The organism is Verticiella sediminum (assembly GCF_007558815.1).
Taxonomy (GTDB): Bacteria; Pseudomonadota; Gammaproteobacteria; order Burkholderiales; family Burkholderiaceae_B; genus Verticiella; species Verticiella sediminum.
The window spans coordinates 54,235-109,205 of the sequence record NZ_VLTJ01000035.1 but is presented as its reverse complement, the minus strand read 5'-3'; the positions used below and the strand labels follow the sequence as shown (position 1 = coordinate 109,205).

The 54,971-nt window shown below is 68.6% G+C and carries 51 protein-coding genes and 1 riboswitch (1 of these 52 running past the window's edge); of the genes, 14 read left to right on the top strand and 37 right to left on the bottom strand.

The features are described from left to right. Positions 1–56 precede the first annotated feature (56 nt). The 4 genes from FOZ76_RS18580 to FOZ76_RS18565 form a co-directional block, all read right to left on the bottom strand. The gene (locus FOZ76_RS18580) at positions 57–2,372 is read right to left on the bottom strand and encodes a DUF4214 domain-containing protein (RefSeq protein ID WP_143949780.1); all 2,316 of its coding nucleotides are present in this window, start codon (positions 2,370–2,372) and stop codon (positions 57–59) included. Positions 2,373–2,633: 261 nt separating this feature from the next. Further along, entirely contained in the window at positions 2,634–4,976 is a 2,343-nt protein-coding gene (locus tag FOZ76_RS18575; protein ID WP_143949779.1) for a DUF4214 domain-containing protein, read from the bottom strand. A 185-nt stretch (positions 4,977–5,161) separates the two neighbouring features. Beyond that, positions 5,162–6,004 carry an ammonia-dependent NAD(+) synthetase gene (gene nadE, locus FOZ76_RS18570; protein ID WP_143949778.1) on the bottom strand — a complete coding sequence of 281 codons (843 nt, stop codon included), beginning with the start codon at positions 6,002–6,004 and terminating at the stop codon, positions 5,162–5,164. A gap of 91 nt (positions 6,005–6,095) precedes the next feature. Beyond that, positions 6,096–6,587 carry a CinA family protein gene (locus tag FOZ76_RS18565; protein ID WP_143949777.1) on the bottom strand — a complete coding sequence of 164 codons (492 nt, stop codon included), beginning with the start codon at positions 6,585–6,587 and terminating at the stop codon, positions 6,096–6,098. Between the two features lie 203 nt (positions 6,588–6,790). Between FOZ76_RS18565 and FOZ76_RS18560 the strand changes: the two genes are divergently transcribed. Next, positions 6,791–7,627, top strand: a complete 837-nt coding sequence (locus FOZ76_RS18560; protein ID WP_143949776.1) for a M23 family metallopeptidase — start codon at positions 6,791–6,793, stop codon at positions 7,625–7,627. Between the two features lie 30 nt (positions 7,628–7,657). Here FOZ76_RS18560 and upp read toward each other — a convergent pair whose 3' ends face one another. Further along, positions 7,658–8,296: a uracil phosphoribosyltransferase gene (gene upp / locus FOZ76_RS18555; protein ID WP_143949775.1), complete on the bottom strand. Its 639-nt coding sequence runs from the start codon at positions 8,294–8,296 to the stop codon at positions 7,658–7,660. A 29-nt stretch (positions 8,297–8,325) separates the two neighbouring features. Further along, positions 8,326–8,982 carry a carbonic anhydrase gene (locus FOZ76_RS18550; protein WP_143949774.1) on the bottom strand — a complete coding sequence of 219 codons (657 nt, stop codon included), beginning with the start codon at positions 8,980–8,982 and terminating at the stop codon, positions 8,326–8,328. Positions 8,983–9,064: 82 nt separating this feature from the next. Here FOZ76_RS18550 and FOZ76_RS18545 point away from each other — a divergent pair, with 82 nt between their 5' ends. After that, a complete protein-coding gene (locus FOZ76_RS18545) occupies positions 9,065–9,808 on the top strand; it encodes a TSUP family transporter (protein ID WP_143949773.1) in 744 nt (247 codons plus the stop codon). A 17-nt stretch (positions 9,809–9,825) separates the two neighbouring features. Here FOZ76_RS18545 and FOZ76_RS18540 read toward each other — a convergent pair whose 3' ends face one another. Together FOZ76_RS18540 and FOZ76_RS18535 are read right to left on the bottom strand one after the other, a co-directional pair. Further along, positions 9,826–10,209 carry an RNA-binding S4 domain-containing protein gene (locus tag FOZ76_RS18540; protein WP_143949772.1) on the bottom strand — a complete coding sequence of 128 codons (384 nt, stop codon included), beginning with the start codon at positions 10,207–10,209 and terminating at the stop codon, positions 9,826–9,828. Positions 10,210–10,213: 4 nt separating this feature from the next. Next, on the bottom strand, positions 10,214–11,596 hold the full coding sequence (locus tag FOZ76_RS18535) for an MFS transporter (RefSeq protein WP_143949771.1): 1,383 nt from the start codon (positions 11,594–11,596) through the stop codon (positions 10,214–10,216). Between the two features lie 186 nt (positions 11,597–11,782). Between FOZ76_RS18535 and FOZ76_RS18530 the strand changes: the two genes are divergently transcribed. The 4 genes from FOZ76_RS18530 to FOZ76_RS18515 all read left to right on the top strand — a co-directional run bounded on the left by FOZ76_RS18530 (position 11,783) and on the right by FOZ76_RS18515 (position 15,620). Continuing rightward, on the top strand, positions 11,783–12,715 hold the full coding sequence (locus FOZ76_RS18530) for an AEC family transporter (RefSeq protein WP_143949770.1): 933 nt from the start codon (positions 11,783–11,785) through the stop codon (positions 12,713–12,715). A 191-nt stretch (positions 12,716–12,906) separates the two neighbouring features. Then, complete coding sequence (locus tag FOZ76_RS18525) at positions 12,907–13,866, top strand: Bug family tripartite tricarboxylate transporter substrate binding protein (RefSeq protein WP_143949769.1); 960 nt, start codon at positions 12,907–12,909, stop codon at positions 13,864–13,866. A gap of 19 nt (positions 13,867–13,885) precedes the next feature. Further along, positions 13,886–14,767 carry a TauD/TfdA dioxygenase family protein gene (locus FOZ76_RS18520; protein WP_143949768.1) on the top strand — a complete coding sequence of 294 codons (882 nt, stop codon included), beginning with the start codon at positions 13,886–13,888 and terminating at the stop codon, positions 14,765–14,767. Between the two features lie 58 nt (positions 14,768–14,825). Then, positions 14,826–15,620, top strand: coding sequence for an IclR family transcriptional regulator (locus FOZ76_RS18515; protein ID WP_143949767.1), 795 nt, complete (start codon positions 14,826–14,828; stop codon positions 15,618–15,620). Positions 15,621–15,661: 41 nt separating this feature from the next. On the opposite strand, the gene FOZ76_RS18510 is transcribed toward FOZ76_RS18515, so the two are convergent. The 3 genes from FOZ76_RS18510 to FOZ76_RS18500 form a co-directional block, all read right to left on the bottom strand. Then, the gene (locus FOZ76_RS18510) at positions 15,662–17,647 is read right to left on the bottom strand and encodes a BCCT family transporter (protein ID WP_143949766.1); all 1,986 of its coding nucleotides are present in this window, start codon (positions 17,645–17,647) and stop codon (positions 15,662–15,664) included. Between the two features lie 82 nt (positions 17,648–17,729). Continuing rightward, complete coding sequence (locus tag FOZ76_RS18505) at positions 17,730–19,196, bottom strand: YdgA family protein (protein ID WP_143949765.1); 1,467 nt, start codon at positions 19,194–19,196, stop codon at positions 17,730–17,732. Positions 19,197–19,287: 91 nt separating this feature from the next. Beyond that, positions 19,288–20,103 (bottom strand): class I SAM-dependent methyltransferase, encoded by an 816-nt coding sequence (locus FOZ76_RS18500; RefSeq protein ID WP_143949764.1) that lies wholly within the window; start codon positions 20,101–20,103, stop codon positions 19,288–19,290. A 211-nt stretch (positions 20,104–20,314) separates the two neighbouring features. On the opposite strand from FOZ76_RS18500, the gene FOZ76_RS18495 reads away from it, so the two are divergent. Then, positions 20,315–21,052 (top strand): sulfurtransferase, encoded by a 738-nt coding sequence (locus FOZ76_RS18495; protein WP_143949763.1) that lies wholly within the window; start codon positions 20,315–20,317, stop codon positions 21,050–21,052. A 51-nt stretch (positions 21,053–21,103) separates the two neighbouring features. On the opposite strand, the gene FOZ76_RS18490 is transcribed toward FOZ76_RS18495, so the two are convergent. The 5 genes from FOZ76_RS18490 to FOZ76_RS18470 form a co-directional block, all read right to left on the bottom strand. Next, positions 21,104–24,502 (bottom strand): error-prone DNA polymerase, encoded by a 3,399-nt coding sequence (locus FOZ76_RS18490; protein ID WP_143949762.1) that lies wholly within the window; start codon positions 24,500–24,502, stop codon positions 21,104–21,106. After that, positions 24,499–26,091 (bottom strand): Y-family DNA polymerase, encoded by a 1,593-nt coding sequence (locus FOZ76_RS18485; RefSeq protein WP_246129623.1) that lies wholly within the window; start codon positions 26,089–26,091, stop codon positions 24,499–24,501. The genes FOZ76_RS18490 and FOZ76_RS18485 overlap by 4 nt, the downstream gene beginning before the upstream one ends. After that, positions 26,033–26,752, bottom strand: a complete 720-nt coding sequence (imuA, locus tag FOZ76_RS18480; protein WP_143949761.1) for a translesion DNA synthesis-associated protein ImuA — start codon at positions 26,750–26,752, stop codon at positions 26,033–26,035. The genes FOZ76_RS18485 and imuA overlap by 59 nt, the downstream gene beginning before the upstream one ends. 76 nt (positions 26,753–26,828) lie before the next feature. Further along, positions 26,829–27,623, bottom strand: a complete 795-nt coding sequence (locus FOZ76_RS18475; RefSeq protein ID WP_143949760.1) for a metallophosphoesterase family protein — start codon at positions 27,621–27,623, stop codon at positions 26,829–26,831. Beyond that, positions 27,620–28,606, bottom strand: coding sequence for a diacylglycerol/lipid kinase family protein (locus FOZ76_RS18470; RefSeq protein WP_246129621.1), 987 nt, complete (start codon positions 28,604–28,606; stop codon positions 27,620–27,622). Before FOZ76_RS18470 ends, FOZ76_RS18475 begins: the two co-directional genes overlap by 4 nt. A gap of 142 nt (positions 28,607–28,748) precedes the next feature. Here FOZ76_RS18470 and FOZ76_RS18465 point away from each other — a divergent pair, with 142 nt between their 5' ends. After that, entirely contained in the window at positions 28,749–28,910 is a 162-nt protein-coding gene (locus tag FOZ76_RS18465) for a DUF1328 domain-containing protein (RefSeq protein WP_143949758.1), read from the top strand. Between the two features lie 30 nt (positions 28,911–28,940). Continuing rightward, positions 28,941–29,336: a BON domain-containing protein gene (locus FOZ76_RS18460; protein ID WP_143949757.1), complete on the top strand. Its 396-nt coding sequence runs from the start codon at positions 28,941–28,943 to the stop codon at positions 29,334–29,336. Between the two features lie 193 nt (positions 29,337–29,529). On the opposite strand, the gene FOZ76_RS18455 is transcribed toward FOZ76_RS18460, so the two are convergent. Continuing rightward, the gene (locus tag FOZ76_RS18455) at positions 29,530–30,618 is read right to left on the bottom strand and encodes a porin (protein ID WP_143949756.1); all 1,089 of its coding nucleotides are present in this window, start codon (positions 30,616–30,618) and stop codon (positions 29,530–29,532) included. A 320-nt stretch (positions 30,619–30,938) separates the two neighbouring features. Here FOZ76_RS18455 and coq7 point away from each other — a divergent pair, with 320 nt between their 5' ends. After that, the gene (gene coq7, locus FOZ76_RS18450; protein WP_143949755.1) at positions 30,939–31,631 is read left to right on the top strand and encodes a 2-polyprenyl-3-methyl-6-methoxy-1,4-benzoquinone monooxygenase; all 693 of its coding nucleotides are present in this window, start codon (positions 30,939–30,941) and stop codon (positions 31,629–31,631) included. Here the strand turns inward: coq7 and FOZ76_RS18445 are convergent. The 3 genes from FOZ76_RS18445 to FOZ76_RS18435 are packed head-to-tail and all read right to left on the bottom strand — an operon-like array spanning position 31,628 to position 35,380. Next, entirely contained in the window at positions 31,628–32,740 is a 1,113-nt protein-coding gene (locus tag FOZ76_RS18445) for a tRNA nucleotidyltransferase/poly(A) polymerase-related protein (RefSeq protein ID WP_246129619.1), read from the bottom strand. The genes coq7 and FOZ76_RS18445 overlap by 4 nt on opposite strands. Then, entirely contained in the window at positions 32,737–33,399 is a 663-nt protein-coding gene (locus FOZ76_RS18440) for a glutathione S-transferase family protein (RefSeq protein WP_143949753.1), read from the bottom strand. The genes FOZ76_RS18445 and FOZ76_RS18440 overlap by 4 nt, the downstream gene beginning before the upstream one ends. Positions 33,400–33,418: 19 nt before the next feature. After that, positions 33,419–35,380 (bottom strand): lytic transglycosylase domain-containing protein, encoded by a 1,962-nt coding sequence (locus tag FOZ76_RS18435; RefSeq protein WP_246129617.1) that lies wholly within the window; start codon positions 35,378–35,380, stop codon positions 33,419–33,421. Positions 35,381–35,408: 28 nt separating this feature from the next. Here FOZ76_RS18435 and FOZ76_RS18430 point away from each other — a divergent pair, with 28 nt between their 5' ends. Then, a complete protein-coding gene (locus FOZ76_RS18430) occupies positions 35,409–36,059 on the top strand; it encodes a 5-formyltetrahydrofolate cyclo-ligase (RefSeq protein WP_170235528.1) in 651 nt (216 codons plus the stop codon). A gap of 32 nt (positions 36,060–36,091) precedes the next feature. Here FOZ76_RS18430 and metF read toward each other — a convergent pair whose 3' ends face one another. The 3 genes from metF to ahcY form a co-directional block, all read right to left on the bottom strand. After that, positions 36,092–36,940 (bottom strand): methylenetetrahydrofolate reductase [NAD(P)H], encoded by an 849-nt coding sequence (metF, locus tag FOZ76_RS18425; protein WP_143949750.1) that lies wholly within the window; start codon positions 36,938–36,940, stop codon positions 36,092–36,094. 104 nt (positions 36,941–37,044) lie between these two features. Further along, a complete protein-coding gene (locus tag FOZ76_RS18420; protein ID WP_143949789.1) occupies positions 37,045–37,380 on the bottom strand; it encodes a phage holin family protein in 336 nt (111 codons plus the stop codon). A gap of 65 nt (positions 37,381–37,445) precedes the next feature. Next, positions 37,446–38,864: an adenosylhomocysteinase gene (ahcY, locus tag FOZ76_RS18415; RefSeq protein WP_143949749.1), complete on the bottom strand. Its 1,419-nt coding sequence runs from the start codon at positions 38,862–38,864 to the stop codon at positions 37,446–37,448. Positions 38,865–38,924: 60 nt separating this feature from the next. After that, positions 38,925–39,013: riboswitch (S-adenosyl-L-homocysteine riboswitch) on the bottom strand. 131 nt (positions 39,014–39,144) lie between these two features. Between ahcY and FOZ76_RS18410 the strand changes: the two genes are divergently transcribed. Beyond that, positions 39,145–40,125, top strand: a complete 981-nt coding sequence (locus tag FOZ76_RS18410; RefSeq protein ID WP_143949748.1) for a Bug family tripartite tricarboxylate transporter substrate binding protein — start codon at positions 39,145–39,147, stop codon at positions 40,123–40,125. 34 nt (positions 40,126–40,159) lie between these two features. Next, on the top strand, positions 40,160–41,350 hold the full coding sequence (locus FOZ76_RS18405) for a CaiB/BaiF CoA transferase family protein (RefSeq protein WP_143949747.1): 1,191 nt from the start codon (positions 40,160–40,162) through the stop codon (positions 41,348–41,350). Between the two features lie 88 nt (positions 41,351–41,438). Here the strand turns inward: FOZ76_RS18405 and FOZ76_RS18400 are convergent, their stop codons facing one another. From FOZ76_RS18400 to FOZ76_RS18375, 6 genes are all read right to left on the bottom strand, one after another. Next, positions 41,439–42,431, bottom strand: coding sequence for an aldo/keto reductase (locus FOZ76_RS18400; RefSeq protein ID WP_143949746.1), 993 nt, complete (start codon positions 42,429–42,431; stop codon positions 41,439–41,441). Beyond that, positions 42,431–43,321, bottom strand: coding sequence for an NAD(P)-dependent oxidoreductase (locus tag FOZ76_RS18395; RefSeq protein WP_246129615.1), 891 nt, complete (start codon positions 43,319–43,321; stop codon positions 42,431–42,433). Before FOZ76_RS18395 ends, FOZ76_RS18400 begins: the two co-directional genes overlap by 1 nt. 15 nt (positions 43,322–43,336) lie before the next feature. After that, complete coding sequence (locus FOZ76_RS18390) at positions 43,337–43,714, bottom strand: carboxymuconolactone decarboxylase family protein (RefSeq protein ID WP_143949745.1); 378 nt, start codon at positions 43,712–43,714, stop codon at positions 43,337–43,339. 32 nt (positions 43,715–43,746) lie between these two features. Next, positions 43,747–45,111, bottom strand: a complete 1,365-nt coding sequence (locus FOZ76_RS18385; protein WP_143949744.1) for an MmgE/PrpD family protein — start codon at positions 45,109–45,111, stop codon at positions 43,747–43,749. Further along, on the bottom strand, positions 45,096–45,914 hold the full coding sequence (locus FOZ76_RS18380) for an SDR family oxidoreductase (RefSeq protein ID WP_281283016.1): 819 nt from the start codon (positions 45,912–45,914) through the stop codon (positions 45,096–45,098). The genes FOZ76_RS18385 and FOZ76_RS18380 overlap by 16 nt, the downstream gene beginning before the upstream one ends. Before the next feature lie 98 nt (positions 45,915–46,012). After that, entirely contained in the window at positions 46,013–46,993 is a 981-nt protein-coding gene (locus FOZ76_RS18375; RefSeq protein ID WP_246129614.1) for a LacI family DNA-binding transcriptional regulator, read from the bottom strand. 187 nt (positions 46,994–47,180) lie between these two features. Between FOZ76_RS18375 and FOZ76_RS18370 the strand changes: the two genes are divergently transcribed. Then, on the top strand, positions 47,181–47,987 hold the full coding sequence (locus FOZ76_RS18370) for an N-acyl homoserine lactonase family protein (protein ID WP_143949742.1): 807 nt from the start codon (positions 47,181–47,183) through the stop codon (positions 47,985–47,987). Between the two features lie 87 nt (positions 47,988–48,074). On the opposite strand, the gene FOZ76_RS18365 is transcribed toward FOZ76_RS18370, so the two are convergent. The 8 genes from FOZ76_RS18365 to FOZ76_RS18330 form a co-directional block, all read right to left on the bottom strand. Continuing rightward, on the bottom strand, positions 48,075–49,058 hold the full coding sequence (locus tag FOZ76_RS18365; RefSeq protein WP_143949741.1) for a Bug family tripartite tricarboxylate transporter substrate binding protein: 984 nt from the start codon (positions 49,056–49,058) through the stop codon (positions 48,075–48,077). Between the two features lie 82 nt (positions 49,059–49,140). Then, entirely contained in the window at positions 49,141–49,617 is a 477-nt protein-coding gene (locus FOZ76_RS18360; protein WP_143949740.1) for an FAS1-like dehydratase domain-containing protein, read from the bottom strand. A 119-nt stretch (positions 49,618–49,736) separates the two neighbouring features. Then, positions 49,737–50,216, bottom strand: coding sequence for a MaoC family dehydratase (locus tag FOZ76_RS18355; protein WP_143949739.1), 480 nt, complete (start codon positions 50,214–50,216; stop codon positions 49,737–49,739). Then, entirely contained in the window at positions 50,216–50,653 is a 438-nt protein-coding gene (locus tag FOZ76_RS18350) for a Zn-ribbon domain-containing OB-fold protein (RefSeq protein ID WP_143949738.1), read from the bottom strand. The genes FOZ76_RS18355 and FOZ76_RS18350 overlap by 1 nt, the downstream gene beginning before the upstream one ends. Positions 50,654–50,657: 4 nt before the next feature. Continuing rightward, positions 50,658–51,803, bottom strand: a complete 1,146-nt coding sequence (locus FOZ76_RS18345) for a thiolase family protein (RefSeq protein WP_143949737.1) — start codon at positions 51,801–51,803, stop codon at positions 50,658–50,660. 200 nt (positions 51,804–52,003) lie between these two features. Beyond that, positions 52,004–53,233: a CaiB/BaiF CoA transferase family protein gene (locus FOZ76_RS18340; protein ID WP_143949736.1), complete on the bottom strand. Its 1,230-nt coding sequence runs from the start codon at positions 53,231–53,233 to the stop codon at positions 52,004–52,006. After that, positions 53,230–54,483 (bottom strand): CaiB/BaiF CoA transferase family protein, encoded by a 1,254-nt coding sequence (locus tag FOZ76_RS18335; protein ID WP_143949735.1) that lies wholly within the window; start codon positions 54,481–54,483, stop codon positions 53,230–53,232. The genes FOZ76_RS18340 and FOZ76_RS18335 overlap by 4 nt, the downstream gene beginning before the upstream one ends. Position 54,484: 1 nt before the next feature. Next, on the bottom strand, positions 54,485–54,971 hold the 3' portion of the coding sequence (locus tag FOZ76_RS18330) for an enoyl-CoA hydratase/isomerase family protein (protein WP_143949734.1). It continues 293 nt past the right edge of the window; only the last 487 of its 780 coding nucleotides appear in the window; its start codon lies off the right edge, out of view; it ends in the stop codon at positions 54,485–54,487.

The following is a 54,971-nucleotide window of genomic DNA, read 5'->3' as shown; positions in this document are numbered from 1 at the left end:
AGCGGCCGCACGCCACAAAGGCATGCGGCCGCTGCCGCCGGGCGGGAGGCTGCCGATCAGCCCAGCTCGGCGAAGTCCGCCTGGCTGTACTCGCCCACCAGCTTGATGGCGAAATCCTGCGCGTCGTAACCCGCCGCGGCACCATCCGGCGTGTAGGTGTCGGCGTACAGGTAGGTATCGCCGCCGTAGACGAACAGCACGACCTGGTTGGCCTCGGCGTCATACTCGCCGGCGTTGTAGAACACAGCCGCCGCGGAGTAGGCCTTGAGCAGGGAATCGACCGAGCTGTCGAGCACGAGGGTGTCGACGGCGTTCACGCCCCAGAGATGGCCGGTTTCGGCGTTATAGCCCTCGATCACGTCGAGCGCACCGATGGAAGAGCTGTTCTCGCCCGCCGCCGTGCCCACCGACAGATGGATCATGGCGTCCACGCCCTCGCCGAGGATCAGGGTTTCCGCCACGGCCGACGACATGCCGCCGATGTACAGCGAGGCCTCGAGCGCGCTGGCGTCGATGGTCGAGAACTTGCCGCTCTCGTTGGAGAACGACAGGTTGCCGCCGGGAGCGAAAACCGAGATCTCGGGCGCCCACGCCGTGCCGGTCAAGGCCAGCGTGCCGCCGGTCGCACCCAGGCTCTCGCCGTCTTCCCCGAACGCCAGATACACGTAGCTGAACTTGGAGAAAGCCACTTCGACATTGACGTCGGCCGCGGCGTTCAGCAATTGCACGCCCTGAACCGCGTCCAGGTCGAAGACCACGCCGTCATTCTCCACCAGCACGAGGGTCTGGTCGGCGGCGAGGTTCGAGACCGTGGCCTGCGAACCGTCGCCCTCGGCATCGGCAACCACCAGCGTCTTGTAGTTCGCGACCTTGCTGGCGTCGAAAGCGACGTCCTCGCCGGCGAAGATCAGCGTCTGCACGTTGGCCAGACCGCTGTTGATCGCGTCGTAGTTCTCGGTCTGGAAGGTCGATTGCAGGAAAGCCACGGCGTTCTCGCCCTCGCCCGCATCCACCGTGTCGCCGGCACGGATGCCGCGGCCACTGTCGAACACCACCAGATCGTCGCCCGAACCCGTTTTCACCGAACTGACCGATTCATCCACTTCGTAGAGGATCGCGCCGCTGGAAGCCGAGGCGTCGACCGTCTTGACGGCGGCGTCGGTGTCGCCGTAACCATAGATGTGCAGTAGTGTGGCGATCTCGGTATTCAGCGTGAACGTCTGCACCTTGGTACCGACATAGGCGTCCAGGTGCACATAGGTATCGTCGCCGACGACCGTGCCCGACAGGTTGACCGTGCCGAGCGCCTTGCCCTCGACATCGATGTCGATCTCGGGATCGAACGCGTCGTCCGGACCGATGCCCTCCAGGCGGATATTGGCCGTGCCGACGCCGTCGGCCAGGAACACATCGATGTTCTCGTCCGAGAAACCGGCGAATCCGGCGGTCATGCCCGCGCCCACGTTGTAGATCGTCGCCTCGCTGCCCACCTGCCAGATTTCCTGGGCACCGGCGAACCTGGCGGCGTCGATGCTCTCGCCGAAGCCGCTGCCGTCCTCGCTGACCAAGCGGATCACTTCGACATTGCGCACGGCCAGATTGGCCGGCAGCGTGTCGTTGGTGCCTTGCACGAAGTGGATCTGCAGCGTGTCCTTGCCCGCGCCGCCGTCGATGCTGTCGAACGCGGTGAGTGTCGACGTTTCCTGGCCCGTGGCCGGGTTCACCGGCAGCGACACGAAGGTGTCGTCGCCGCTGGTGCCCTCCAGCGTATCCACACCCGGCGTGAGGTAGACCGTCTCGCCGCCATGCCTGGCTGCGTAGAGCTTGTCGAACGCCGCATCCACCGTGGCGGAATCTTCGTTCACACCGGCCAGGACCTGCGCGGCATCGAAGGGCAGCTTGGCCAGCACGTTCGGGTTGGAGTTTCCGAACTTGGCGAACTCGAGGGCAACTTCCACACGGTTGCTGAAGTAGTCGAAGTCCCGGCCTTCGCCTTGGCCCTGTACCGCGGCGATGACCGTCGCGACGAGGTCCTGCGGGCCGAAGTTGCCGCTCTCGAGCTGCGAGATCCAGTAGCCACGGCCTTCGGCATCCGCCGCGCGGCCGAGAATGTTCTGGTAGACCCAATCCACCAGTTCGCCGTGGGTGACGTTGGCGCCGCTGGGGATTTCGCCCACCCGGCCTGCCGTCTGATAGATCTCCGCCGACAGCGCCTTCACGGCCGATTCGGTGTCTTCCTCTTCCTGCCCCCCCAAGATGGCCTGCAGACGGCCCACGTAGTAGCTCATCGCGGCGTACTCGGGCGCGCGGCCCAGGTACGAAATGAACAGGCCGGCGACCGCCTCGCGGGCTTCGGGAATGCTGATTGCCATGGGTGCAATGCTCCAGTTGCGAAATGTGTCCACCAAGGGGTGGACGCCGGCAATCCTACGCGGGGCGTCGCAGCGCTTCCGTGACGGCGGTCACAAATTTACGTATTTCGTAGAACACCGTCGCGGCGGACAACGCGAGCACGGCGTTGTCATGACGGCCGAAACGGCAGAGGCCCCTCGCCGTCAGGCAAAGGGGCCTCGTTCCTTCATCGTCGGGCATCAGCCGCACTCAGGTGCGGCGATGCCCGGACATCCAACCGATCAGATCTGCTCGACCAGGACCACGATGTCGCTGGCCTCGTATTCGCCGACCAGCTTGACGGCGAAATCGCCCGCATCGTAAGCCGCGGCGTCGGGATTGACCGTGTCGGCGTAGATGTAGGTGTTGCCGTCGTAGACGAACAGCACCAGCTCGTCGTCTTCGCCATACTGCTGGGCAGCCTGCGAGAAGGCGAGGTTCAGGGACGAGGTGTCCTCGGCCAGCGTGATCTCACGGATGCTCTCGTAGCCGGTGCCGAAGAACAGGGCATCCTGCTCCACGTTGAAGCCGACGATGGTGTCCATCTGGCCCAGGGTGGAGGCGCTGGATTCGATCTCCTCTTCGTCGAACTGGCTGCCGGCGACGAGCACGAACACGGCGTCGGCGGAATCGTCGCCCAACTGGAGCGTTTCAGCCACTTTCTCGGACAGCGCGACAGCGAAGCTGCCCACTAGTTCCGAGGCATCGATGGTCGAGAACTTGCCTTCCTCGTTGGCGTACGTCAGGCCGCCTTCGCCACCGACCGTCAGGGTGCCGCCCTTGGCGCCGACAGCCTCGTCATCGATGATCAACGCGACGTAGCCGTCGAAGTCGGCATCCATTTCGTCCTGCAGGTCGACGTCCTCCTTCGGATCGAAGTCGGCATCCAGCAGGAAGTCGAGTTCCAGGCTGACATCGGCCGCGGCGTTCGAGAGCATGACGGCCGACAGACCTTCGATCTCGAAGCCATAGACCTCGTCCTCGATCAGGACCAGGGTCTGGTCGGCGGCGAGATTGCTGACGGTGGCGCTCACGTCTTCGACGTAGGCGGCGCCCAGGCCGATGACCTTGAAGTCGGCAACTTGGGCTGCGTCGAGCTCGATGGCCTGACCACCGGCGGCGATCACGGCCAGCGCGTCGAAGTTCTCGGCCTGACCGATGGCGTTGTAGTGCTCGGTCTGGAAGGTCGACTGAACCAGGGCGAGCGTGTTCACGCCTTCGCCGCCATCCAGGGTGTCGGTCAGCTTGATCTGGCGGTCGGCCATGAACAGCACGGTGTCGTCACCGGCGCCGCCGGTGAAGCTGTTGAACTTCTCGGCGGACGCACGGAACGCCACCGTCACGTCGCCGCTCGAGGCCGAAGCGTCGACGCCGGTGACGTTGCTGCCACGGACGACGAGTTCGGTTTCGAACGCGGTATCCAGTGCGATGGAGGTCGTGCCCTTGGCGGCGGTATAGGCCAGATCCAGCGTCACGAAGCTGTCTTCGTCGGCCAGCTCGCCGACCAGCGTGACCGAGTTCAGCTTGTCGCCGGAAACTTCGAGCTCGACCTCGCCCCCCAGGCCACCCAGGCCGACCGTGGCGGAGGCGCCAGCGGCCTTGACGCTCAGCGCAGCGTCGTCTTCCAGGTCGACGAAGCCGGCAACGGTGTCGGCGGCGAGGTTGATGATCTCGCGGTGGGCGCCGATCTGGTTGATTTCCTTGGCGCCTTCGAAGCGCGAGGCGTCGATCACGCCGCCGCCGGTCGCGAAGGCCTTGCCGCCGTTCAGGCTGATCAGGTTGATCTCTTCGATATTGGAGATGCTGATCGTCGAATCCAGCACACGATTCGTGTTGTTGTTGTGGTAGATGTTCAGCGTATCCCAGCCGGCGCCGCCGTCGAGGTCGTCGAAGGCGGTCAGCGTGGCCTTGGCGGTCGCGCTGTCGCTGGCATCGACCGGCAGGGCGACGAACACGTCGTCGCCGCTGGTGCCGGTCAGGATGTCGACGCCCGGGGTCAGCAGGAAGGTCTCGCCACCGTTGTCAGCCGTGTACAGCTTGTCGTAGGCGGCTTCGACGGTCGCGGGATCTTCGGTCACGCCGACCAGCACCTGGGCGGCGTCGTACTTCAGGGTCGGCAGGACGTTGGGGCCCGAGTTCTCGAACTTGGCGAACTCGAGGGCCACTTCGACGCGGTTGCCGAAGTAGTCGAAGTCACGGCCTTCGCCCTGGCCTTGCACGGCGGCGATGACGGTGGCGACCAGGTCTTGCGGACCGAAGTTGCCGCTTTCGAGTTCGGAGATCCAGTAGGCGCGGCCGTCGGTGTCGGCGGCGCGGCCCAGGATGTTCTGGTAGACCCAGTCGACCAGCTCCGCGCTGGTGACGTTCGGGCCCGCCGGGATCTCGCCGACGGCGCCCGCCGTGGCGTAGATTTCAGCGGACAGCGCCTTGACGGCGGCTTCGACGTCTTCCTCTTCCTGTGCGGCGACGAGGTCGTTCAGGCGGCCGACGTAGTACGTCATGGCCGAGTATTCCGGGGCACGGCCCAGATACGAAATGAACAAGCCGGCGACGGCTTCGCGCGCCTCGGGGATGGTGATAGCCATGTAATTGTTACTCCAAGTGGTTGAGCTGCAGCGATTTGTTACCGGCTGCAGCCCACGGATACTAGGAGGAGTAACCAGACATTGCTGTGACGGCCGTCACATTTTCATCCCGGTTTGCCCGGGGTGCAAAAAACCGCACCAACTTGGGGCCGACTTTTGCGCCCGCCGCACGCGAATGGGCGAAATCACGACGCCGGCGGCGGTTCGACCGGCAGTGCCCGCTTGTGTGCGGTATTGCGATAGGTGCGCAGGATGACCTCGGCGGACGTGTCCGACACCGGCTTGCCTTCGAGGAAATCGTCGATTTCCTCGTAGGTGATGCCGAAAGCGGCCTCGTCGGGCTTTTGCGGTGCCAGGGTTTCCAGGTCGGCGGTCGGAACCTTGTAGACCAGCTCGTCGGGCGCGCCCAGGTCTTTGGCGCAGGCGCGCACGCGGCGCTTGTTCAGGCCGGAGAGCGGGAGCAGGTCGGCCGCGCCGTCGCCGAACTTGGTGTAGAAGCCCATGAGCGCCTCGGCGGCGTGGTCGGTGCCGATGACCAGCCCGTGATGCGCGGCGGCGACGGCGTACTGCGCGATCATGCGTTGGCGCGCCTTGATGTTGCCCAGTGTGAAGTCTTCATGGGCGGCATCGCGAAAGGCAATGTCTCCGGTCTTGACCGCGGCGATCATGGCGTCGGCGGCAGGCTTGATGTTGACCGTCACGACCTGGTCCGGCTTGATCACGGCCAGCGAGGCCTGGGCCTCGTGCTCGTCGGCCTGGGTGCCGTACGGCAGGCGCATGGCGATGAAGCGGGCCTGGCCGCCCTGCTGCCGGATGCGTTCGACGGCCCGCTGGGCCAGGCAGCCGGCCGTAAGCGAATCGACGCCGCCGCTGATGCCCAGCACGTAGGAAGACAGGCCCATCCTGGTGAGGTAATCCGCGAGAAAGACAACGCGGCGCTCGATCTCGGCCGCCGCATCGAAGGTATCGGTCACACCGAGCGTGGCGGCGATCTCGCGCTGCAGGGCCAGGCGGTCTTCGGCAGACATGGAAGGACTCCTTGAGGGGAACGAATGGACGATGGACGAATGCATATATCAACGCCGACGCCGCCCGCCGGTACGCGGACTGCGATGCCGTTCAGGCGGCGCCGTCTTGCTCATAGTAGAACGGAATGCGCATGAGAGCGTATTCGGCGGTCGCGCGGCGCACGGCCTGGCGATCGCCCGGAAAGCGCCGCGTTTCCGAGTAGATCCGCAAGGCGCCGCCGTCACGGAACGCCCAGGCCAGGCACTGGGTGCCTGGCGGGATCTCGGGGTCTTCCGCGCTCGCCATGCCGGTATCGGCGATGCCCACGTTGGCCCGGCTGGCCCGCATGGCGCCCTCGACCATGGCGCGCGCCACCACTTCGCTGGTGAGGTTGTGCTCGCTCAGCACCGACGCCGGCACGCCCAGGCAGCGCTGCTTGGACTGCGGCGAATACGTCACGAACGCGCAATCCAGCAGATCGCCGGCCCCCGGCACGTCGGCCAGGCGCGCGGCGATCAGACCCGCGGTGCACGATTCCGCGGTCACCAGCAACAAATCCCGTCGGCGCATGTACTCGGCGAGTTCGTCGATCGTTGTTGTCATGACAGTTCCTCCAATGGCCGGCGTGGCCCCTACCGGGGCTAGCAGCGCGTGGCGTGCCCGCGTTCTCGCCCAACCCCTGCCGACGCGATGTTCCGCCTGTGCGGGCTCAGCCGCGCCTCGCCTGCGCAGCACCGGGGCCTGACGCGCGCGAGCGCAGCGCCGGCAGGCTCTAGAATGACGGCTTCACGCCCCCGACGCCCGCCATGTCCCGCCTTCTGCTGTTGCTTGCCTGCCTTTGCCTCGCCCTGCCCCTGCGCGCCGAGACTTTCATCCAGCGCCTGCTCGACCGCCCGGTTCCGGGCGGCGTCGCGGTGATCGACCTGGGCGAGGCCGCGGCCGCGCCGCGCGCGAGCTACCGGGACCGCCCGGTGATGGTGCTGCGCGACGGCCAGCGCTGGATCGCCGTGGTCGGCATTCCGCTGGGTACCGCGGCCGGCGCCCAGAGCCTGCAGGTCCAGGCGCAGGGCCAGACGCGGCGCGTCGATTTCGAAGTCGGCACCAAGCGCTATGTCGAGCAGCACATCAAGCTCGCCAACCAGCGGCAGGTGAACCCCAATCCCGACGACCTGAAGCGCATCGAGCGCGAGCTCGCCGAGCAGGTGGCGGCCTATCGGCGCTTCACGCCCGGCACACCCAGCAACGTGTTCCTGGACCGCCCGGTCGACGGCGGACGGCTGTCCAGCCCTTTCGGGCTGCAGCGCTTCTTCAACGGCGAACCGCGCAACCCGCATTCCGGGCTGGATTTCGCCGTTCCCGCGGGCACGCCCGTCAAGGCGCCGGCGGCCGGCAGGGTGGTCCTGGTGGGCGACTATTTCTTCAACGGCAAGACGGTGTTCGTGGACCACGGCCAGGGCATGGTCAGCATGTTCTGCCACCTCTCGGCCATCGACGTGAAGGTGGGCGACGAGGTGCCGCGCGGTGGCCTGCTCGGCAAGGTCGGCGCCACCGGACGCGCGACCGGCCCGCACCTGCATTGGAACGTCAGCCTGAACGACGTGCGCGTCGATCCGGCGATCTTCATCGACGCGTTCAAGCCCTGACGCCGGCGGGCGGGGCGTTCCCCGCCTCGGTCACCCACCCTTCTGCTTCGTCCCGAACACCCGGTCGCCGGCGTCGCCCAGCCCCGGCATGATGTAGCCATCCTCGTTCAGCCCGTCGTCCACCGAGGCGGTGTAGATGGCGACATCGGGATGGGCGGCGGTGACCCGCGCGATGCCCTCGGGCGCGGCGACCAGTACCAGCGCGCGGATCTCCTTGCAGCCGGCCTGCTTGAGCAGGTCGATGGTCGCGACCATCGAACCGCCCGTGGCCAGCATCGGATCGACGATGAGCGCCTGGCGCTGGTCGAGTTCGCCGACCAGCCGTTCCAGATAGGTCTGCGCCTGCAGGGTTTGCTCGTCGCGCGCGATGCCGACCACGCTCACGCGCGCGCCCGGGATCAGGCTGAGCACGCCATCGAGCATGCCGATGCCGGCGCGCAGAATGGGCACGACGGTGATCTTCTTGCCGGCCAGGCGCTCCACCTGGGTCGGCCCGGCCCAGCCGTCGACCATGGCGGGCTCCAGGGGCAGATCCTTGGCGGCCTCGTAGGTGAGCAGGGCGGCGATCTCCTGGGCCAGCTCGCGAAAGCTCTTGGTGCTGAGCGTTGCCTGACGCATCAGGCCCAGTTTGTGGCGGATGAGGGGGTGGCGGATTTCGTGGACGGGCATGGCGGGGACAGGCGGAAAGTGGGAGGGATTCAGGCGTCGCCAGGAATCGCGTCGTCGCTGACGCAGGGCTTGAACTCGCCCGTTTCGGGGTCGCGGATCAACAGCAGGCCGGTGGCGACACCGAAATAGGCGCCATGCAGCGTGAGCTTGCCGCGCTCGACCAGGGTGCGCACGCACGGGAATGTCATGAGCTGCGTCAGGCTGTGCTCCACCACCGCCAGTTCGAGCCGGCGCAGGTGGGCGGTGAAATCCGGCCCGGGCTCGCCCAGGCCCTCGGCCACGTGGGCCACCTGGGACATCCAGCGCCCGATGAAGTCGCCCGGGGACAGCGGCACCGAGTGCTCGGCGACCGCGCGCACGCCGCCGCAGCTCGCATGGCCCAGCACCACGATGTGCTTGACCTTCAGCGCCTGCACGGCGAACTCGATGGCCGCGCTGGTGCCGTGATGGGATTGGGTGTTCTCCTCGCAGGGCGGCACCAGGTTGGCCACGTTGCGCACGACGAAGAGTTCGCCGGGGCCTGCGTCGAAGATGGCCTCGGGCGAGACGCGCGAATCACAGCAGCCGATGACCATGACCTCGGGCTGCTGGCCCGTCTCCCCGAGCGCCTTGTAGCGCGCGCGTTCGCCGGGAAAGCGGCCCTGCAGAAAGGCCTGGTAGCCGTTGACGAGTCGATCAGGAAACATGGATGCGCCTTGCGAAGCGCCGGCAGGGCCGGCCATAGCCCGTATTATTGCTGTTTTTGCGCACCTTCCCCCGCTCCCCGACATGACGCTACTCACGCTCGCATGGCTCTTGCCCGTCATCGCGGCGACCTCCCTGGTTTCGGGCGTGTTCGGCATGGCGGGCGGCATGATCCTGATGGCGGTGCTGGTCGGCGCGATGCCGGTGGCGGCCGCCATGGTGCTGCACGGGGTCACGCAGATGGCCGCCAACGGCGGTCGCGCCCTGCTCTGGCGCCAGCGCATCGCCTGGCCCATTCTCGGCGCCTACAGCGTCGGGCTGCTCGCCGCGCTGGGGCTCTTCGGGCTGCTGCGCTATGTGCCCGACCGTGGGGTGGTGCTGATCTCGCTCGGCCTGCTGCCCTTCGTCGCCCTGGCCGTGCCGCCGCGCTACGCTCCGCAGGCCGACCGGCCGGTCGGCGCCTTCGTGTGCGGCGTGCTCAACGGCGCCGTGCAGATGCTGGCCGGGGTATCCGGCCCGCTGCTCGACGTATTCTTCGTGCGCAGCCGGATGGACCGGCGCGACGTCGTCGCCACCAAGGCCGCCTGCCAGACCTTGGCGCACGCCACCAAGCTGGTGTATTTCGCCGCCTTCGCCGGGGCCTGGCACAGCGATACGGTCGAGTTCTGGGTGCTGCCGCTGGCCATCGCCGCCGCCTTCTGGGGCACGCACCTGAGCCGTACCCTGCTCGAGCGCATGAGCGACGTCGGCTTTCGGCGGTGGACGCGGCGCATCATCATGGCGATCGGCGTCGTCTGCCTGGCGCAGGGCGTCGCCGCCTACCTCTGATCCCCGGGCCGCCTCGCTCAGCTCTGGCGCCAGCGGTCGATCAGGCGGCGGTCGCGCTTGGTCGGACGGCCCTCGGCCAGGTCCGCGGCCGGCTCCGGCGCCAGGCGCCGCGTCTCGGCGGCCTTCTCGCGCGCGGCAACGCTCTCCGGCGTTTCGTCGTAGAGTTCGCGCGCCACCGGGGCGGGCCCGCGCACCTTGCTCACCGCGCGTACCCGTACCGTCATGTCGAGGTCGCCCCGGCGCACGTCGATGAGATCGCCCGCGCCGACATCGCGCGCGGGCTTGGCCTGCTGGCCGTTCACGTGCACCCGCCCCTTGTTGATGGCCTCGACCGCCAAGCTGCGCGTCTTGAAGAAACGCGCGGCCCAGAGCCACTTGTCCACCCGCAGTTTGTCTTCCATATCGCTACCCCGCGGCGCGGCGCTCGGCGCGCACGCGCACCATGTTCACCGCCACGGCGGCGCTGCTCATGACGGCCGACAGCACGACGGCCAGGGTCGCGCCCTGGGCCCCGCCGAGGGCCAGCGCGATGCCCACCAGGGCGATGCCCAGGCTTTGGCCGAACGTGCGCGTCGTGGCCTGGACGCCGCCCGCCGCGCCGGCGCGCATGACCGGCACCGCCGTCAGCATGGCACGGTTGTTGGGCGACTGGAAAAACCCGAAACCCACGCCGCCCAATGCCAGGCCGAACAGCAGCCAGCCGTTGCCCGAATCCGCCGGCAGTGCCGCCAGCGTCAGCATCCCGCACGTCATGCCGCATGCGCCGATCCCGGACAGCAGCGCGGCGGAGAACCGATCCGCCAGGCGGCCGGCAATCGGCGCCATGATGCCGCCTGCGATGGGCCAGGCGGTCATCAGAAAGCCCACCGCGATCTGGTCGCGCCCGAAGGCAGCCTGGAAATAGAAGGGCAGCGCCACGAAGGCGGCCATCTGCGCGCCGAACAGGCACAGCGACGCGGACACCGCATAGGAGAACGCCGAAAAACGGAACAGGTCGACCGGCACCAGCGGCGCGGTCTGCTGGGCCGAGCGGCGCACCAGCCAGACCGCCAGGACGACGCCCAGCGCGATCATCCCCACCGACGGCCAAGGCGCCACCGGCAGGCGCTCGATACCCAGCACGATCAGCACCAGCACGCAGGCGCTGTGCAGTGCGCCGAACCAGTCGAGCCGGCCCGGATTGCGGCGCGATTCGGGCAGTTGCCGCACGCCCGCGAGCGCGACGAGCGCAAACGGGATGGTCACGCCGAACAGCCACGGCCAGTCGGCCACGGACAGGATCAGCGAACTCATGGTGGGCCCCATGGCCCCGCTCAGGGCAACCACCATGGCGTTCAAGCCGATGCCGCGGCCGAACTTCGCCGGCGGGTAGATATGCCGCATGAGACCGCCCATCATGGACATCAGGGCCGCCGAGGCCAAGCCCTGTACCACGCGCGCGACTGTCAGCATCTCGATCGAGCGCGACAACGCGCAGGCGAGCGCGCCGAAGGCGAACAGCACCAGGCCGGCGCCGAACACCCGCCGAAAGCCGATGCGCTCGCCCAGCGCGGCAAGCGGCAGCAGCATCACCAGCAGCGTCAGGTTGTAGACGTTGGTCAGGCGCACCGCCTCGGCCGGCGAGGCGTCGAGGCCGGCGGCGATGGTGGGCAGCGCCACGTTGACGATGGAGTTGTCCAGGACGGCGACGATGATGCCGATGAGTTGGACGGCGACCGCCCAGTAGCGGCGCGGCGCGGGCAGGCCGAGTGCGGGCGGGGTGGCGGAGGACGAGGCGGGATCGGACATCGGAAGCGCAGCTTGTCCGTGGGCGCGGCGGCCCGGTGGGCCGGGGCGTATCGACATCGACGCCCCGGGATCGGCGCCCCGGCAGGGGCGGTCGCGGCTCCACGGTTTCCAGCAAGGATACCCCATCCCGTGGCGGCACCCGCTATCATGCCTGGCTTGCCCAGCCCCGCCCCATCGCCAGCGCGCATGCAAACCGCCCTTTCCGCGGCGCTTCCCGTCTTTGCCCTGATCCTCATCGGCTACATCTGTGCGCGGCGCGACTGGCTCGGCGCGCACGGCATGGACGTGCTCAATCGCTTCGTCATCTACCTTGCGCTGCCCGCCCTGCTGTTCCTTGCCATGGCCCGCATCGAATGGGCCGACCTGCGCCAGGGCGGCTACGTGGCTACGCTCGCGCTCAGCATCGGCCTGACCTTCGTCGCCAGCCTGATGCTCGAGCCGCGCCCGCGCCCGCCGCTGGCCGATCGCGCCATCCAGGCCCTGTCCGCGAGCTACGCCAACGCCGGGTTCATGGGCATCCCGCTGTGCCTGGCCGTCCTGGGCCCGGAGAGCCTGCCGCCCGCCATCATCGCCACCCTGATGACTGCGGGGCTGCAGTTCGCCATCGTGATCGCCGTGGTGGAGATCGCCAGCCAGCCGTCGGGACAGGCCTGGTGCGCGATCGGCCACACCCTGGGCAGCCTCGCACGCAACCCGCTGATCGCCGCCCCTGTGCTGGGCTGCGCCTACGGCGCGCTGGGCGCGCCCCTGCCCACCGGCGTGGCTCGCCTGGGCGAGCTGCTCGCGAACGCCGCCAGCCCCTGCGCGCTGGTGGCCATCGGCATGTTCCTCGCCCGCCCGGCCCAGTCGCACGAGCGCCTGGCCGTCGTGCACGCGGTCGGCCTCAAGCTGCTGCTGCAGCCCGCCATCGCCGCCGCGCTCGCCTGGTGGGTGTTCGACATGCCGCCGGTATGGGCCGCCACCGCCCTGCTCATGATGGCCCTGCCCACCGGCACCGGCCCCTTCATGCTCGCCAGCATGCACGGGCGCAGCGCCGCCACGGCGTCGCGGGTGATCCTGATCTCGACCGTGCTGTCGGTCGTGACGATTTCGGCGTTGGTCGCCGTGATTCCTCGCTAATAAGGAATCTAGTTCCGTTTTTCGAGAATCACGCCCGGACTGGCACCCGTCACCCCTTCGCTACCCAATCTCCGATAAACCGCAAATCCCCGGCGCATTACGTAGAATCGCGCTCTGCTTCGCACCGCTTGACTTGTCTTCTTTCAATCATAAAATGGGACTTAGTCCCGAAATAGAAAGAGGAGACCTTCATGTGGACTTGGAGACATGTTCTGGCCGGCACCCTGGCCGCCTGTAGCGTCGGCGCCCACGCCGCCAGCTTTCCCACGCACGAAACGCGTTTCATCGTGCCGTTCCCCGCCGGCGGCCCGACCGATGTCATCGCCCGCATCCTCGCGCAGGGGCTGGACCGCACCTGGCAGCAGCCGGTCGTGGTCGAGAACAAGCCGGGCGCGGGCACCATGATCGGCGCGGCTACCGTAGCCAAGGCGCCCGCCGACGGACACACCTTCGGCATCGTCATCAGCGCCTACACCATCAACCCGGCGATCCGCAGCAAGATGCCCTACGACACGCTGCGCGAGCTGACCGGCATCACCCAGGTGGCGCGCGCCAACATGGCGCTGGTGGCCCCGGCCGACGCCCCCTTCGACGACGTGCCGGGCCTGGTGCGCTACGCCCAGGCCCATCAGGGCCAACTGACCTACGCCACGCCGGGCCCGGGTACCGCGACCCACCTCGCGGGTGAGATGTTCAAGCGCGCCGCCGGTGCGGAAATCGTGCACGTGCCCTACAACGGCAGCGGCCCCGCCCTCACCGACCTGATCGGCGGCCGTGTCGACCTCATGTTCGACATCGTGCATTCGGTGCGGCCCCACGTTCAGGCGGGCAAGCTGAAGCTGCTGGCCGTGACCGCCGGCGCCCGCGATCCGGAAATGCCCGACACCCCCACGATCGCGGAAACCCTGCCCGGCTTCGAGATCTACAGCACCATCGGCCTGGTCGCGCCGGCGGCCACGCCCGAAGCCACCATCGCGACCCTGCAGCGCGACGTGGCCGGCGTGCTGGCCCAGCCCGAGGTGCGCAGCAAGCTGGCCGAACTCGGCGTCACGCCGGTCGGCTCCTCACCCGCCGAGTGGAACGACTTCATCCGGCAGGACATTCAACGCTGGACGGAAGTCGCGCGCGCAAGCGGCATCCGGCTGGACTGACCTACCTTCGGAGACGCACATGCCCCTGACCTTCACCCCCCTGCATCCGCACTTCGGCGCCAGCGTCGACGGGGCGGACCTGCGCCACCCCACGCGCGAACTGGTCGATGCCGTCGACGCCGCGATGAACCGGTACGCCGTGCTCGTGTTCCGCGGCCAACCGCTCACCCAGGACGAGCAGATCGACTTCACGCGCGCCTTCGGCGAGCTCGACCTCGGCTTCAAGCGCGTCTCGAACACCCATACGCGCCTGAAGCACCGGGAACTCGCCGACATCTCCAACGTCGCGGAAGACGGCGAGCTGGCCGGTCGCACGCACTACCGCATCGTGAACAACGTGGCCAACCAGCTCTGGCACAGCGACAGTTCGTTCCAGAACCCGCCCGCGCGCTACTCGATGCTGCATGCGGTGGTGGTCCCGCCCAAGGGCGGCACCACCGAATTCGCCGACATGCGCGCCGCCTACGACGGCCTGAGCGACGATCTCAAGCAGGAAATCGACGGCCTGCTGGCCGAGCACTTCGTCCTGCATTCGCGCGTCATGCTGGGCGACACCGGCTATTCCGCCGAGAAGGCCGCTGCGCTGCCGCGCGTGTTGTGGCCCATCGTGCGCACGCACGACGGCTCCGGGCGCAGGCACCTTTTCATCGGCGCGCACGCAGCACAGGTGGAAGGGATGACCGTGCCCGAAGGCCGCCTGCTGCTGTCCGACCTGCTCGAGCACGCCACGCAGCGCGAGTTCGTGTACGAGCATGCCTGGCAGCCGGGCGACCTGGTGATCTGGGACAATCGCTGCACGCTGCACCGCGGCCGGCGCTACGACTTCTCGCAGCGGCGCGAGCTGCGCCGTTCGACGACGCTCGATCGCGCGTATCCGGTCGAGGTGCGGCAGGCGGCATGACGAAGGTGGCGGTGTACCATGCGAGGCCGACGCGACACTGCCGGACGACATTCGCACCATGAGCACACCGCAGCCCCGCCCCGAAGCCACCGACGAGGTCACCGCCCTGGCGCGCGGCCTCGTCGTGCTGCAGACCGTAGCCAGCCACCGCGGCCCCTTGGGCCACACCGAGCTGTCCCGCCTCACCGGCATCCCCAAGACCACCATGACCCGCCTGCTCGGCACGCTGGTCAGCCACCACATGCTGCTGCAGGAGCATGACGGCGAGCGCTACTCGCTGGGGGCCGGCGCGCTCGACCTGGGCAGCGCCTACCTGCGACATTTCGACGTGCGCGCGCGCATCCGCCCGTATCTGGTCGAACTCGCCGAGTTCTCCGGCGCCACGGTGCACCTGGGCGTGCGCGACCGCTTCGACATGGTGCTGATCGACACCATCCGGCCCGACACGGGCATGATCTTCTCGCGCCTGGACATCGGCGCGCGCCTGAACGTGTGCACCTCGGCGATCGGCCGCGCCTATCTGCACGAGCTTGCGCCGGACGAACGCCGCCAGTTGCTGGAGAGTGCCCGCATCGCCGCCGCCGACGAGTGGGCGCGCTGGGGTTCGGGCGTGGAGGCCGCGCTGCAGGAAGCCGATCGGACGGGCTACTGCGCGTCGTTCGGCGAATGGCATCCGCACGTGAACTCCATCGCCATCGGCTTCACCGGGCCGCACGGCACGCGCTACGCCTTCAACTGCGGCGGGCCGTCGTTCGTGTTCGACCGCGACACCATGCTGCAACGCATCGGACCGCGGCTGGTGGCCTGCCGCGCCGCCATCGTCGAGAAGATCGGCAAGACGTCGCTCGCCTGAAGGCGAAAGCCGCCCTGCGCCGCGGGGGCGCAGGGCATGCCTCAACGCACCAGATGCAGAAAGTGCAGGTGCTTCTCGTACTGGTCGAGAATGTCGCTGATCACGCCGGCGCGGCTCCAGCCCATGATGTCGTAGTTCTGGCCGCCTTCCTTCAACGAGACTTCGGCGCGGAAGTACTTGCGCTCCTCGCGATCGTCGCCGCCCATGCCCACCAGGGCGAACGCCGGCTGCGCGTAGGCCTTGGGCGCGACCTCGTAGATGAAGTCCACCTCGGCGCCGTGCAGCACTTCCAGGCGCACGCTCTCGGGTTCGACCGTGACGTTGACCTCGCTGCCCTGCTTGCGCAGCTCCCCGGCCACGTCCTGGCAGGCGGGCGCCACCACGTCGGAGAGAAAGCGCTGCACGTGCGAGCGGCGCGGGAAGGTCATGAGGTTGCGCAGGCGGTGGCGCCAGTCCTCGTTGGCGCCGGGCACGCGGGGAGCGAGTTTGGTGAGCCCGCGCGTAGCCCGCTTGGTGACGTCCAGTTGCAAGGCCTTGAGCAGCCCCCAGATGGCGGCCAGCAGCACGATCCCGTAGGGTAGCGCGCTCGCGATGGTGGCGGTCTGCAGCGCGCCCAGCCCGTCCGAGAGCAGCAGGACGATGGCGATCAGCGCAATGAAGGCGGCCCAGAAGATGCGCTGCCATACCGGCGCGTTGTCGTTGCCGCCGGATGCGAGCATGTCGACCACCAGCGCGCCCGAGTCGGCCGAGGTCACGAAGAACACGATGACCATGGCCACGGCGACCCCCGACAGCACACGGGCGAACGGGAACTGCTCCAGGAAGACGAACAGTGCGAGCGAGTTGTCGGCCTGGGTAACGTCCGCCAGGCGCGAGAAGCCCTGGTTGAGCACCATGTCGATGGCCGAATCCCCGAACACGGTCATCCACAGGAAAGTGAAGGCCGTGGGCATGAAGATGACGCCGGCGACGAACTCGCGAATCGTGCGGCCGCGGGAAATGCGCGCGATGAACATGCCGACGAAGGGCGACCACGACAGCCACCACCCCCAGTAGAACAGCGTCCAGCCGCCCAGCCAGTCGGTCTGGTCGTAGGCGTAGAGGTTGAAGGTCTTGCCGACGATCTCCGACAGGTAGGCGCCGGTGTTCTGCACGAAGGCCTGGATCAGGAACACGGTGGGCCCGAGCAGGAGCACGAACAGCATCAGCGCGACCGCGAGCACCATGTTCAGCTCGGACAGGCGGCGAATGCCCTTGTCCAGGCCGCTCACCACGGACAGCGTGGCCATCCCCATCGTCACGATGATGAGGATCACCTGCACGCCCGGCGTCACCGCCAGCCCGAACAGGTGGTTGAAGCCGCTGTTGATCTGCAGCACGCCGAAACCCAGCGAGGTCGCGATGCCGATGACCGTGCCCAAAACGGCGAAGATGTCCGCCGCATGGCCGATGGGCCCGTAGATGCGCTCGCCGATCAGCGGATACAGCGCCGAACGCAGCGTGAGCGGCAGGCCGTGCCGGTAGGCGAAATAGGCCAGAATCAGCGCCACGATGGCATAGATCGCCCAGGCGTGCAGACCCCAATGGAAGAAGGTGATCTTGATCGCCTCGCGCGCGGCCAGCGCCGAATACGGCTCGCCGAACGGCGGATCGATCATGTGCATCAAGGGCTCGGCCACGCCGAAGAACATCAGGCCGATGCCCATGCCCGCGCAGAACAGCATCGCGAACCAGGTCGAATTGCTGTAGTCCGGCGAGCTGTCGTCGGGGCCGAGCTTGATGTCGCCGTAGCGACTGATCATGCAGAACACGGTGATGAGCAGGATCACCGCCACCGCCAGCACGTAGAACCAACCGACGTTGTGGATGATCCAGTCCTGCACGCTGGAGAACAGGCTCTGCGCCTGTGCCTCGAACATCGCCACATACAGGACCAGCAGGAGCAGGAGGCCGGCCGATCCATAAAACACGGGGGGATTGATGCTGATCCGCGGCTTTCGACCGCTGTCGTCGGTGGGCGTGCTCATGTGCGGCTCCAGCTTGTTGCGATACGGTCGTGAACAGCGCCCGGGCCGGCGTCCCGTATCGAGACCGGCCCGGGGACACGCTTTACCTCTGCAGTGCGCTCAGCAGCTCCTCGAGGCCGGATTGCTCGCCATTGAGGCGCAGTTGCCCATCGGTATAGGAAACGCGCATGACGAGATTCTCGCCCTCCTGCACCAGGTAGCCCGTGGAGAGCGCCATCTGGCGCAGGAAGGCGTAGGTGCTTTCAGCCTCGGCCTGCTGCTGTTCGAGCGTCGCGGCTGGCGCGCCCCCGGACGCCGACGCCGTCTTGATGAGGTCGAGCACCATGCCGCGCGAGATGACCAGCGAGCCGTCCAGCGACTGCACCTGTTGCAGCGGATCCGGGGCATCCCCCGCCTCGGGCGCTTCACGCAAGGTGACGTTCAGGCGCACGCTGCTCTCGCCGCCGGGCAGCGTCCAGCGCGCCGGGTCCAGGCCGAAGGAAGGCTTGCCGGGCAGCAGTGCGTTCAGGCTTTCCTCCAGGAAGGCGCTCAGTTTCGGCGGGAACTTGCCGCTCTGGGGGTCCATGGCCTGCGCCTCGGCCAGCAGTTCCGGCTCGATTTCGCGATAGCGGCTCACGATGCCGCGCATGGCTTCGCCGTTCAGGCTGCCGACGCGCATGGTGGCCGCCATCTGCCCGAGGTCCATGCCCATCAGGCGCATGCCGCCGATGCTGTAGTCGACGCGGGCGTTCAGGTTCTGCTCGTCCTCGCCGACCTGGGTGTCGAGCACGTAGTCCTGCAGCACGATGGAGAGCGGCTGGCCCTCTTCGTCGACGGATTCGAGCGTGATCCGGCCCAGGCGCACATGGGCCTTGCCCAGGTAGATGTCGAACTTGCCCTTCTCGTAGTCGACATCGAAGCTCGTGTCCTCGATCATCATGTCGGCGGGCACGTCGTCCGCCACGCCGAGCGCGGCGGCGGACTTGATGCGGATGTTGCCCAGCTTGGCGTCGGCGAGCACGCGGGCGGCGTCGCCCGAGGCCTGGTAGTCGATGGTGCCGCCATCGAACGTGACGGCTGTGCCGTCGTCCTCGAGCGCGAGCGGCGCGAACGTGGCCTGGCCGGTGATGTCGCCTGCGAACGTGAGGGCGGAGCGATCCTGCAGCGGCGGCTGGCCCTTGGCCGACGAGAACCACGCAGCGGCCGCGCCCGAGTTCTCCAGTTGCGTGTGCATGGCGGCCAGCACGGGACCGAATCGCCCCGACGTCAGGCGCGACAGCGGAAACGGCCCGTGCTGCACGTGCGCGTGTATCGGCACGACGTCGCCCGGCGCGAGCACTCCTGGCACGGGGAAGTCGCGCACGGTCAGCGACATGCGCACGTCCGAACTGAACCAGCCGCGGTCATAGCCGGTGACGGCCAGATCCCACGGCAAGGGCTGCGATTGCAGGCTGGATACGTAGTCGCGCAGTTCCTGCTCCACGCGCTTGCCCACATACCAGGATGTGCCCGCCCAGGCGATGCCTGCGACGACGAGAACGCCCACGACCGCTTTTGCTGCTTTCTTCATGTTTTATGAGTGAATCCAAATGTCGCTGCCGGCCATACGGCCGGCTCGGCCAGGAATTATAGGAAGATAGAAAGTTCAGGCCTCTCATACGCTACAGCAAGTTGCAGACCTGATCTTTTTGTTGCACGCACGCATCGCTGGGCGGCAGCGGCAGGGGCTCGGCCGCCGCCACGTAGTCAAAGCCGTGCGCCAGCCCGCCCAGCCGGTCATGCAGGGCATGGGCGCGCTCGCGCAACGCGTGCAGGTAGGCCTGCATGGAGGCGGCGAGCCCGGCGTCGACCAGCCGGGGCAGGCGCGCCTCGCACATGTCGATCTGGGCGTCGATGTAGGTGCGCCCGTAGCGGATCGGGAAGCGATCGTGCCCGATGACGCGAAAACCGGCTTGCGCCAGCGCGCGCAGCACCCAGTCCAGCGGATATTCCCGATAGGTGCGCTCGCCCGCGAGCAGCAGGCAGGCATCGCGCGCGCGTCCCATCTCCACGACCATGCGGCCGGCCTCGTCCTGCGGGAAGCCGGGCACGTAGGGCTGCAGGCCGACCACGTAGAGCCGCCGCCCGACGAGCGGACGCAGGCGTTCGAAAAGCCTGGACTGGAAGTACGGAGCAAAGCCGTCCACCGCGCCGAGCAGATAATCGGCAAGCACCGTGTCGAAGGTCTCGCCGGCCAGCAGCCCGGGGTCGGTCCAGTCGCCCTCCACGATGCGATCCTGTGTCCGCATGGCCCGCCGCACGGCGGTGCGCACTTGGCGCGCCATGCCCTCGGAGGCGGTCACCGCCGTCCATGCCTCGGTCTGCAGCCCGCTCACCCAGCGCAGAGAATGCACGCCCGTGCCCGCGTCGAGCACCCGCCCCCAGGGCAGGCCTCGCTGCAAGGCGGCGATACGACGGAAGATGGGAGAGGAACTCACGAAGCGACGTTGAAAGAAGGGATGCGATAGGAAACCGAGGCGAGGCGGACGGCGGACGGCGGACGGCGGACGGCCATCATGGTAACAGCCGGTTGCCACGAGCCACCACCCCCGGCCGCGGGGCTGCGTAATCCGGCGGGTGGTTGCCGGTCCGCCTGCTATCATGCCGCCCTCGCCCGCCGCCGCTCGGGCCGATGCTTTCCTGCGCGCCATGCCCGCCATCACTAACATTGCCGCCTACCGCTTCGTCGCGCTCGACGACCTGCCCGCGCTGCGCGAACGCCTGTACGAGCTCGCCCACGCTCAGGGCCTGTCCGGTACCGTGCTGCTCGCGCCCGAAGGCATCAACCTGTTCCTGGCGGGTGCCATGACGGGCATCGAGGCCTTTCTGGGCGCCCTGGGCGAGGACGCCCGCTTCGCAAGCCTGGACGCGAAGTACAGCGAATCCGCCACAGTGCCGTTTCGCCGCCTGCGCGTGCGCATCAAGCGCGAGATCATCCGGATGGACCACCCGGCGATCCGTCCCGTGGCCGGCCGGGCGCCGGCGCTCGCCCCGCGCACGCTGCGGCGCTGGCTGGACACCGGCCGGGACGACGACGGGCGCGAGGTGGTGCTGCTCGACACGCGCAACGCCTTCGAGGCCGACACCGGCACGTTCGAGAACGCCCTGGACTTTCGCATCGGCAAGTTCACCGAGTTCCCGGCCGCCGTGCTCGCCCGGCGCGACGCCCTGCGCGACAAGACGGTGGTGACCTTCTGCACCGGCGGCATACGTTGCGAGAAGGCCGCGATCTACATGGCCGAGGCCGGCATCGAGAACGTGCTGCAACTCGATGGCGGCATCCTCAAGTATTTCGAAGAGACCGATGGCGCGGGCTATCGCGGCGCCTGCTTCGTGTTCGACGAGCGCATCGCGCTGGACAAGTCGCTGGCGCCAGTCGCGGCCTGACGGCCCGGCCGCGCCTGTCCGCGCAGCCTGCGGCTTCGTGCACGGCGGCGGCTAATGGAAGTCGCGGCTCGAGGTCTCCAGTTGCCCCAGCCAGGCCGTCAGATCGACCAGGCGCCGGGCGATCAGATGGCTCACGCCCTCCTTCTGCTGCCACTCCCCCTGCACCCCCATCAGCCGTGAACCCAGCAAGGCCCGGCGCTGCGTCTCGAGCACCTTGGGCCAGACGATCACGTTCAACGGCCCGGTTTCGTCCTCCAGGGTGACGAACACCGTGCCCTTGGCCGTGCCGGGCCGCTGGCGGCCGACCACGATGCCGCAGCCCCATACCCGCCGCCCATTGGGCGTGTCGAGCAGTTCGGCGCTGCTCAGGTAGCCGCGCCCGCGCAGGCGCTCGCGCAGCAGCGCCAGGGGATGGCGCCCCAGGGTCAGGCGCAGCGCACGGTAGTCGGCCACGATCTCCTGCGCTTCGGACGGCGCGCGCAGCACCGGCGCGGGCTCGACGACGGCGCCCTCGGCTTCGGCGAGCAGGTCGAGCTGGACCACCGCGTCGGCCGCCTGCCACGCCGCAGCGCGGCGATGCCCGGCCAGGCCGCGCAAGGCGTCGGCCGCGGCCAGCGCCTGTACGTCGTGCCGGCTGAGCTGGGCGCGCAGGGCCAGATCCGCCACGCTGCGAAAAGCGCCGTCGCGCAGGCGGGCCGCCTCGATGCGCAGGGCGGCCGCCTCGCCCAGGCTCTTGATCTGGTTCAGTCCCAGGCGCACACCGACGCGGCGCAGGGCGCAGGGATCGTCGGGCACCATCGGCACCGCCGCCGACAGCGGCTGGCCGCAAGGGTCGTCCGGCGCATCGAAGCGCACCAAGGCCGCCTCCCAGCCGCTGTACCGCACGTCCACCGGCAATACCCGCACGCCATGACGGCGGGCATCCTGCACCAATTGCGACGGGCTGTAGAACCCCATGGGCTGGCTGTTCAGCAGCGCGGCCAGGAAGGCCTGCGGATGATGGTGCTTCAACCAGGCGCTGGCATAGGCCAGCAGGGCAAAGCTCGCCGCATGGGATTCGGGAAAGCCGTATTCGCCGAAACCCTGCATCTGGCGGAAGATGGCGTCGGCGAACTCGCGTTCGTAGCCGTTGCCGACCATGCCGGCGATCAGCTCGTCGTGAAAGCCTTCCAGCCCACCCTTGCGGCGCCATGCCGCCATCGAGCGGCGCAGTTTGTCGGCCTTGCCGGGAGAGAATCCGCCCGCCATCACGGCGATCTGCATCACCTGCTCCTGGAAGATCGGTACGCCCAGGGTGCGCTTGAGGGCCGACTCCAGGCTGGGCGGCCTGGGCTTGCCGGGCATGTCCTTGGCCACCGGCACGGTCCAGCGTTCGAGCTTCTGCCGGCGCCGCAGGTAGGGATGCACCATGTCGCCCTGGATCGGCCCGGGCCGCACGATCGCGACCTGGATCACCAGGTCGTAGTATTCGCGGGGCCGCAAGCGCGGCAGCATGCTCATCTGCGCGCGCGATTCGATCTGGAAGGTCCCCATGGTGTCGGCACGGCAGATCATGTCGTAGGTGGGTATGCAGTCCGGCGGAATGTGATGCAGCGCCCAGGGCTCGCCGCGCTGCGCCGACACGAAGGCCAGCGCGCGGCGCAGCACCGTCAGCATGCCTAGCGCCAGCACGTCGACCTTGAGCAGGCCGGCCGCGTCCAGGTCGTCCTTGTCCCACTGCACCACGCTGCGATCGGGCATGGCGGCGTTCTCGATGGGCACGATGCGCGAGAGCTGGTCGCGCGAGATCACGAAGCCGCCCGGATGCTGCGACAGGTGGCGCGGAAAGCCGTGGATGCGCAGGACCAGCTCGGCCCACAGATGAGCGATGGGCGAGGTGTCGTCCACCCCTGCCTCGGCCATGCGTTCGAGCAGCGCCGAGCGGCCGTCCCACCACTGCTGCCCCTTGGCCACCGCGTCGATCACGGCGGCATCCACGCCCAGCGCCTTGCCGACATCCCGCAGGGCCCCGCGCGAGCGATAGGTGATGACCACCGCCGCCAGCGCCGCCCGGTTCCGGCCGTACTTCTGGTAGATGTACTGGATCACCTCTTCGCGGCGCTGATGCTCGAAATCGACGTCGATGTCGGGCGGCTCGTTGCGCTCCTTGCTGATGAAGCGCTCGAAGAGCGGCACGGTGTCCAGCGGGTCGGCCGCCGTCACGCCCAGGCAGTAGCACACCACCGAATTCGCCGCCGAGCCTCGGCCCTGGCACAGGATGCCGCGGCGGCGTGCCTCCCTGACGAGGTCGTACACGGTGAGGAAATAGGCCTCGTAGCGCAGCTCGGCGATCAGCGACAGCTCGTACTCGATGCAATAGGCGATGGCGGGCGGTACGCCTTGTGGAAACTTCTCGGCAGCGCCCAGATAGGCTTGTTCGCACAAATACTCGGCGGGCGAATAGCCTGCCGGCACGATCTCCTCCGGGTAGTTGTAGCTCAGGTCGCGTTTCAGGTCGAAATCGCACATCCGCGCCATGCGCACCGACTCGGCCAAGGTCTCCGGGGGGTACAGCATCTCCAGGCGATCGCGCGCGCGCAGGTGTTGCTCGGCATTCTGCGCCAGCGCATACCCGCAGGCCTGGACCGGCTGCCCCAGCCGGATCGCAGCCAGCGTATCGAGCAGCGGCTTGCACGAACGCCTGTGCATGCGCACGTCGCCCACGGCCACCACCGGCACCCGGTGCCGCGCGCCGGCCGCGAGCACCCGGGCCCGGTGCTCGGCGTCCCTGGGCCGATTGAGCAGGCAAAGCCCCAGCCACAGGCGTTCGCCGAAGACCGCGCTCGCCCAGGTGACCTGCTCGTCCAGGACGGCATCCGTCGCGCCGTAGGGCAGCGGGAGAATGACCAGACAATTCGGCAGGCCGCTCAGGTCGCTGGCCCCGGCCGGCGGGTCGGTGAAATCCCGACGCTCGATGCGGTACTCCCCCTTGACGGCGCGTGAACGGGCCAGCGTGATGAGTTCGACCAGGTTGCCGTAACCCTCGCGATCCTGGCAGAGCGCCACCAGTTCGAGCGGCGCACTCTCCGGCTCGCCATGCAGACGGAAGCTGCTGCCCACGACGAACTGGATCAAGGGCTCGCATCGCTGTCCGGCCGTCTCGTTTTCCTCCAGCATCGCGACATGGGCCTTGACCACACCGGCCACCGAGCACTCGTCGGTCAACGCGATCGCCCGGTAGCCCAGCTCGCGGGCGCGCGCGACCAGTTCCTCGGGATGCGAGGCGCCGTCGAGAAAGGAATAGTTGCTGCGGCATTGCAACTCGGCGTAGTCGGGCAGCTCGCGCTCGTCGCCCAGGCGGCGCAGCAAGGCATTGAGGACAGGCGGCAGCCCGCCCGCTACGCTGGCCTCCTGGCCGGGAGGCGCGACCCCGGCCGGCGAGCCTGCGCCCTCCCGTCCGAAGCGGCTCATGCAAACCACCCCTGCAGAAACCAGGGGGCGGGTTCGGGACCGCGCTCGCGGTAGACCCAGCAGCGCCGGTGGAGGTGGTCTTCGGCGATGTAGTAGTCGCGGGCGGCGAGAGGGCCGTCCCACCAGGCGGCTTCGATGCGGTCGGGGCCCTGCAGCAGGCGTAGGGGAGCGCCGGCATGCAGCGGGCGATCGCCGGTGGCGGCGAGCGGCTGGGGTTCGGCCAGCAGCCAGAAGGGACGCTCGCCGCGCGGGGCTGCGGGCAATGGCCGCTGTGGCGGGTCGAACTCGGCGGGCTCCCATGTATTCGCGCGTTCAGGCCGGTAATCGGCCAGCACGCCCGGCTGTTGCAGGCGTTCGCGGCCGATGCGGGCGGCCAGCAGTTCGAGCAGCCGCCGGTGCTCGGACGGCGTGCCGCCAGGCTCGCGGAACAGGCCCGCGCTTTGCCCGTCGAGCGGCACCGTCTCGCAATCGGCAAGCTGGACTGCGATCACGGGCGCGGGCAGGACCAGGCGGGCCAGTCGTTCGCGCACCAGGCGGACCAGATGCTCGGGCTGCGAGGCCGGCTCGCCCAGCCGCAGGGACAGCGTCGAAGCCGGGCGCGCATGGCGGCCACGCTCATGGTGCAGGTGGATCGCAAAGGCGGCCAGCGCGCGCTGGCGTGCCGCCAGCCAGCCACACAGCGGCTGGACGAGCCGCTCGACCGCATGCCAGGCGGCCTCCGCGTGATCGATACGCTCGGCCAGTTCGATCTTGCGATCGAAGCGCAACGGCGGCTCCACCCAGCGCCAGGCGCTCGCCTGCCGGCCGTAGGCCTGATCCAGCCGGCGGCCCAGCGCGGGCCCGACGCGCCGCTGCAAACTGCCGCGCGGCAGCCGACGCAGGCCACCCAGCGTACGGCAGCCGATGTCGGCCAGCCAGTCGGCGTGCGCCTGCGCCTCGGGCAAGGCCCGCCACGGCAGCCGGTCGAGCACCGGCGCCAGCCGCGCCGGCCGCAACACCCGCCGCTGCCCCTGCCTGGCCTGCGCCAGCAGCCATGCGCCGTCGGCGGTCGGGGCCATGCCCAGCCCGCCCGCATGGCCCAACGCCTGCAATGTCCGCCGAACCTTGCGCGACAAGGCCAGCGGCCCGCCGAACATGCGCAGGCTGGCCGTCACGTCCAGCAGGACGGCATGGTGCTCGGCCAGGGCCACCTGCGGTGTGTAGCGCAGCATCGCCTGGGCAATGCTGTCCACGGCGGCGGCCTCCCGGCCAGGATCGCGCGGCAGCAGCAGGACGCCCGGGGCGATGGCCAGGACGCCGTTGCGGCGCATGCCGGGCGTCACGCCGCGCCGGGCCGCGGCAGCGTTCACCGCGATCACGCGCTCGTCTTCGACCACGGCCACGCCGGCCGCGTCCTGTATCAGCGTGCCGACGCCCGCCGCCGGCGTGCCGGCAGCGGATGGCGCGCAATGCGCCGCCCCGGGCCCGCGCGACGCGCGCACATCCTGGCCCGCCACGGCAGCCGCCACGAAGTGGGGTGCGGACGGCGCGTCAGAACACAATACGTCCAGGCTCAGACGCCACGGGTGCAGACAGATCCAGAGTGCCATGGGGCAAAAGCGTGACAGGCAGCAGCGGCGCCACAGGCGCGGGCGCATGCAAGGGAACGAAAATGGGTAGATCGCGCGGCGGACCCCGTCGCTTGACGACCCGCACGGCCACGCCACCCGGCGCGGGATGCAGCGCAAGCCGCAATACGGCGGCGGACGCGCGCTGGGCCGCCCCCAGCGGCCGGAATGCGACGAACAAGGTATCCGTCTCCTGTGCAGCCCCATGCAGGCGACGCAGGGCGGCGCCCGGCACCTGGGGCAGCCAGCACAGCAGCGCTGCGCAACTGCCGTTGCGCAATATCTGCTCGGCGCACCACAGGGCATCGTTGAGGTGCTCCGGCTGGACCCACAGCAGGCGGGACGGGTCCAGCCCCCAGGCGAGCCAGGCATCGCGGTTGGGGATGGCGGGTGGCTGCACCAGGGCCACCCGGCGGCGGCTCGACAGGCTCGCCAGGGCCGGCCGCAGCAACTGGAGCTCGCCCAGGCCGCAGGCATCGAGCAGCAGTTCGGTGAGCGCGCCGCAAGGCCAGCCTCCGCCCGGCAGCTCGGCCGACAAGGCAGCATGCCCGGTCGGGATGCAACGCCCCGCGGCCGTGCTCAGTTCGGAAGCACGCCAGACACCGGGATGCGGCAAGGGCGGAGAAGAAGAAAGGGACGACATGGACGGCCTCGATGATACTGTATGAATATACAGTATTCGACAGAGCCAGGCGCGACCGGCCCGGACGGCCTTCCGCTCAAGGCCGGGCCAAGGGCAGGTCGGTATGCGCCACCCGCTGGAACCCCGCCGTCCCATGGTCCCAGCGCTCCACGGCGCATGCCCCCCGCGGGTGCCCAGCGTCGTACAGGATGAGATTCACGGAATTGGACACGTTTTCGCGCACCCGGCTGGACAAGGCCGTGCCGGCCTGGATCGCCCACCCGCTGCGCGAACCGTCGCCGGCCAGCGGCAAGACATAGGGCAGATGGATGTGGCCGCCCAGGATCAGATCCGCGCCGGCCGCAAGCCAGGCCGGTACGGCAGACGCGCGCCCGATCAGCAGGTTCTTCCGATCGCCCTGCGACCACGCCCGTACCGGATGATGCAACATGACGATGCGCAGTTGTCCGGGCAAGGCCGCCGCCAGGTGCCCGCTCACGCGTGCCACCTGCTCCGGCGTCACTTCGCCGTTCTTGTGTCGGCCCGCCCGCGTGCTGTTCACGCCGACCACCAGCAGGCGCGGCTCCGCAAAGACCGGCTCCAGGCGCTGGCCGAAGGCCCGCCGGTAATTGCCATAGGGATTGCGCCAACGCGCCCACAGATTGAAGAGCGGCAGATCATGGTTGCCCGGCACCGCGACCACAGGCGCGGGCAGCGTGTCTGCAAAGGCCCGGGCGGCCGCGAACTGCCAGCGGCGCGCCCGCTGCGTGATGTCGCCGGACAGGAGGACCACGTCGGGTGCCAGCCTCTCGGCGAGTGCCTGCAGCGCCGTGAGCACCTGCGGCCGCTCGGTGCCGAAGTGCGGGTCGGAGAGGTGCAATATGCGCATCATGCCGCCCTCCCCGCAGCCCCGGGATCGCCGCGATCGGCGCCGACCACCAGCCGCAGAGGACGCGGCGCCACGGCAAAGCTCAAGGGCGTCGGCAGATGATGAATCTCACCGTCCATCGCTACCTTGACCCGGCGCCGTCCGCGCATGGCCACTTCCATCTGCCGGAACCCGAAATGGCTGACTTCCTCGGCCTCGCCCAGACGGCTGAGGGCGCCGCGCAGCAGCAGCCAGTACATCTCCAGCGTACCGACCGGGCGCACCGCCATCGCCACCAGTTCGCCCCGGGTCAACGGCCGGCCGTCCACCCCGATCTGCTCGAGTTGCAGCGCATTGTTCCCGACCACCAGGGTTGGTGTGCGTATCGTGCGCACCCGCGCGGGACGCTCGTCATGCGCTGCCGCGGCTTCGTCCTCGTGGCCATAGCGCAGCGTCAGCACGAGTTCCCCACGCTCGCGCAGCAGCGTCACCAAGCCGGACCAGAGCGCCACGAGCCGGCTGCGCCCGAAACGCTGCTTGTAGGCCTCGCGATCCTCCAGCACATCCGGGTACAGGCCGAGACTGGCGTTCACCAGGAACAGGATGTCGTTCACCATGCCGACCTGCACCGGCTCGATACGCCCGCGCAGCAGCAAAGGCGCGGCTTCGGCCATCTCGGCAGGAATGCCATAGCACCGGCCGAAATAGTTGAACGTGCCCTGGGGCAGGATGCCGAAGGGCAGATCGTGCCGCCAGGCCTGGCCGGCCACGGCGCTCAGCGTCCCATCGCCGCCGCATGCGACCAGGATCGCACCCCGCGCCCGCGCCTGCTGTGCCGCTTCGGCAGCGGCCTGCGGGATGTCTGCGCCCGGCACGGCGACGAGCTCATAGCTTCTCCCAGAATCGGAGAACGCCTGTTCGATTTCGGCGCGCTTTTCTGCCTCGCCGTTCCTGCCCGAGCCTGCATTCATCACGATGATGAAGGGTTCGGCTCCTTTCAGGCGCATGGTCGTCCCCTCGTAGCTGCACCGCATCAAGCAAGCACGGTGCCCGTGCAGCCCTTGCATGAGGCCGAGCCCGCCCCTGGCATCCCGCGGCGTGGCACGTGGGTTGCTGTAAGCCTTGCGACCCCTCCAAAGGAGCTAACCCATGCTCAGATACGCTGTCATCTTCTTCATCATCGCCATCGTCGCTGCCGTCTTCGGCTTCGGCGGCATCGCCTCCGGCGCGGCCTCCATCGCGCAGATCCTGTTCTTCGTCTTCCTCGTCCTGGCTGTGCTGTCCCTCATCGGCAACATTTTCCGGCGCTGACGTGTCCCTCTCGATAGAGCTGCATCCATCATGAATACTCGTCCTTTCTCTCTTGCCCTTTTCCTGGCCCTCAGCGCCACTGCGCTAAGCATCCCGACGCTCAGCACGGCAGCCAATACGGAACGGCCGGTCGGCGAACGGATGCGCGAAGGCGCGCACACGGTCGGCGAAAAGGTCAAGGAAGGCGCAGGAGCCGTTGGCGAATATGCCAGCGACGCCACGATCACCGGCAAGGTGAAAACCGCTTTCGTAGCGAACGAAAACGTCAAGGCCTTGGACGTGAGCGTGGAAACCAAGGATCGCATCGTCTACCTGACCGGCGCCGTGGAGACCCCGGAGCAATCCGCCACGGCAGAAAGGCTGGCCAGCGAAGTCAAGGACGTGCGCTCGGTGGTGAACCATCTGACGCTCAAGACCAATCGGTGACCGGAACGGCGGCCTAGTGCCGTCGTGAGCTTGCGCCGTCATGGGAAACCGTGACGGCGCTTTTTTGTGCGCCCGGCAAAGGCGCAAAAAAACCCGCGGAACGCATAGCGTTCCGCGGGTTCTGCGTTCGCCGGGACGAGCCCGGCGACGTCTCTCGCTTCAGACGAGCGCGGCGTGAACCGCGCCAGGCTGATTAGAAGCGGTGACGGATACCGACGGCGTAGGCCTTGCTGTCGAAGTCGCTGTCGTACCAAGCCTTGTCGGCGTACGAGAAGAACGCGTACAGGTTGGTGCGCTTGGACAGGTCGTACGTAGCGCCGATCGAGTAGACGTTTTGCTTCGAGTCGAAGCCGTTGTCGGCGAGGTAGCCGCTCTTCGGCTCGTTACGCTGCCAGGAACCGAACACGGCGGCTTGGCCAACCGGCACGCTCAGGCCGACCATGTAGGCATTGACCTTGCCGTCCGGGAAGTAGCGCAGGGTGCCGCTGCTGGGCAGTTGGCCAACCACGTCGCCGTTGCCCGGGTTGGTGTAGCCGTGCTTCATTTGCGACCAGGCAGCGTAGGCCTTGACCACGTTGAAGTCCCAGGTGCCGCCAACGGTGTAGTTGTACGGATCCTTGCCGCCCATGGCGGTGTTCCAGGCGGTCGTGTCGCCGATGTAGGCACGCTCGTAGGCGGCGCCGACGGCGAACGGGCCGTTGGCATACTTCAGGCCAACGCTGACCAGACGGTTGCTGTTGTCGGAGGTGGCAACACCGCCGTCGTAGTTGAAGCTGTAGCCGACCATACCGCGGAAGCCAGCGACGTCCGGGGTGATGTAGGACACGGTGTTGTCAGCACGGTTGGTGCTGACGCCGTTCATCGAGGAGCCGATGGCGGCTTGTTGGAAGCCCGTGCCGAACGGATCGATGAAGGCCATCGTGTCCGACGAAGCAGTGACTTGGCGACCGAAACGGGTTTCACCCCAGGCGCCCGACAGACCACCCCAGGCGGCGCGGCCGAACAGGCGGCTGCCTTGGAGCTGGGTGCCACGGCCGACGTCAAAGCCGCTTTCCAGTTGGAAGTTGGCGCGCAGACCATTGCCCAGATCTTCCGTACCACGCAGACCCCAGCGCGAGCCGGACTGAACGCCGCTCACCATGCCGTAGGAGCTGTCTTGGTCGTGCTTGTTCGTGCCGCCGATACCGACGTCAACGATACCGTACAGGGTGACAGAGCTTTGCGCTTGGGCGACGCCGGCGAAGCCAGCCAGCAGAGCCGCGGCCAAAAGAGTCTTTTTCATTCAAATCTCCAGTCGATTAAGAGAAGCCACTGTGCCAGTACTGCATTCGTTGCGCGCCGGCCGGCCCCGGACTTCCCGTAAGGAAGCTGTTTCGTATTTCATCAAAATTCTAGGGTAAACGCTAGAATTTCACGGGGAAACCCGATTAGGGGGCGCCCCGATGTTGGAAAGCTGCAACACGCGATTTCAAGGACGTTGCGTCGCTACCCTGACAAGGACTCGCCGGGTTAGGGGTAAGTCCCCACTGTCGAGTCGACGCGAAAACTGCCGTCGGCTACACCCGGCAATCCGCCACCATCGTTCACGAAGAGGATACGACCATGCCCGAACTCACCACCACCCTGCGCCGCCCCAGCCTGCTCGACGCGGTCCTGGGCGAGGCCAACCGCGCCATGCAGGTGCTGTCGGGCGTGGCCCCCGCCAGCCGGCGCAATCCGGCCGACGTCCAGGCGACGGCCGAGGCGGGCGCGGGCACGTCGGGCGCCGCGCCCGCGGCCCTCACCCCTCAGCAGGCGCGTCATGCGGCCGGCCTGATGCGCGTGAACCACGTCGGCGAGATCTGCGCCCAGGCACTGTACCGCGGGCAGGCTGCGGTGTGCCGCGACGCCGCCACCCGTGAACTGTTCGAGCAATCCGCGCAAGAGGAAGTGGACCACCTCGCCTGGCTCGGCGATCGCCTGCGCGAACTCAATAGCCGGCCGAGCCTGCTCAACCCCCTCTGGTACGCCGGCTCGTTCGCGCTGGGCGTGCTTGCCGGCAAGGCGGGCGAGCGCTATAGCCTGGGCTTCATGGCCGAGACCGAGAAGCAGGTCGGCGAGCATCTCGATTCGCACTTGCAGAAACTGCCCGAGAACGACGTACGTTCGCGCCGCATCGTCGAGCAGATGGCCCTCGACGAAGCGCAGCATCGGCAGCGCGCGGAAGCCGGCGGCGGCGCCGAACTCCCCTTGCCCGCACGCAAGGCCATGCGCGGCATGTCCAGGGTCATGACGTCGACGGCTTACTGGATCTAGCCCACCGCCTGCGCAACCGCCTGCAGCCGCACCTCATGCACGGCCTGCCGAATGCGCTGCGGCTGTCCGGCATGCTCCCGGGCCACCGCGCCCGCGTCCACGCCCCGCGCCGCGGCCAGCGCGGTGCGCCAGCGCGCCGCATCCAGGATGGCGCAGGCGCTGGCCGCATCGAGCAGGGCCAGGAAGCGCTCGGGCTTGCGCAGGCCATCGCAGCGTTCGATCACGTCCAGCATGCCGGCCGCATCGCGTACCGCCTCGCCGTTCCTGACCAGAGGCAGCAGCCGTGCGTAGTCCGCGCATTCGGTGGGCACCTTGAGCAAGCGATGCAGGGCCGGCGCCTCGGCGGCATCCAGACAGGCGAGCGCGTAGCGTGAGGGAAGCGGCAGCCCCAGGCGCGCCGCCTCGTCCACCCGCTCGCCGATGCGCACCGGCGTGCTCCAGGCCGGCGCCACGCGCTCCAGCGCGCCGCAGGCGTCCAGCACGAGGAACATGCGCGAGGGGCGCTGTTCCATCAACCCTCGCGACACCTCGCGCCACACGCGCTCGGGCACCAGCGCATCGACCTCGCCCTCCTGCACCATGCGGCGGCACAGTTCGAGGGTTTCAGGCGCGATGCCGAAATCGTGAAAGCGCGCGGCAAAGCGCGCCAGGCGCAGGATGCGCACCGGGTCTTCCAGAAACGCAGCGCCCACGTGGCGCAGCACGCGCGCCTGCAGATCGGCCTGGCCGCCGCAAGGGTCGACCAGGGTACCGTCGGGCCGCTGCGCAATGGCGTTGACCGTCAGGTCGCGCCGCTGCAGGTCCTGCTCCAGGGTGACGTCCGGACCGGCATGAAAGACGAAGCCCCGATAGCCGCGGCCCGACTTGCGTTCGGTGCGCGCGAGCGCGTACTCCTCCTGGGTGACGGGATGCAGGAACACCGGAAAATCGCCGCCCACCGGGATGAACCCTCGCTTGACCATGGCCTCGGGGCTCGCGCCCACCACCACCCAGTCGCGATCGCCGGCCGGGCGGCCAAGCAGCGCGTCGCGCACGGCGCCGCCCACGATGTAGACATCGAGCCCCGCGATCGCCGGGTCGCGCGCCGCATCCGCCGGCGCCGGGCTCAACGCGACCTCCGATAGGGCTCGTCGATCGCCACGAAGCGCTTTTCCTGGCGCGCGTCGTGCATCCATTCCTGCATGGCGGGCAGGGCCAGGACGGCATCCATATAGGCGCGGTGCGGCTCGCCGACCGGCACGCCGTAGGTCACGAAGCGCGAGACCACCGGGGCGAAGAAGGCATCGGCGGCGCAGAAAGCGCCGAAGAGAAAAGGACCGCCGGCGCCGAACTGCTCGCGGGTCGCGCCCCAGAGCGACAGGATGCGATCGACGTCGGCCGCCACCGCATCGCTCCAGCCCTTGCCGGCGAGATCGGCCTCGATGTTCATGGGCATGGCCTGGCGCAACGCCGGAAAGCCGCTGTGCATGGTGGCCGCCAGGCTGCGCGCCCTGGCCCGCGCCCGCGCATCGGCCGGCCAGACGCCGGCCTCCGGATGCCGCTCGGCCACGTACTCGCAGATCGCCAGGGTATCCCAGACGACGAAGCCGTCGTCCAGCAGCACCGGCACCAGGCCCACGGGATTGGCGCGCCCCACGTCGCGCACGAACGCCTTGCTGCCCAGTTCGTAGCGCTGCTCGCTGAACGCGATGCCGCTCGCCCTCAGCGCGAGCCACGCGCGCAGCGACCAGGACGAGTAGTTCTTGTTGCCGATCAGAAGCTGATACACGACGGATTTTCCTTCAGGCTCAGGGCACGGACGTGGTCTCGTCCAGTTGCGGTACGACGACGCCCAGGCGCTGCTTGAGCGACTGCGGCTTGCCGGTGAAGAGCGCGGTGTAGTAGGTGGCGTTGGACAGCACGTTCTGCACGTACTTGCGCGTCTCGGCGAACGGGATCGTCTCGGCGAAGATGGCGCCCTCGACCGGGCGCGCATAGGTCGAGCGCCAGTTGTGCGGCCGCTTGGGGCCGGCGTTGTAGCCGGCGGATGCGAGCAGTTGCGAGCCGCCCAGGTCCTGCAGGACGATGTTCAGGTAGTTCGTTCCGAGCGTGGTGTTGACATCGAAATCGTTGACGCGCGAGGGGTGGAAATCCGCCATGCCGATGCGGTTGGCCACCCAGCGCGCCGTCGCCGGCATCAACTGCATGAGGCCGGAGGCGCCGACGCCGGAACGGGCCTGGGTGACGAAGCGCGATTCCTGGCGAATGAGGCCGTAGACCCAGGCCGGGTCCAGCCCGATCTCCTTGGCCTTGGCCGTCACCTGGCCCTGGAAAGGCGCCAGGAAGCGCTGCGCGAAGTCATGCTCCTGGCGCGTGCGCTCGGAGGTGTTGACCACGCGGTCGTAGATGTGCGCTTCGCGGGCGAGTTCCGCGGCGGCGAGCAGTTCGCGGTCGCTCATGCCGCGCAGCGCATAGTTCCATTCGGGCACGGCCTCGGAGCGCCAGTTCAGCTCGAACAGGGCGAGCGCACGCTGCAGCCCCGGATTGGCGCGCGCCTGCGCCATTTCCCGCTGCGTGGGCGCTGCCGCGCGCGGCGGGATGGAGGTGAGGATGCCGAGCTCCTCGGCGGCGAGCTGGCCGTAGTAGCTGTATTCCGTCGAGATGTTCCGGTAGATCTCGCGCGCCTCGCCCTCGCGCCCGAGCCCGGCCAGGGCGCGTGCGCGCCAGTACAGCCACACGGTCTCGTCGGGCACGCCGGGCGGTAGTTGCTCGATCGTGCTCAGCACCCATTTCCAGTCGATCGGGTCGTGGCGCAGGGCCGAACGCACGCGCCACTCGGCGCTGTACTGCCCCAGCGGCACGCCGTCGGCGCGCCGATACCAGTCCTGCGCCACGTCGTTCTGGCGCAGCGAGGCGAGCAGCGCGAAATGCGACTGCACCCAGCCGAGATCGGCCGAAGGCAGGCGCCGGGCCCACACCGACTCCAGGTAGGCGTGGCCGTTCATCATGTCCTTGCGCCCCAGGCGCGCCAGCGCCACCGCGGCCAGTTCGCGCTCGCGCTGGCCCAGCTCGCCCTGCTCGTGGCGCTGCAGCCACGGCATGGGTGCGTCCAGCAGAGCGGCGAGCTGCTTTTGCTGGGCGGCATCGAACATGTAGCGACCCAGGCGCTGGGCCGCGTCCTTGTTGTCGATGTCGATCGCATCGCGCAGCAGCAGCGACAGGTCGTCGAGCTTGACGATGTTCACGGCGACCAGAGTGTCGTACAGGCTCCAACAGGCGTTGCCCGGACGAAACACGGCTGCCGCATCGGCCGCGGTGATCCTGGCGCCGCCCACATGGCGCGCGTGCAGGATGGCACAGTCGACCTGCGGCGAGGCGATGTCCAACCCATCCGACAGGCGGCGCACGCTGGAGAAGTCGCCGGTGCGCGCGGCGGCAAGGATCGCGTCGCTGCGCACGCGCTGCGCCAGGTAGGAACCGCGGTGGCGATCGATGAACCGGGTGATCGCGGACATGGGCAGCGGCGTGCGGCCATTGACGATCTGCTGGCGCAGCCACCAGTAATCGGCGTAGACGCCGAGCACGTTGTCGCGCAGCCCCGGCAGCATGCCCTGGAGCTGGTCCCACTGGCGCGCGTCGGCCGCGCGCCGCGCCGACACCACGTCGGCGTACTGCGCCTGGGCCGCCGCCGTCTGGGCCTGGGCCAGCGGCGCGGCGCCCAGGCTCGCCACCGCCAGGATGCCCGCGGCAGCCCGACGAAAACCATGCAAAATACGGGCTGAAAAGATGCGCATACTCATGAACGAGGAACAGGAACGCAAAGAGGTGCCCTCGGGCAAGGCACAGGATACCCCAGGCGGCATACGGCACCGCCTGCGTTCGGCACGCGCGGCCCTGGGCGAGCACGAGCGGCGGTCAGGGTCGGCTGCCATCATGGCACACTTGCGCGCCGGCTTGAAGGCGCATGCCGCCCGCGCCGGTGTAACAGGAACATCGGGCGCCGTCCGCATCGCGGCCTTCTGGCCCATGCCGGGCGAACCCGATCTGCGCGAGCTGCTGGCCGAATGGGCCGGGCATGGCATTGCGCTCGCCCTGCCCCGCGTGGAGCGGCGCGACGCGCCTCTGGTCTTCCTGCCCTGGCACCCCGGCAGCACCCTGCGCACCGGGGCCTACGGCATCCTGGAGCCCGACGGCACGCAGTACGTACGGCCGGACATCGTGCTGGTGCCCACGCTGGGCTACACCCTGTCCGGCGGGCGGGTGGGCTATGGCGGCGGCTACTACGACCGCACCCTCGGGCTATGGCGGCGCGAGCGCCACCCCCACACAACAGTGGGCATCGCGTGGCGCGCGTCGCGCCTGGACGAAGACGCCTATGCCTTCGCGCCCCACGACATGCCGCTCGACGCGGTGGTGGACGAAGAGGGCTGGCACTATCCGGCGCGCTGAGGCGGGGTGCCGCGGCACCCACCCGCGGCGGCTCACTGACCGATGCCCAGATCCTGGCAGATGGCGCGCGTGGCGTCGGCCTGGTTCAGTGTGTAGAAGTGCAGGCCCGGCGCCCCGCCCGCCAGCAGGCGGCGGCACAGATCGCTCACCACCTCCTGGCCGAACGCGCGGATCGATTCCCGATCATCGCCGAAGCTCGCCAGGCGCAGGCGGACCCAGCGCGGGATCTCGGCACCGCACATGTCCGAGAAGCGCTGGAGCTGACTGTAGTTCGTGATCGGCATGATGCCGGGCACGATGGGGGCGGACACGCCCTGCGCGCTGGCCCGCTCCACGAAATCGAAGTAGGCGTCCGGGTTGAAGAAATACTGCGTGATCGCGCTGTCGGCGCCGGCCTTCATCTTCTCGACGAAGTGGGCGAGGTCCTGGGCCGGACTGACCGCTTCCGGATGCGTCTCGGGGTATGCGGCCACTTCCAGATGGAAGGTGTCTCCGGTTTCCTGGCGAATGAAGGCGACCAGATCGCTGGCGTGCCGCAGATTGCCCACGCCGGCGCCCATGCCGGACGGCATGTCGCCGCGCAGGGCCACGATGCGGCGCACGCCCATGTCGCGGTAGAGCGCAAGCAGCTCGCGCAGGCTGGCGGGCGTGGCGCCCACGCACGACAGATGCGGCGCGGCATCCAGCCCGAGGTTGCGCAGCGTGCGCACGGCGTTCACGGTGCCCTCGCGCGTGGAGCCGCCCGCACCGAAGGTCACGCTCACGTAGCGCGGCGCGAGCGCAGTCATCTGCTTGGCGGCGCGCAGCATGCGCTCCTGCGCAGCCTCGTCGCGCGGAGGGAAGAACTCCAGACTGATGGCGGGAGAAGAATCAGGCGTCATGGCTAGGGAAATCGATGGCTCGAGTGCGGCCCGCACGCGCGCGAACCCGCCTGCGGCAGACACCGCAGGCGGATCGTCGGCAACGCGCTGCCGCCAGGCGGGGATCAGCCCACGAGGGTGGACAGCAGCCCCGAGATGATGCTGTAGAGCAAGGCGCCGATCATCGCCCACCAGAAGCCGTTGACCTTGAAGCCCGACAACACCGACCCCGCGAACCAGAACACCAGTGCGTTGAGCACCAGCAGGAACAGGCCGAGCGTGATGATGGTGATGGGCAGGGTCAGGAACACCAGGATGGGCTTGACCAGCGTGTTGAGCAGGCCAAGCACGAGGGCCGCCACCAGCGCCGAGCCGAAACTCGCCACCGTGATGCCCGGCAGTATGTAGGCCACCACCAACAGGGCGACGGCATTCAGCAGCCAGATCAGAAGCAGGGACAGCATAACGACTCCTCGTGTGTGCGGCCTGCCGGCCGCGGTTGGTTGAAACCGTCGGGCCGCCGCGCTCAGTAGCGGTAGTGATCGGGCTTGTAGGGGCCTTCGACCGATACGCCGATGTAGCGGGCCTGATCATCGCTCAGGGTGGACAACTGCGCGCCGAGCTTCTTCAGGTGCAGCAGCGCAACCTTCTCGTCGAGCCGCTTGGGCAGCACGTAGACCTTGCCCTTCTCGTACGCGTCGTTGCGCGTGTACAGCTCGATCTGCGCGATCGTCTGGTTGGCGAACGACGAGGACATCACGAACGAGGGGTGGCCGGTGGCGCAGCCCAGGTTGACCAGGCGACCCTGGGCCAGCAGGATGATGCGCTTGCCGTCCGGGAAGATGACGTGATCGACCTGGGGCTTGATTTCCTCCCAGGTGCAGTCCTTGAGCGACGCCACGTCGATCTCGTTGTCGAAGTGGCCGATGTTGCAGACGATCGCCTCGTTTTTCATCTTGTCCATGTGCTCGCGGGCGATCACATGGTAGTTGCCGGTGGCGGTGACGAAGATGTCGGCCTTGTCGGCGGCGTACTCCATGGTGACCACCTTGTAGCCTTCCATGGCGGCCTGCAGCGCGCAGATCGGATCGACCTCGGTGACCCACACCTGCGCGCGCAGCGCGGCCAGCGCCTGGGCGCAGCCCTTGCCCACGTCGCCATAGCCCGCCACCACGGCCACCTTGCCCGCGACCATCACGTCGGTGGCGCGCTTGATGCCGTCGACCAGCGACTCGCGGCAGCCGTAGAGGTTGTCGAACTTGGACTTGGTGACCGAGTCGTTGACGTTGATCGCCGCGAAGGCGAGCTCGCCCTTCTGCGACATCTGATAAAGGCGGTGCACGCCGGTGGTGGTTTCTTCCGTCACGCCGCGGATCTGGGCCAGACGGGTGGAATACCACTTCGGATCGCGTTTGAGGGTTTCCTTGATGGCGGCGAAGAGCACGGTTTCTTCTTCGCTGCCCGGGTTCTCGAGCACGCTCAGTTCGGACTCGGCGCGCGTGCCCAGGTGCAGCAGCAAGGTGGCGTCGCCGCCGTCGTCCAGGATCATGTTGGCCTGCTCGCCCGGCCATTCGAAGATCTGGTGCGTATAGGCCCAGTAGTCTTCCAGGCTCTCGCCCTTGACCGCGAACACCGGCGTGCCGCCCGCGGCGATCGCGGCGGCGGCGTGATCCTGCGTGGAGAAGATGTTGCACGAGGCCCAGCGCACGTCGGCGCCGAGCGCCTTCAGCGTCTCGATCAGCACCGCGGTCTGGATCGTCATGTGCAGGCTGCCCGCGATGCGCGCGCCCTTCAGCGGCTGCTGGGCAGCGTACTCGTCGCGGATGGCCATCAGGCCGGGCATTTCGGTTTCGGCGATGGCGATCTCGCGGCGACCCCAGCCAGCGAGGGCGAGGTCGGCGATGCGGTAGTCGGCCTGGGTGCCGGCTTCGGATACAGCGTTCATGGGTGAGCTCCTTGAACCTGCACCACGGGAAGCGTCGACTCGCGCAGCCCGTGATGCCGGGATGAACGAGCGCAGTTGCAACGGCCGGAGCGCAAACCTCCGGGATTCCGAGCCTGGCGGATCGATCCGTCGCAACGCTCCTCGGAAAACCCTTGCATTGTAGCCGGAACATAGGCCGCGCAGCCAGCAACCGCGCGCTTCGTCTTGACAGCAGCCCGATCTTGCCTTAGCTTGATAAGTTAGCGCTAACAATACTGAACACGATCCGTAGGAGACACCCATGTCGTACCTCAGCCGAACCCTGCGCCTGCTCCTCGCCGCGACGATAGCGTTCGCCGCCACCGGCACCGCTCGCGCCCAGGACAAGCCCTACCCCAGCCAGCCCATCCGCATCGTGCTGCCCTTTCCCGCCGGGGGCAGCACCGACCCGATCGCCCGCCTGGTGGGGCAGAAGCTGTCGCAGGCCCTGGGCCAGCCGGTCATCATCGACAACCGGCCCGGCGGCAACACCATCATCGGCACCGACGTGGTCGCCAAGGCGCCGCCGGACGGCTACACCGTGCTCTTTACCGCCAGCACGCACGTCATCAATCCGCTGCTGATGAGCAACCTGCCCTACGACGCGTCCAAGGATTTCGCGCCGGTCGCCAGCCTCGTGCGCAGCGAATTCGTATTGGTCGCCCACCCTTCGGTGCGGGCCGACAACCTGCAGGAATTCATCGCGTTGGCCAAGGCCAATCCCGGCGACCTCAACTACGCCACCTCGGGCACCGGCAATCCGAACCATCTCGCCGGCGCGCATTTCAGCCAGGTCGCCGGCGTGCAGTTGACCGACGTTCCCTACAAGGGCGGCGGCCCGGCCATCAACGACCTGCTCGGCGGCCAGGTGCAGGCGATGTTCTCGGTGCCGACCTCGGTCGCGCCTCATATCGCCAGCGGCCGGCTGCGCGCACTTGCCTACACAGGCGAGCTGCCGGTGCCGGGACTGGAACTGCCGAGCTTCGAAGAAGCCGGCCTGCCCGGTTTCGACATGAGTTCCTGGAACGGTGTCTTCGTGCCCGCCGGTACGCCGCGCCCGATCATCGACCGCCTGGCCGAGGAGATCGGCAAGATCCTCACTCAGCCCGACGTCAAGGAGCTGCTTGCGCTTCAGGGCCAGGCGCCGTTCTACCTTGACGCGGACGGTTTCGCGGATATGCTGACGGCCGATCGCAAGAAATACGGCGACATCATCAAGGCCTCGAACATCAAGCTGGAATAACAGAGGCGCGCCGCCCGGCGCGGGACCGTCCGTCATGACCGAAAACAAACTGCCTTTGGCCGGCGTGCGCGTCGTCGAGTTCACGCACATGGTGATGGGCCCCACTTGCGGGCTCATCCTCGGCGATCTGGGCGCCGAAGTCGTCAAGGTAGAGCCCATGGCCGGCGACACCACGCGCCGCCTGAAGGGCTCGGCCGCCGGCTTTTTCCCGACGTTCAACCGCAACAAGAAGAGCATCGCGCTGGACCTGCGCAGGCCCGAGGGAATCGCCGCGGCGCTGCGCCTGGCCAGCACGGCCGACGTGGTGAGCGAGAACTTCAAGCCGGACACGATGGACCGGCTGGGCCTGGGCTACGACTCGATCTCGCGGCTCAATCCGCGCGTGATCTACGTCAGCCACAAGGGCTTTCTGCCCGGCCCGTACGAAAACCGCACGGCGCTCGACGAGGTGGTCCAGATGATGGCCGGGCTGGCGTACATGACGGGGCCCGAAGGCCGGCCGCTGCGCGCCGGCAGCAGCGTCAACGACATCATGGGCGGCATGTTCGGCGCCATCGGCGCGATGGCCGCGCTGCGCGCGCGCGACGAAACCGGCAAGGGCCAGTTGGTGCAGAGCGGGCTGTTCGAGAACAGCGTGTTCCTGGTGGCGCAGCACATGATGCAGTATGCGGTCACGGGCGAGCCCGCGGCGCCGATGCCCAGCCGGGTGTCGGCCTGGCCGATCTACGATGTGTTCACGGTTGCGGACGGCGAGCAGATATTCCTCGCCGTGGTCAGCGACGCGCAGTGGGAGCGCTTCTGCGAGGCCTTCGGCTATGCCGATCTGAAGAACGACCCGCGCCATCGCAGCAACGACGAGCGCGTACAGGCGCGCGCCACCCTGCTGCCCGCCCTGCGCGAACGGCTGGGCCGGCTGCCGGCGCGGACAGTGGCCCGCAGGTTCGAGGAGAATGGCCTGCCGTTCGCACCGATAGCCAGGCCGCACGAACTTTTCGACGACCCCCACCTGAACGCCTCGGGCGGGCTGGCGCCGATCCGGGTACAGGCGGGCGAGACGGCCGCAGACAGCAAAGTACCGCTGCTGCCCATCATGCTGGACGGCCGGCGCCCCGGTCTGCGGCTGCAGCCGCCGCAGGTCGGCGAGCACACCGACGAGCTGCTGGCCTCCTGCGGCTACGACGCGCAGGAAATCCGCAGCCTGAAGGAAAGCGGCATCGCCGCGTGAACACGGCGCCGCATGCCGGTGCTGCGGCGCCGGCATGCGGGACTGCCCCGGAGCGAGAACCCCGCCGCCCGTGTGCCCGCCCCCGCGCTCAGCGCGGGGCGTCGCCCAGACGGAATTCCCGGCTGATCCCGTGCAGGCTGGCCAGCAGCGCGTCGTCCAGCGGCGTCTGTACGGCAGCCAGCACGTCGGGCAGTTGCTCGGCGCGGCTCGCCCCGATGATGGCGCAGGTCACACCCGGCTGGGCCAGCACCCAGGCCACCGCCAACCGCGCCGGCGCCAGGCCGGCCTGCGCCGCGATCTCCACGAACGCGGTGACCGCGGCGAACTCGCGTTCGTGCCAATAGCGGTTCTTGTACATCGTCGCGGCCTGGCCGCCGCCGTACCGGCTGGCCGCGTCCGGCGCCGCGAGGTCGCGATGCTTGCCGGTCAGCAGCCCGCCGGCGAGCGGGTTGTAGCAGAGCACCGCCAGCCCTTCCTGCCGGCACATGGGCAGCAGATCACGCTCGAACTGGCGGAACAGCAGGTTGTAGCGCGGCTGGACCGTGACCGGCCGGACCAGGCGCAGCGCCTCGGCCCGGCCGATGGCGCGCGCGATGCGCCAGGCCGAGACGTTGGACACGCCCACGTAGCGCGCCCGGCCGCTGCGCACGATGGTGTCGAGCGCCTCCAGCGTTTCGTCCAGGGGCGTGGCCTCGTCGTCCCGGTGCAACTGGTAGAGATCGACGTAGTCCGTGCCCAGCCGATGCAGCGAGGCGTCGATCGCGGCCAGCAGGTGCTTGCGCGAGTTGCCGACATCCCAGGGCCGCGGGCCCATGGCCGAGCCGCCCTTGGTGGCCAGCACGAAGTCCTCGCGCCGCCCGCGCAGCCAGCGGCCCACGATGCGCTCGGTCTCGCCCTTGTCGGCGTCGCGCGCGCCGAGCGGGTAGACGTCGGCGGTGTCGATGAAATTCACGCCGGCGTCCGCGCAGGCATCGAGCATGGCATGGGCCGCGGCCTCGTCCGCCTGGGCCCCCATGGTCATGGTCCCGAGGCACAGGCGCGAAACCTGCAGCCCGGTGCCGCCCATCCGCGCGAACTGCATTACCGCGCCCCCTGCGACCAGTCCTCGATGGACCTGACCAGTTCGGTCATGTCGCGCTGCATGCCGTCCTGCCGGCCGGCGAAGTTCCACAGTTGACGCACGGTGTTGCCGATCCACATCGGCACGCCCAGCGCCTCGCACTCCTCGATCGCCAGGCCGATGTCCTTGCACACGCTGCCCACCGGGAAGCCGAAGTCGAAGCTGCGCGGCAGCACCTGCTTCATGAACTTGTCCTGCGAGGCGCCGCTGCGACCGCTGCCCGCGTTGATCGCCGACATCATCACCTGCGGGTCCAGCCCGCCGCGCACGCCGGCGACGAAGGCCTCGGCGGTGATCGCGAAGGCGGTCGAGGACAGCATGTTGTTCAGCAGCTTGAGCAGTTGCGCCTGGCCGGCCTGCGGCCCGACGTGAAACAGCTTGCCGAAGCACTCCAGCAGCGGCTGGACTTCGGCCACCGCGGCTTCGCGACCCGCGACCATGACGGCCAGTGTGCCCGCCTTGGCGCCCGCCGCGCCGCCGCTGACCGGCGCGTCGACGAGGTCGATGCCGTGCTCGAGCAGCACCGACCCGGCATGCCGGGTCGCGCGCGAACCGACGGTCGAGAGGTCGACCACGATCTTGACGGCCTTGCCGCCGGCCAGGCCGCCCTGGCCCAGCAGCACGTCGCTGAACACGGCCGGGCTGGGCAGGCTGGTGAACACGATGGCGGCGGCGTCGGCCACCGCGGCTACGCTGGGCAGCGCCTTGGCGCCGGCCTGCGTCATCGCCGCCACCGCCGCGTCGCTGCGGTCGTAGACCAGCACCTCGCAGCCGTTGGCGAGCAGATGGCTGGCGATGGGGTTGCCCATCACGCCGACCCCGATGAAACCTACAGTCTTCTTGCTATCCACGGTACGCTCCCGGGCTCAGATGCCCATTTCCTTGAAGACCTGGCGGGCGATCTTGAAGCTACCCAGGCCGGCCGGCATGCCGACGTAGACCGCGATCTGCAGCAGGCATTCGCGGATCTCCTCCTTGGTCACGTCGTTGTTGATCGCCCCGCGCACGTGGACGGCGAATTCCTCCGGACGGTTGAGCGCGGCGATCATGCCCAGGTTGAGGATGCTGCGGCTGCGCCGGTCCAGGCCGGGACGGCTCCACACCTCGCCCCAGCAGAACTCGGTGACCAGCTCCTGCATCGGCATGCTGAATTCATCGGCGTTCTTGAGGGAGGCTTCCACGTAGGTCTCGCCCACCACCGAGCGACGCACTTCCAGGCCCTTTTCGAACAGTTCCTTGTTCACTTTTCTTGCTCCTTGATATCGGTCTTCATGGTTCACTCGCGCCCGGCGGCGAGCGGCATCAGGGCGCCGGCGTCGTCGCTGCCATCCAACGACAGCAAGGCGTCGAGCAGCGGCCCGGCATCGCAGCCGCTGCCGCCCCAGGCACACAGTTCGTGCAGCTTGCGCGCCAGATCGGCGTCGGACAAGGGGGTGCCCAGGCTGCCTCGGGCCACGGCAACGCGGTGCTCGAGCACCGCGCCGCTGCGCAACTGCAGCCGCACCCCGGCCGACTCCACGCCGTAGGCGCTGTCGTCGCGAAACACCAGCTCGAAGCCCGGCGGCTGGACCGCCAGGCGCGCCACGCTGGCGTCGCTGAACTCGTCGAGCCCGGCACGGCCGGTCTCCAGCGCCACCGCCACCGCATGATGGGCACTGACCTGGGCCTCGCGCCCGGATGCGGGCCGCGGGCGATCGGTGCGCTGGCGCAGCAATGGATGTCCGGTCAACTCCACGCGCAGCACCTCGCCTATGCGCACGCCCTCTTCCCGGTGCAGCGCCAGGCAGGCCTCGATCACCGGATTCAGCACCACGCCGCACGGATAGGGCTTGTAGGTGTTGTGCATGAGCTGCCAGCTTTCGCCCAGCCCCTCGGCCAGCGCCTGCGCACCGCCGCCGTCGCCCATCACCCGCAGAAAGCCGCGCGGGCCTTCGATGGGCGCGGCCGGCCCTTCGAACCCCCGGGCCGCCAGCAGCGCGGACAACAGGCCGTTGGCCGAAGCGTTGCCCACGCCGATGCTCTTGGCCATGCTGCCCAGAGTCTCGACCAGGCCTGAGGACTGCGCGCTGGCGGCACCCAGCGCCCACAGCATGCGCCTGGCGTCCAGCCCCAGCAAGCGGCCGGCGGCGGCGGCCGCGCCGAATACGCCGCAGGTGGACGTAATGTGCCAACCGCGCTCGTAGTGGCCGGGGGACACGGCGTTGCCCAGACGGCAAGCCACCTCGACGCCGACCGCGAACGCGGTCAGCAGCTCGCGGCCGGCGACCTTGCGCGTTTGCGCAAGCGCCAGTATGGCGGGAGCGACCGGCGCACTCGGATGGATGATCGTGGGGATATGCGTATCGTCGAAATCGAAGACGTTGCCGCTCATCGCGTTGAGCGCAGCCGCGTGCCGCATATCGGTCGACCGCTCGCGCCCGATCACCGTGCACGCCGCGCCCGCGCGAAAATCGTCGAACACCGCGCCGGCGGCCAGCAGCGCCGGATCGCGGCAGCCGGCCAGCGCGGTAGCGAAGAAGTTGATCAGCGAGCGCACTGCCTCGCGGCGCACGTCGGACGACAGGTCTTCCCAGCGGGCCCGCACGGCAAAGTCGGCCAGCGCCGCGCTAGCGCCTGCGCCCGGATTCAGCTTGCCAGCCATCCACCCTCCACGGGCAGCACGGCCCCGGTGATGTCGCGCCCCGCCGGCCCGCACAGAAAGAGGACGAGTTCCGCGACGTGTGCGGCATCGACGAAGCGCAAGATCGGCTGCTTGCCTTCGAGGAATACCCGCGTGGCGGCTTCGGCGTCCAGATCGCGTTCTCGCATCAACGCCTGGATGCGGGAGTCGATGTCCGGGGTGAGCACCGAGCCGGGACACAGCGCGTTGCAGGTAATGCCCTGGTTGATGGTCTCCAGCGCCACCGCCCGCGTCATGCCGATCAGGGCGGTCTTGGTGGTGACGTAGCCGATCCGGTTCTGCGTGGCGCGCTTGCCGTAGACCGAGGTCATGTTGAAGATGCGTCCCCAGCCGCGCTCGCGCATCGCCGGCAGCGCGAGCCGGATGGTGTGGAACGCTGCGCTGACGTTGACCGCCAGGGCCTGGTCCCACTGCTCCACCGGAAAATCCTCCACCGGCGCGAAATGTCGGGTGACGGCATTGTTGACCAGGACGTCGATGGAACCGAAGCGCTCGGCCACCGCGGCCATCAAGGCCGCTATCGCCCCCACATCGGCAAGGTCGGCGGGCATGTAGGCCGCGCGCACGCCGTAGGTGCGTTCCAGTTCGGCCTGGAGCGGGCGCATCGCTTGCGGTTCGGCGATGCCGTGCAGCACGATATTGCAGCCTGCGCGCGCGAGGCCTTCAGCCATCGCGTGGCCAAGACCGCCGGTGGAGCCGGTGACGAGCGCCGTTCTGCCTTTGAGGCTGACGGCGGTTTGTTGGTTGGAAGTCGCCTGGGACACGGGCTGTTCTCTGGTTTCTGATAGCGTTAACATTATCGCCGAAAAAAAGGCCGGCGCAAGCAAAACTTGGCGCCGGCACCCGCCCATTCGCGCAGCCCTCAGGTACTTTCGCGCTGGATGACCTCGAAACCAAGATCCAGACGCACGCTGTCGCCCTCGCCGCGCAGGCGCTCTAGCAAGGCCTCGGCGCTGCGCCGTCCGATGGCCAGGCGCGGCAGCCGCAGGCAGGTCAGCGTAGGCACGGTATGCTGAAGAATGTCGAGGTCGTCGAAACCGGCGATGGCGATGCGCTCGGGCACCTTCCAGCCGCGCCGCTGGGCCTCGAACAGCGCGCCGATGGCCAGCACGTCGCCGGCAAAGAAGATCGCGTCCACGTCAGGCGCCCGATTCACCATGTCGACCATGGCGTGCGCGCCGGCAGCCAGCCCGGAAGGGACTTCCATGATGAGCAGCGGATCCTTGGGCCGTCCCAGCGCCTTGAGCGCGGCCAGGTAGCCGCGCTGGCGCTCGCGCGAGCGGCGGTTGTTGCGGGTTTCCAGGCTGACGAAACCGATCCGTGAGTAGCCGCGCGACGCCAGGTGCAGCGTCATCGCCTTGGCCGCCGCGGCGTTCGAATAACTCACCACCATATCGATGGGCCGGCGGGGAATGTCGCCGGTCTCGATGACCGGCACGCCGGCGCGCTCGATCATCTGCAGCGCCTTGGGCGTGTGGTCGGTATTGTGCAGGATCAGGCCGCACACGCGCTGCGACAGCAAGGCCCCGATCAGCGCCTCCTCTTCTTGCAGGGAATAGCCGCTGTCGGCGATCAGCAGGTGCAGCCCGGCCATCCGCAGTACGTCGGCGGTGCCCTTGACGGTGTCCGCGTACAGCGAGTTCTGGATGCTGGGCACGATCTGGCCCACCACCGTCGAGCGGTTGGAGGCCAGGTTGGCGGCGATGCTGTTGGGGACATAGCCGATCTTCTGGATCGCGTCCAGGACCAGCTTGCGCGTCTCCTCGGAGAGCTTGTGGGGCTCGCGCAACGCCCGGGAAACGGTCATCAGCGATACGCCCGCCGCTTGCGCGACGTCGCGCATGCGGGCTCCCGGCCCTCCTGGACGCGCCCTGCCTTCAGCCACGGACGGACTCCTTTTCGAAATTGCCTGTATCTGACATGCCGGAATCATATACGACGGCAGTCCGATGATAGCGTTATCATATGCACCCGAACGCGCACCCCGGCCCGAGCCGGGCGCGCCATGCCATCGACGGAGGAGCCCCGACATGCCCGACAGCCCTGACATCTATCGCGTGTACGCCATCAAGTACGCCCATCACGAACGTCGTTCGACCGCCAATTTCATCGGTGGCGACAGCCACGACGTGCCGATGCCGCTGGACTACTTCGTCTGGGCGATAGTCGGGGAACACCGCAGCTTTCTGGTCGACACCGGGTTCGACCAGTCCGAGGCCGACAAGCGCGGGCGCGTCATCACGCGGCCGATCCAGGAGGGACTGGCGGCGATCGGCATCGCCACGGAGAGGTTGCAGGACGTGATCCTCACACACATGCACTACGATCACGCAGGCAACCGGGAGCTGTTCCCCCGTGCCCGCTATCATGTGCAGGACCGCGAGATGTCTTTTTGCACCGGGCGCTGCATGTGCCACCGTCCCTTGAACGTGCATTTCGCGGTGGACGACGTCACCAGCATGGTGCACAAGGTCTTCGACGGCAGGGTCGAGTTCCACGACGGCGACGCCGAGCTGGCGTCCGGCGTGTCCGTGCATCTGGTGGGCGGCCACACCGCGGGCCTGCAGGTGGTGCGCGTACACACCGCGCGCGGCTGGCTGGTGCTGGCTTCGGACGCCTCGCATTTCTACGCCAACATCGAGCAGCAGCGCCCCTTCCCCGCCGTCTACAACGTCGGCGACATGCTCGAGGGCTATGCCCTGATCCGCCGGCTGGCGGACTCGCCCGAGCTCATCGTGCCCGGCCACGATCCGCTGGTGCTGGAACGCTTTTCCGCCGAAAAGCCCGAACACGCCGGCTGGATCGTGCGCCTGGACGCACCCGTGCGCCAGCAATGAGAAAAGGCCGGCGCACCTGGCGCCGGCCGGAATCTGGGCGGCCCCGCCGCCCTCGCTGCTCGTCGAGCGGAGGGCTTGGGCCCGTGCTCAGTTCAGCGTCACGTTCGCGGTCTGGATGATGTCCCTGAACTTCACCGTGTCCCGCTTCATCAGCTCGGTGAATTCGGTGGGCGTGATCGTATAGCGTTCCATCCCGGCCGCGTCCAGCGTCTGCCCGCTCTCGTCGGTCGCCATGATGCGGTCGATCTCACGATTGAGGGTGGCGACCACGTCGGCCGGCGTGCCGGCCGGCGCGAGAATGCCGTACCACACGCGCATTTCGTAGCCCGGCAGTCCCGACTCGGCCATGGTCGGTACGTCCGGCAGCGTGGCCATGCGGGCCGGACTGGTCACCGCCAGGGGACGCAACTGGCCGCTGCGGATGAAGGGCAGCACGATGATCGGGCTGCCGAAGGAGAACTGCACGTGCCCGCCGACGAGGTCTGTGACCGCGGGCGCACCGCCCTTGTAGGGTACATGCGTGGTGCTCACCCCGGCCATCATGTCCATCAGCTCGCCCGCCAGGTGGTTGGGATTGCCGGTGCCCGCCGACGAGTAGTTCAGCGCGCCCGGCTCCGCCTTGGCCAGGGCCAGCAGTTCCTGCAGGCTGTTGGCCTGCACCGAGGGATTGACGACCAGGATCATGTCGGACGTGCTGAGCGTGGCCACCGGCACGAAGCCGTCGATCGGGTCGTAGGAGGTGTGCACCAGCATCGGGTTGGTGACGTGCGAGCTGGCGGTCAGCAACAGCGTGTAGCCGTCGGCCGGCGCCCGGGCGACCAGTTCGGTGGCGATCACCGTGTTGCCCCCCGGGCGGTTCTCCACCAGCACCTGCTGGCCGAGCGCCTGGCCCAGGCGCTCGCCGATCACGCGCGCGAGCGGGTCCGCGCTGCCGCCGGGCGGAAACGGTACGATGAGGCGGATCGGGTGGGCCGGGTAGGCGCCTTGCGCCGCGGGGGCCAGGCCGGGCACGGCCATGGCCGCAGCCGCGCAGGCCGCAAGCAGCAGCTCGCGGCGACGAATCTTACTCATGATGGTGTCCCCTCTATATGGTAGCGCTATCAGAAAACGGCGAGGAAGGGCCCGCGTCGGCAGACAGCCCCTCCCGCCGCGTTCAGCGGCGCAGCAGCTTGGTGCGGAGCACGGCGCACAGCTGGCCGTGCTGGTTGTGGAATTCCCGATGGGCGACCAGCAGGCCCATCAGCCCCGACTTGCCCTGCTTGACCGCAGTCTCGCGCACGTAGGCGCTAGCGGTGATGGTGTCGCCCACGACCATGGGCTCGTGGAACTCGTAGTCGTCCTGGCCGTGCACCGTGACCTTGCCGAAGTCGAAGTGCAGGCCGAAGGCCGAGCAGTTGAAGAACACCAGCCACAGCAGCGGCCACGGCGCGACCACGCCCCGGTAGCCGGCCGCCTTCGCGGCGGCCTCGTCGTAGTGGATGGGGTTGAAGTTCTCGACCGCCAGCGCCATCTTGCGCACCGCGCCGTACTCGATGAGCATGGAATCCGGCTCGCCCAGCGAGCCTTCCATGGCCTTCAGGTAGCCCTGCATCTCGGCGATCCTGGGATCGGAGGCATCCAGTTGCGTCATTTGTCCGTCTTCCTATTTTCAGTTGCGCCGCCACGACGCATGCAAGCACGCCGCCCCTTCCAGGGCACAGCGGAGCCGGCTTTGCCGGTCCGCCAGTGCCGCCCCCTGGGGGGCGCGCGTCAGCGCGTAGGGGGGGGCTCCATTCCGCGCAGCGGCAGTTCGGCCACGGCCCCGCCGGGGGTGGTGATGCGGCCGTCCTGATTGACGATGTGGCAATCGACCTCGACGTAGCCCTTGCCGTCCTCGACCCACTTGCGCTTGATCGTGGCGTGGATGTGCGCCAGGTCGCGCGGCATGGTCGAACCGCTGTTGCGGTCCCAGAACGACACCATGCGCACCCGACTGCCCAGCCACTGCGTCACCTCGGTGAGCATGTAGCAGGCCATGAAGGGGCCCGACAGCAGGATGCCGGGCAGGCCCTGCGCCTTGGCGACGTGCTCGTCGTGGTGGAATTCCTGGTGATAGTTGTCGCAGGCGCCCGCCCAGCGCACCTGGTGGCCCACCAGCATCGGGCCCTTGGTCACCACCGGCATGGCCTCGCCTTCGGCGAGGTCCTCGAAGAACCGCTCGGGCGGCTGCCGTGTCTCTACCTTGAACATCAATCTGCTCCTCGGTCGGCGGCCGCGCCGTCGCGCAGCCGGAATTTCGGGATCGTCACCTCCGGCGTGGCGGGCTCGAACACCACCTCGACCGCGTCGCCGATGCGCACTTGATCGTTCGCCGTGCCGACGATGTTGCTGTACATCCGCGGCCCCTCCTCCAACTGGACGAGGGCCACGTTGTACGGCACGTCCTCCTTGAAGCCGGGATGATAGGCCCGGTGGAACACCACGTAGGAGAACACCGTGCCGCGGCCGGACATCGTGGTCCAGGCATGGTCCTCGGACAGGCAGCGCGGGCAGAAGCGGCTGATCGGGTAGCGCACGTGCCCGCAGGCGGTGCAGCGCTGCAGATCGAGTCGGCCGGCGCGGCAGGCGTCCCAGAACGGGCGGTTCTCGTCGGTGAGCGTGGGCAGCGGCTTTGCGTAGTCGGTCATGGTTCTATCCCTTGCGCAGGACCAGCGCGTTGGCGCAGTTCAGCGCCTGGCCGCGGCCGGTCACCAGGCAGACCTCGGCGTCCGGCACCTGCCGGGGCCCGCAGGCGCCGCGCATCTGGCGCACGCCTTCGACGATGTGCAGCCAGCCTTCCATGAAGGACTCGGACAGGTTGCCGCCGGCGGTGTTGATCGGCAGCTCGCCGCCCAGCCGGATCCGGCCGCCCTCGCAGAAGGGCCCCGCCTCGCCCGGCGCGCAGAAGCCGCCGTGCTCCAGCCACAGCAGCACGCTGCTGGTGAAGTTGTCGTAGAGCTGGGCGACGTCGACGTCGCGCGGGCCGACGCCGGCCATGGCGTAGGCGTCCTCGACGGCGCGCTTCTGGTGCGGCGCGTACCACCAGTCCTCGGTGCCGAGGTTCTGCGTGGTGTAGCCCTGTCCCATGCCCGAGAGCAGCACCACCGGCTGGGCCAGGTCGCGCGCCCGCTCGGCGCTGGAGACGATCACGCACACGCCGCCGTCGGACACCAGGCAGCAGTCGAGCAGGTGCAGCGGTTCGACGATCCAGCGCGAGGCCTGATGGTCCTCGACCGTGATCGGCTGGCGCATCACCGCGTCGGGGTTGAGCGAGGCATGGTAGCGGCAGGCCACCGCGATCTCGCCCAACTGGCGGCTGGTGGTGCCGTAGACCGCCATGTGCCGGGCCGCCGTGATCGCGCTGTTGGCCGCGGCCGACATGTAGCCCCAGATCGAGGACGAATCGCCCCAGCCCTGCGCGCGGTCGAAGCGCCCGCCGCCGGTGGCCGCGGCGTCGCCGAACACGCAGGCCACATGCGTGGCCATGCCGGCGTTGACCGCCAGCGCGGCCTGCTGCACCAGGGCGCCCGCGGTCGAGCCGCCCATGTTCATGCTGCCGGTAAAGCGCGGGTCGATACCCAGGGTTTCGCCCAGGCGCAGGTAGTTCAGCGCCGCCTCGGGCGAAGTCTGCCCGGGCAGGGTGAGCAGGCCGTCGATGTCTTCCTTGCGCAACCCGCTGTCGTCCAGCGCGCGCTTGAAGGCGTCGACCGCCAGGCTCACCGCCGACGAGCCGGGCACCTTGCCCTGCGCACTCGCGCCCACGCCGACGATGGCGCAGCGATCGCTCAGCGAATGCATTGCGGGCTCCTGGTGATCGATGGGACCCGATTCATTTCAGTTCTCCATGGCGCTGCGCGCCTTCCACGATGCATGCAAGGACACCGCTCCATCCAGGGTGCCGCGGATCCGGCTCCGCCGGTCCGCCAGCACCGCCCCTGTCAAGTGCCCCCAGGGCCAGGCGTTTCCTTGGGCGCGCGTCAGCGCGTAGGGGGGGACCATCATCGCAGCACCTGTTCGGCTTCGAGTTCGTCGATCTCGGCCGGCGCGAGGCCGAGCAGGTCCTGCAGGATCTCCCGCGTGTGCTCGCCCAGCAGCGGCGCGGGGCGGGTCGGGCGCACCGGCGTCTGCGAGAAGCGGAACGGCAGGTTGTTGTAGATCGATTCGCCCATCTCGGCATGCGGCAGCCGCACCCAGTGCTGGCGATGCGCCAGTTGCGGATCGGTGCGGGTGACGTCGCGCGCGTCCTGAACCGCGCCCGCGGGCACGCCCGCGGCCTGCAGCGCCTGCATGAGCGCCTGGGCGTCCTGCCCGGCGGTCCACTCGCCCAGCAGGCGGTCCAGTTCGAGACGGTCGCGGTAACGTTCGGGCATGGTTTCCCATCCTGCCCCCAGGGCCCACGCCGGCCGCCCCATGGTCTCGACCAGCGCCGCCCATTGGGCGTCGTCCATCACCGTGATCGCGATCCAGCGGTCCGTGCCGGCGCAGGGATAGACGCCATGCGGCGCGGCCCAGGGGTGGACGTTGCCGCGGCGGGTCTGCCGCCGGCCGTTGACGGTGAGGTCCAGGAAAGTCGGCCCCAGCAGGGCCAGCATGGGCTCGGTCTGCGCGAAATCGATGTACTGACCCTGCCCCGTGCGGCGACGGTGGCGCAGCGCGGCCAGCAGCGCGAAGGCGGCGTGGCAGGGGTTGGGCAGGTGGTCGGGGTAGTTGGTGCCGGTGCCGGCCGGGATGCGCTCCGGCAGGCCGCTCAATTCCTGGATGCCGGTGAGCGCCGCGATGCTGCTGCCGGTGCCGCGAAAGTCGCGCTGCGGCCCCTGCGAGCCCTGCATGGACATCGCCAAGTAGATGATGTCCGGGCGGATGCGCAGGCAGTCGTCGGGACCCAGGCCGAACTTTTCCATCACCCCGGCGGCGAAGTTGTTGGCCACGATGTCGCTCTGCGCGATCAGCCTGCGCACGACGTCGAGCGCGCGCGGATGCTTCAGATCGATCGTGATGCCGCGCTTGCTGGTATTGCGATCGGCGAAGTAGCCGCTGCGGTTCACGCCCGGCTTGCCGTCCTTGTAGGGTCCGGCCAGGCGCAGCGAATCCAGGCGGGTGGAGGTTTCGATCTTGATCACGTCGGCGCCCAGGTCGCCGAAGATCTTGGTGGTGTAGGAGCCCGCGCCGATCCAGCAGAAATCGGCCACGCGCAGCCCGGCCAGGGGCAGTCCGGTCGGGGCGCTCATGCTGCCACCCCCATGCTGAACAATTGCGCCGCCTCGGCCCCGGACACGCCGACCTCGGCCAGGACCTCGGCCGTGTGCTCGCCCAGGCGAGGCGCGGGGCGGCTCACCCGCCAGGGCGTGCCCGACAGCACGTAGGGCGCCCCCGGCATGCGCGCCGCGGTTTCGAGCAGCGGATGGGTGAACGGCACGAAGTGGCCGCGCGCCTGGAGCTGGGGATTTTCCAGCAGGTCGGCGGGCGTGCTCACCGGCGCGAGCGGGATCAGCCGCTTCTGGCCTTCGCCGTACAGCCAGGCCTTGGTGTGCCGGCGCGACCAGCGCATGAAAAGCTCGCCGAACACGTCGCGCGCCTCGTCGCTCTTGAGATATGCCAGGTCCGACCACTCCGGGCCGTACAGACGCTCGACGCCTTCCATGCCTTCGTCCTTGAACCATTGCAGGCTGCGCGACCAGGCCGGGCTGTTGCCGATGCCGCGCGAGCCGAGAAAGATGTAGCCGTCCTTGCACTCGAACAGCCCGTAGCCGGCGAAGCGCTGCTCGGCCAGCGGCCGCTGCCTGACGGTGCCTTCGAGGTCGAAGGTCTGGGCCGCGTTCTCCAGCGCCAGGGTGACGCTTTCCTGCATGGAGATGTCGACGTGCTGGCCGCCGCCGCCCTGCTCGGCGTGGGTGACCGCCAGCATGGCCGCCACCGCGCCGTACATCGCCGCGCACTTGAACGCCTGGTCGCCGTGCGCCTGGGTCGGCGCCACGTCGCGGTAGCCGCCCATATACAACAGGCCGCCCATGGCCAGGCCGACCAGATCGGTCGCCGCCATCTGCGCATAGGGCCCGGTCTGGCCGAAGGGCGTGATGCTGGCCACGACGATCTGCGGGCGCGCCTGCGCCAGGTCGTCGAAACCCAGCCCGCGCGCGGCCATCCAGCCCGGCGGCGCGGTCTCGATGACGAGATCGGCCTTGGCCGCGAGCAGGCGCAGCAGGTGCTGGCCGCTGGACGTCTCCAGGTCCAGGCAGATGCCGCGCTTGCTGGTGTTCTGGTAGGCGAAGTTCAGGCTGCGCTCGATGCCGGGCACGTCGCCGATGAACGGCGGCTCGCGGCGCAGCGCCGAGCCGCCAGGCGGCTCGACCAGGATCACGTCGGCGCCCATGTCGGCGAACAGCTTGCCGGCATAGTTGCCCATCGGCCCCGACAGGTCCAGCACCCGCAGGCCTTCGAGCGCCGCGGGCGGCGCTTGGGTGTGCTGCGCTGAACTCATCTCAACGTCCCTTCCAGACCGGCTCGCGCTTTTCCTGGAACGCCACGCGGCCTTCGATGCGGTCCTCGGTGTCCTTCAGGATGCCGTACATGTACTTGTCGATGTGCAGGGCGTGCACCAGCGGCAGGTCCTGCCCCTGCACCACCAGTTGCTTGACCGCGCGCACCGCCAGCGGCGCGTTGCGCGCGATGCGGCGGGCGATGTCCAGCGCGGTGGGCATCAGGTCGGCATGCGGCACCACCTTGCTCACCAGCCCCATGCGCAGCGCCTCCTGGGCGTCGATGATGTCGCCGGTGAGCAGCAGCAGCATGGCGTCGGACTTGGCGATCGAGCGCGGCAGGCGCTGCATGCTGCCGCCATAGGGAATGCTGCCGCGCTTGACTTCGGTCAGGCCGAACTTGGCGTTCTCGGAGGCGATCGCGATGTCGCAGGCGCACAGCAGCTCGGTGCCGCCCGCCAGCGCGTAGCCGTTGACCGCGCAGATGATG

What these genes read in the sequence shown, in the direction of transcription:
- FOZ76_RS18580 (WP_143949780.1), bottom strand. Translation starts at nt 2,372, where the DNA reads ATGGCAATCAGCATTCCCGAAGCCCGCGAGGCGGTCGCCGGCCTGTTC.
- FOZ76_RS18575 (WP_143949779.1), bottom strand. Translation starts at nt 4,976, where the DNA reads ATGGCTATCACCATCCCCGAGGCGCGCGAAGCCGTCGCCGGCTTGTTC.
- nadE (WP_143949778.1), bottom strand. Translation starts at nt 6,004, where the DNA reads ATGTCTGCCGAAGACCGCCTGGCCCTGCAGCGCGAGATCGCCGCCACG.
- FOZ76_RS18565 (WP_143949777.1), bottom strand. Translation starts at nt 6,587, where the DNA reads ATGACAACAACGATCGACGAACTCGCCGAGTACATGCGCCGACGGGAT.
- FOZ76_RS18560 (WP_143949776.1), top strand. Translation starts at nt 6,791, where the DNA reads ATGTCCCGCCTTCTGCTGTTGCTTGCCTGCCTTTGCCTCGCCCTGCCC.
- upp (WP_143949775.1), bottom strand. Translation starts at nt 8,296, where the DNA reads ATGCCCGTCCACGAAATCCGCCACCCCCTCATCCGCCACAAACTGGGC.
- FOZ76_RS18550 (WP_143949774.1), bottom strand. Translation starts at nt 8,982, where the DNA reads ATGTTTCCTGATCGACTCGTCAACGGCTACCAGGCCTTTCTGCAGGGC.
- FOZ76_RS18545 (WP_143949773.1), top strand. Translation starts at nt 9,065, where the DNA reads ATGACGCTACTCACGCTCGCATGGCTCTTGCCCGTCATCGCGGCGACC.
- FOZ76_RS18540 (WP_143949772.1), bottom strand. Translation starts at nt 10,209, where the DNA reads ATGGAAGACAAACTGCGGGTGGACAAGTGGCTCTGGGCCGCGCGTTTC.
- FOZ76_RS18535 (WP_143949771.1), bottom strand. Translation starts at nt 11,596, where the DNA reads ATGTCCGATCCCGCCTCGTCCTCCGCCACCCCGCCCGCACTCGGCCTG.
- FOZ76_RS18530 (WP_143949770.1), top strand. Translation starts at nt 11,783, where the DNA reads ATGCAAACCGCCCTTTCCGCGGCGCTTCCCGTCTTTGCCCTGATCCTC.
- FOZ76_RS18525 (WP_143949769.1), top strand. Translation starts at nt 12,907, where the DNA reads ATGTGGACTTGGAGACATGTTCTGGCCGGCACCCTGGCCGCCTGTAGC.
- FOZ76_RS18520 (WP_143949768.1), top strand. Translation starts at nt 13,886, where the DNA reads ATGCCCCTGACCTTCACCCCCCTGCATCCGCACTTCGGCGCCAGCGTC.
- FOZ76_RS18515 (WP_143949767.1), top strand. Translation starts at nt 14,826, where the DNA reads ATGAGCACACCGCAGCCCCGCCCCGAAGCCACCGACGAGGTCACCGCC.
- FOZ76_RS18510 (WP_143949766.1), bottom strand. Translation starts at nt 17,647, where the DNA reads ATGAGCACGCCCACCGACGACAGCGGTCGAAAGCCGCGGATCAGCATC.
- FOZ76_RS18505 (WP_143949765.1), bottom strand. Translation starts at nt 19,196, where the DNA reads ATGAAGAAAGCAGCAAAAGCGGTCGTGGGCGTTCTCGTCGTCGCAGGC.
- FOZ76_RS18495 (WP_143949763.1), top strand. Translation starts at nt 20,315, where the DNA reads ATGCCCGCCATCACTAACATTGCCGCCTACCGCTTCGTCGCGCTCGAC.
- FOZ76_RS18490 (WP_143949762.1), bottom strand. Translation starts at nt 24,502, where the DNA reads ATGAGCCGCTTCGGACGGGAGGGCGCAGGCTCGCCGGCCGGGGTCGCG.
- FOZ76_RS18485 (WP_246129623.1), bottom strand. Translation starts at nt 26,091, where the DNA reads ATGGCACTCTGGATCTGTCTGCACCCGTGGCGTCTGAGCCTGGACGTA.
- imuA (WP_143949761.1), bottom strand. Translation starts at nt 26,752, where the DNA reads ATGTCGTCCCTTTCTTCTTCTCCGCCCTTGCCGCATCCCGGTGTCTGG.
- FOZ76_RS18475 (WP_143949760.1), bottom strand. Translation starts at nt 27,623, where the DNA reads ATGATGCGCATATTGCACCTCTCCGACCCGCACTTCGGCACCGAGCGG.
- FOZ76_RS18470 (WP_246129621.1), bottom strand. Translation starts at nt 28,606, where the DNA reads ATGCGCCTGAAAGGAGCCGAACCCTTCATCATCGTGATGAATGCAGGC.
- FOZ76_RS18465 (WP_143949758.1), top strand. Translation starts at nt 28,749, where the DNA reads ATGCTCAGATACGCTGTCATCTTCTTCATCATCGCCATCGTCGCTGCC.
- FOZ76_RS18460 (WP_143949757.1), top strand. Translation starts at nt 28,941, where the DNA reads ATGAATACTCGTCCTTTCTCTCTTGCCCTTTTCCTGGCCCTCAGCGCC.
- FOZ76_RS18455 (WP_143949756.1), bottom strand. Translation starts at nt 30,618, where the DNA reads ATGAAAAAGACTCTTTTGGCCGCGGCTCTGCTGGCTGGCTTCGCCGGC.
- coq7 (WP_143949755.1), top strand. Translation starts at nt 30,939, where the DNA reads ATGCCCGAACTCACCACCACCCTGCGCCGCCCCAGCCTGCTCGACGCG.
- FOZ76_RS18430 (WP_170235528.1), top strand. Translation starts at nt 35,409, where the DNA reads ATGAACGAGGAACAGGAACGCAAAGAGGTGCCCTCGGGCAAGGCACAG.
- metF (WP_143949750.1), bottom strand. Translation starts at nt 36,940, where the DNA reads ATGACGCCTGATTCTTCTCCCGCCATCAGTCTGGAGTTCTTCCCTCCG.
- ahcY (WP_143949749.1), bottom strand. Translation starts at nt 38,864, where the DNA reads ATGAACGCTGTATCCGAAGCCGGCACCCAGGCCGACTACCGCATCGCC.
- FOZ76_RS18410 (WP_143949748.1), top strand. Translation starts at nt 39,145, where the DNA reads ATGTCGTACCTCAGCCGAACCCTGCGCCTGCTCCTCGCCGCGACGATA.
- FOZ76_RS18405 (WP_143949747.1), top strand. Translation starts at nt 40,160, where the DNA reads ATGACCGAAAACAAACTGCCTTTGGCCGGCGTGCGCGTCGTCGAGTTC.
- FOZ76_RS18400 (WP_143949746.1), bottom strand. Translation starts at nt 42,431, where the DNA reads ATGCAGTTCGCGCGGATGGGCGGCACCGGGCTGCAGGTTTCGCGCCTG.
- FOZ76_RS18385 (WP_143949744.1), bottom strand. Translation starts at nt 45,111, where the DNA reads ATGGCTGGCAAGCTGAATCCGGGCGCAGGCGCTAGCGCGGCGCTGGCC.
- FOZ76_RS18375 (WP_246129614.1), bottom strand. Translation starts at nt 46,993, where the DNA reads ATGCGCGACGTCGCGCAAGCGGCGGGCGTATCGCTGATGACCGTTTCC.
- FOZ76_RS18370 (WP_143949742.1), top strand. Translation starts at nt 47,181, where the DNA reads ATGCCCGACAGCCCTGACATCTATCGCGTGTACGCCATCAAGTACGCC.
- FOZ76_RS18365 (WP_143949741.1), bottom strand. Translation starts at nt 49,058, where the DNA reads ATGAGTAAGATTCGTCGCCGCGAGCTGCTGCTTGCGGCCTGCGCGGCT.
- FOZ76_RS18360 (WP_143949740.1), bottom strand. Translation starts at nt 49,617, where the DNA reads ATGACGCAACTGGATGCCTCCGATCCCAGGATCGCCGAGATGCAGGGC.
- FOZ76_RS18355 (WP_143949739.1), bottom strand. Translation starts at nt 50,216, where the DNA reads ATGTTCAAGGTAGAGACACGGCAGCCGCCCGAGCGGTTCTTCGAGGAC.
- FOZ76_RS18350 (WP_143949738.1), bottom strand. Translation starts at nt 50,653, where the DNA reads ATGACCGACTACGCAAAGCCGCTGCCCACGCTCACCGACGAGAACCGC.
- FOZ76_RS18345 (WP_143949737.1), bottom strand. Translation starts at nt 51,803, where the DNA reads ATGCATTCGCTGAGCGATCGCTGCGCCATCGTCGGCGTGGGCGCGAGT.
- FOZ76_RS18340 (WP_143949736.1), bottom strand. Translation starts at nt 53,233, where the DNA reads ATGAGCGCCCCGACCGGACTGCCCCTGGCCGGGCTGCGCGTGGCCGAT.
- FOZ76_RS18335 (WP_143949735.1), bottom strand. Translation starts at nt 54,483, where the DNA reads ATGAGTTCAGCGCAGCACACCCAAGCGCCGCCCGCGGCGCTCGAAGGC.